Annotated in this window: 57 protein-coding genes, 2 tRNA genes and 1 pseudogene (1 of these 60 only partly in view); 40 read left to right on the forward strand and 20 right to left on the reverse strand. The window is 57.9% G+C overall.

The window, feature by feature from the left end; all coding sequences use genetic code 11:
* The first annotated feature begins 516 nt into the window (after window positions 1-516).
* Window positions 517-2,130: a SulP family inorganic anion transporter gene (locus tag DHN60_RS15610; protein ID WP_108838323.1), complete on the forward strand. Its 1,614-nt coding sequence runs from the start codon at window positions 517-519 to the stop codon at window positions 2,128-2,130.
* 54 nt (window positions 2,131-2,184) lie between these two features.
* Here DHN60_RS15610 and DHN60_RS15615 read toward each other — a convergent pair whose 3' ends face one another.
* The 3 genes from DHN60_RS15615 to DHN60_RS15625 form a co-directional block, all read right to left on the reverse strand.
* Complete coding sequence (locus DHN60_RS15615; protein WP_108838259.1) at window positions 2,185-4,041, reverse strand: FAD-dependent monooxygenase; 1,857 nt, start codon at window positions 4,039-4,041, stop codon at window positions 2,185-2,187.
* Between the two features lie 212 nt (window positions 4,042-4,253).
* A complete protein-coding gene (locus DHN60_RS15620; RefSeq protein ID WP_108838260.1) occupies window positions 4,254-4,883 on the reverse strand; it encodes a CatB-related O-acetyltransferase in 630 nt (209 codons plus the stop codon).
* A 1-nt stretch (window position 4,884) separates the two neighbouring features.
* Window positions 4,885-5,490 carry a flavin reductase family protein gene (locus tag DHN60_RS15625; protein ID WP_108838261.1) on the reverse strand — a complete coding sequence of 202 codons (606 nt, stop codon included), beginning with the start codon at window positions 5,488-5,490 and terminating at the stop codon, window positions 4,885-4,887.
* A gap of 87 nt (window positions 5,491-5,577) precedes the next feature.
* Between DHN60_RS15625 and DHN60_RS15630 the strand changes: the two genes are divergently transcribed.
* Together DHN60_RS15630 and DHN60_RS15635 are read left to right on the forward strand one after the other, a co-directional pair.
* Window positions 5,578-6,063, forward strand: coding sequence for a GNAT family N-acetyltransferase (locus tag DHN60_RS15630; protein WP_108838262.1), 486 nt, complete (start codon window positions 5,578-5,580; stop codon window positions 6,061-6,063).
* A gap of 31 nt (window positions 6,064-6,094) precedes the next feature.
* Entirely contained in the window at window positions 6,095-6,853 is a 759-nt protein-coding gene (locus tag DHN60_RS15635; protein ID WP_108838263.1) for an EcsC family protein, read from the forward strand.
* Here the strand turns inward: DHN60_RS15635 and modC are convergent.
* From modC to modA, 3 genes are read right to left on the reverse strand one after another with little or no spacing between them, the layout of a single operon-like run.
* Window positions 6,846-7,925: a molybdenum ABC transporter ATP-binding protein gene (modC, locus tag DHN60_RS15640; protein WP_108838264.1), complete on the reverse strand. Its 1,080-nt coding sequence runs from the start codon at window positions 7,923-7,925 to the stop codon at window positions 6,846-6,848. The genes DHN60_RS15635 and modC overlap by 8 nt on opposite strands.
* Window positions 7,922-8,614 carry a molybdate ABC transporter permease subunit gene (modB, locus tag DHN60_RS15645; RefSeq protein ID WP_108838265.1) on the reverse strand — a complete coding sequence of 231 codons (693 nt, stop codon included), beginning with the start codon at window positions 8,612-8,614 and terminating at the stop codon, window positions 7,922-7,924. The genes modC and modB overlap by 4 nt, the downstream gene beginning before the upstream one ends.
* Window positions 8,611-9,345: a molybdate ABC transporter substrate-binding protein gene (modA, locus tag DHN60_RS15650; RefSeq protein WP_108838266.1), complete on the reverse strand. Its 735-nt coding sequence runs from the start codon at window positions 9,343-9,345 to the stop codon at window positions 8,611-8,613. The genes modB and modA overlap by 4 nt, the downstream gene beginning before the upstream one ends.
* A gap of 178 nt (window positions 9,346-9,523) precedes the next feature.
* Between modA and DHN60_RS15655 the strand changes: the two genes are divergently transcribed.
* From DHN60_RS15655 to ptsP, 5 genes are all read left to right on the forward strand, one after another.
* Window positions 9,524-10,000, forward strand: coding sequence for an NUDIX hydrolase (locus tag DHN60_RS15655; RefSeq protein ID WP_234423661.1), 477 nt, complete (start codon window positions 9,524-9,526; stop codon window positions 9,998-10,000).
* A gap of 53 nt (window positions 10,001-10,053) precedes the next feature.
* Window positions 10,054-10,494: a DUF1178 family protein gene (locus DHN60_RS15660; protein WP_108838267.1), complete on the forward strand. Its 441-nt coding sequence runs from the start codon at window positions 10,054-10,056 to the stop codon at window positions 10,492-10,494.
* A 4-nt stretch (window positions 10,495-10,498) separates the two neighbouring features.
* Complete coding sequence (locus DHN60_RS15665) at window positions 10,499-11,140, forward strand: SDR family NAD(P)-dependent oxidoreductase (protein ID WP_108838268.1); 642 nt, start codon at window positions 10,499-10,501, stop codon at window positions 11,138-11,140.
* A 171-nt stretch (window positions 11,141-11,311) separates the two neighbouring features.
* On the forward strand, window positions 11,312-12,550 hold the full coding sequence (locus DHN60_RS15670; protein ID WP_108838269.1) for an aspartate kinase: 1,239 nt from the start codon (window positions 11,312-11,314) through the stop codon (window positions 12,548-12,550).
* A gap of 149 nt (window positions 12,551-12,699) precedes the next feature.
* Window positions 12,700-14,940, forward strand: a complete 2,241-nt coding sequence (gene ptsP / locus DHN60_RS15675) for a phosphoenolpyruvate--protein phosphotransferase (protein ID WP_108838270.1) — start codon at window positions 12,700-12,702, stop codon at window positions 14,938-14,940.
* A gap of 300 nt (window positions 14,941-15,240) precedes the next feature.
* Here the strand turns inward: ptsP and DHN60_RS15680 are convergent, their stop codons facing one another.
* Together DHN60_RS15680 and DHN60_RS15685 are read right to left on the reverse strand one after the other, a co-directional pair.
* Window positions 15,241-16,302, reverse strand: coding sequence for an ABC transporter ATP-binding protein (locus tag DHN60_RS15680; RefSeq protein ID WP_108838271.1), 1,062 nt, complete (start codon window positions 16,300-16,302; stop codon window positions 15,241-15,243).
* Between the two features lie 25 nt (window positions 16,303-16,327).
* Window positions 16,328-17,116 (reverse strand): IclR family transcriptional regulator, encoded by a 789-nt coding sequence (locus tag DHN60_RS15685; RefSeq protein WP_108838325.1) that lies wholly within the window; start codon window positions 17,114-17,116, stop codon window positions 16,328-16,330.
* 199 nt (window positions 17,117-17,315) lie between these two features.
* Here DHN60_RS15685 and DHN60_RS15690 point away from each other — a divergent pair, with 199 nt between their 5' ends.
* From DHN60_RS15690 to arsJ, 12 genes are all read left to right on the forward strand, one after another.
* Window positions 17,316-18,548 (forward strand): ABC transporter substrate-binding protein, encoded by a 1,233-nt coding sequence (locus tag DHN60_RS15690; RefSeq protein ID WP_108838326.1) that lies wholly within the window; start codon window positions 17,316-17,318, stop codon window positions 18,546-18,548.
* Window positions 18,549-18,683: 135 nt separating this feature from the next.
* A complete protein-coding gene (locus DHN60_RS15695) occupies window positions 18,684-19,679 on the forward strand; it encodes a carbohydrate ABC transporter permease (protein ID WP_108838272.1) in 996 nt (331 codons plus the stop codon).
* Entirely contained in the window at window positions 19,679-20,527 is an 849-nt protein-coding gene (locus tag DHN60_RS15700; protein WP_108838273.1) for a carbohydrate ABC transporter permease, read from the forward strand. Before DHN60_RS15695 ends, DHN60_RS15700 begins: the two co-directional genes overlap by 1 nt.
* Entirely contained in the window at window positions 20,524-22,608 is a 2,085-nt protein-coding gene (locus DHN60_RS15705; RefSeq protein ID WP_108838274.1) for an alpha-galactosidase, read from the forward strand. The genes DHN60_RS15700 and DHN60_RS15705 overlap by 4 nt, the downstream gene beginning before the upstream one ends.
* Window positions 22,609-22,633: 25 nt before the next feature.
* Entirely contained in the window at window positions 22,634-23,404 is a 771-nt protein-coding gene (locus DHN60_RS15710) for an SDR family NAD(P)-dependent oxidoreductase (protein WP_108838275.1), read from the forward strand.
* Entirely contained in the window at window positions 23,404-24,288 is an 885-nt protein-coding gene (locus DHN60_RS15715) for a 2-dehydro-3-deoxygalactonokinase (protein WP_108838276.1), read from the forward strand. Before DHN60_RS15710 ends, DHN60_RS15715 begins: the two co-directional genes overlap by 1 nt.
* Window positions 24,285-24,887: a 2-dehydro-3-deoxy-6-phosphogalactonate aldolase gene (locus tag DHN60_RS15720; protein ID WP_108838277.1), complete on the forward strand. Its 603-nt coding sequence runs from the start codon at window positions 24,285-24,287 to the stop codon at window positions 24,885-24,887. Before DHN60_RS15715 ends, DHN60_RS15720 begins: the two co-directional genes overlap by 4 nt.
* Window positions 24,887-25,720: an SMP-30/gluconolactonase/LRE family protein gene (locus DHN60_RS15725; RefSeq protein WP_108838278.1), complete on the forward strand. Its 834-nt coding sequence runs from the start codon at window positions 24,887-24,889 to the stop codon at window positions 25,718-25,720. The genes DHN60_RS15720 and DHN60_RS15725 overlap by 1 nt, the downstream gene beginning before the upstream one ends.
* Window positions 25,717-27,648, forward strand: coding sequence for a beta-galactosidase (locus tag DHN60_RS15730; protein ID WP_108838279.1), 1,932 nt, complete (start codon window positions 25,717-25,719; stop codon window positions 27,646-27,648). Before DHN60_RS15725 ends, DHN60_RS15730 begins: the two co-directional genes overlap by 4 nt.
* Window positions 27,649-27,711: 63 nt before the next feature.
* Complete coding sequence (locus DHN60_RS15735; protein WP_234423662.1) at window positions 27,712-28,542, forward strand: ArsR family transcriptional regulator; 831 nt, start codon at window positions 27,712-27,714, stop codon at window positions 28,540-28,542.
* A complete protein-coding gene (locus DHN60_RS15740) occupies window positions 28,539-29,531 on the forward strand; it encodes an ArsJ-associated glyceraldehyde-3-phosphate dehydrogenase (RefSeq protein ID WP_108838280.1) in 993 nt (330 codons plus the stop codon). Before DHN60_RS15735 ends, DHN60_RS15740 begins: the two co-directional genes overlap by 4 nt.
* Entirely contained in the window at window positions 29,528-30,793 is a 1,266-nt protein-coding gene (arsJ, locus tag DHN60_RS15745; protein WP_108838281.1) for an organoarsenical effux MFS transporter ArsJ, read from the forward strand. Before DHN60_RS15740 ends, arsJ begins: the two co-directional genes overlap by 4 nt.
* On the opposite strand, the gene DHN60_RS15750 is transcribed toward arsJ, so the two are convergent.
* Both DHN60_RS15750 and ltnD read right to left on the reverse strand, forming a co-directional pair.
* Window positions 30,759-31,508 carry a hydroxypyruvate isomerase family protein gene (locus DHN60_RS15750; protein WP_108838282.1) on the reverse strand — a complete coding sequence of 250 codons (750 nt, stop codon included), beginning with the start codon at window positions 31,506-31,508 and terminating at the stop codon, window positions 30,759-30,761. The genes arsJ and DHN60_RS15750 overlap by 35 nt on opposite strands.
* Window positions 31,505-32,410, reverse strand: coding sequence for an L-threonate dehydrogenase (gene ltnD, locus DHN60_RS15755; protein ID WP_108838328.1), 906 nt, complete (start codon window positions 32,408-32,410; stop codon window positions 31,505-31,507). Before ltnD ends, DHN60_RS15750 begins: the two co-directional genes overlap by 4 nt.
* A 162-nt stretch (window positions 32,411-32,572) precedes the next feature.
* Here ltnD and DHN60_RS15760 point away from each other — a divergent pair, with 162 nt between their 5' ends.
* The 6 genes from DHN60_RS15760 (at window position 32,573) to DHN60_RS22330 (ending at window position 37,821) form a co-directional block, all read left to right on the forward strand.
* A complete protein-coding gene (locus DHN60_RS15760; protein ID WP_108838329.1) occupies window positions 32,573-33,532 on the forward strand; it encodes a formylglycine-generating enzyme family protein in 960 nt (319 codons plus the stop codon).
* Window positions 33,533-33,674: 142 nt separating this feature from the next.
* Window positions 33,675-34,361 carry a D-lyxose/D-mannose family sugar isomerase gene (locus DHN60_RS15765; protein ID WP_108838283.1) on the forward strand — a complete coding sequence of 229 codons (687 nt, stop codon included), beginning with the start codon at window positions 33,675-33,677 and terminating at the stop codon, window positions 34,359-34,361.
* A 432-nt stretch (window positions 34,362-34,793) separates the two neighbouring features.
* The gene (locus DHN60_RS15770; RefSeq protein ID WP_108838284.1) at window positions 34,794-35,660 is read left to right on the forward strand and encodes a hypothetical protein; all 867 of its coding nucleotides are present in this window, start codon (window positions 34,794-34,796) and stop codon (window positions 35,658-35,660) included.
* Between the two features lie 139 nt (window positions 35,661-35,799).
* The gene (locus DHN60_RS15775) at window positions 35,800-36,051 is read left to right on the forward strand and encodes a helix-turn-helix transcriptional regulator (RefSeq protein ID WP_108838285.1); all 252 of its coding nucleotides are present in this window, start codon (window positions 35,800-35,802) and stop codon (window positions 36,049-36,051) included.
* Window position 36,052: 1 nt separating this feature from the next.
* Complete coding sequence (locus DHN60_RS15780; protein WP_108838286.1) at window positions 36,053-37,354, forward strand: type II toxin-antitoxin system HipA family toxin; 1,302 nt, start codon at window positions 36,053-36,055, stop codon at window positions 37,352-37,354.
* 269 nt (window positions 37,355-37,623) lie between these two features.
* A complete protein-coding gene (locus DHN60_RS22330; RefSeq protein WP_159089237.1) occupies window positions 37,624-37,821 on the forward strand; it encodes a hypothetical protein in 198 nt (65 codons plus the stop codon).
* Between the two features lie 289 nt (window positions 37,822-38,110).
* Here the strand turns inward: DHN60_RS22330 and DHN60_RS15790 are convergent, their stop codons facing one another.
* The 4 genes from DHN60_RS15790 to DHN60_RS15805 are packed head-to-tail and all read right to left on the reverse strand — an operon-like array spanning window position 38,111 to window position 41,907.
* Window positions 38,111-38,995 (reverse strand): LysR family transcriptional regulator, encoded by an 885-nt coding sequence (locus tag DHN60_RS15790; RefSeq protein ID WP_108816874.1) that lies wholly within the window; start codon window positions 38,993-38,995, stop codon window positions 38,111-38,113.
* A gap of 19 nt (window positions 38,996-39,014) precedes the next feature.
* Window positions 39,015-39,614 carry a 3-isopropylmalate dehydratase small subunit gene (leuD, locus tag DHN60_RS15795; protein WP_234417196.1) on the reverse strand — a complete coding sequence of 200 codons (600 nt, stop codon included), beginning with the start codon at window positions 39,612-39,614 and terminating at the stop codon, window positions 39,015-39,017.
* An 11-nt stretch (window positions 39,615-39,625) separates the two neighbouring features.
* Entirely contained in the window at window positions 39,626-41,005 is a 1,380-nt protein-coding gene (gene leuC, locus DHN60_RS15800; protein ID WP_108838288.1) for a 3-isopropylmalate dehydratase large subunit, read from the reverse strand.
* Window positions 41,002-41,907, reverse strand: a complete 906-nt coding sequence (locus tag DHN60_RS15805; RefSeq protein WP_108838289.1) for an alpha/beta fold hydrolase — start codon at window positions 41,905-41,907, stop codon at window positions 41,002-41,004. The genes leuC and DHN60_RS15805 overlap by 4 nt, the downstream gene beginning before the upstream one ends.
* A gap of 171 nt (window positions 41,908-42,078) precedes the next feature.
* On the opposite strand from DHN60_RS15805, the gene DHN60_RS15810 reads away from it, so the two are divergent.
* The 9 genes and pseudogenes from DHN60_RS15810 (at window position 42,079) to xerC (ending at window position 48,540) form a co-directional block, all read left to right on the forward strand.
* On the forward strand, window positions 42,079-43,080 hold the full coding sequence (locus DHN60_RS15810; RefSeq protein WP_108816905.1) for a DctP family TRAP transporter solute-binding subunit: 1,002 nt from the start codon (window positions 42,079-42,081) through the stop codon (window positions 43,078-43,080).
* Between the two features lie 56 nt (window positions 43,081-43,136).
* Window positions 43,137-43,802 carry a TRAP transporter small permease gene (locus DHN60_RS15815; protein ID WP_108838290.1) on the forward strand — a complete coding sequence of 222 codons (666 nt, stop codon included), beginning with the start codon at window positions 43,137-43,139 and terminating at the stop codon, window positions 43,800-43,802.
* Window positions 43,802-45,211 (forward strand): TRAP transporter large permease, encoded by a 1,410-nt coding sequence (locus DHN60_RS15820; RefSeq protein ID WP_108816869.1) that lies wholly within the window; start codon window positions 43,802-43,804, stop codon window positions 45,209-45,211. The genes DHN60_RS15815 and DHN60_RS15820 overlap by 1 nt, the downstream gene beginning before the upstream one ends.
* An 8-nt stretch (window positions 45,212-45,219) precedes the next feature.
* On the forward strand, window positions 45,220-45,429 hold the full coding sequence (locus tag DHN60_RS15825) for a hypothetical protein (RefSeq protein WP_108838291.1): 210 nt from the start codon (window positions 45,220-45,222) through the stop codon (window positions 45,427-45,429).
* Between the two features lie 469 nt (window positions 45,430-45,898).
* Window positions 45,899-46,777, forward strand: coding sequence for an ArdC family protein (locus tag DHN60_RS15830; protein ID WP_108838292.1), 879 nt, complete (start codon window positions 45,899-45,901; stop codon window positions 46,775-46,777).
* The gene (locus tag DHN60_RS15835; protein ID WP_108838293.1) at window positions 46,774-46,977 is read left to right on the forward strand and encodes a hypothetical protein; all 204 of its coding nucleotides are present in this window, start codon (window positions 46,774-46,776) and stop codon (window positions 46,975-46,977) included. Before DHN60_RS15830 ends, DHN60_RS15835 begins: the two co-directional genes overlap by 4 nt.
* Window positions 46,974-47,165 (forward strand): annotated as a pseudogene (locus DHN60_RS22690) (hypothetical protein); the annotation flags it as partial. The gene DHN60_RS15835 and the pseudogene DHN60_RS22690, both read left to right, overlap by 4 nt.
* 20 nt (window positions 47,166-47,185) lie before the next feature.
* Window positions 47,186-47,467, forward strand: a complete 282-nt coding sequence (locus DHN60_RS15845) for a hypothetical protein (protein WP_108838295.1) — start codon at window positions 47,186-47,188, stop codon at window positions 47,465-47,467.
* Window positions 47,468-47,673: 206 nt separating this feature from the next.
* Window positions 47,674-48,540, forward strand: coding sequence for a tyrosine recombinase XerC (gene xerC / locus DHN60_RS15850; RefSeq protein WP_234423663.1), 867 nt, complete (start codon window positions 47,674-47,676; stop codon window positions 48,538-48,540).
* Between the two features lie 68 nt (window positions 48,541-48,608).
* Here the strand turns inward: xerC and DHN60_RS22335 are convergent.
* From DHN60_RS22335 to DHN60_RS15865, 4 genes are all read right to left on the reverse strand, one after another.
* A tRNA-Cys gene (locus DHN60_RS22335) sits at window positions 48,609-48,682 on the reverse strand.
* A 74-nt stretch (window positions 48,683-48,756) separates the two neighbouring features.
* Window positions 48,757-49,281 (reverse strand): GNAT family N-acetyltransferase, encoded by a 525-nt coding sequence (locus DHN60_RS15855; protein ID WP_159089238.1) that lies wholly within the window; start codon window positions 49,279-49,281, stop codon window positions 48,757-48,759.
* Between the two features lie 13 nt (window positions 49,282-49,294).
* A complete protein-coding gene (locus tag DHN60_RS15860) occupies window positions 49,295-49,600 on the reverse strand; it encodes a DUF1778 domain-containing protein (RefSeq protein ID WP_108838298.1) in 306 nt (101 codons plus the stop codon).
* Between the two features lie 252 nt (window positions 49,601-49,852).
* A tRNA-Cys gene (locus DHN60_RS15865) sits at window positions 49,853-49,926 on the reverse strand.
* Between the two features lie 155 nt (window positions 49,927-50,081).
* On the opposite strand from DHN60_RS15865, the gene DHN60_RS15870 reads away from it, so the two are divergent.
* From DHN60_RS15870 to DHN60_RS15885, 4 genes are all read left to right on the forward strand, one after another.
* Window positions 50,082-50,735, forward strand: coding sequence for a protein-L-isoaspartate O-methyltransferase (locus DHN60_RS15870; RefSeq protein ID WP_108838299.1), 654 nt, complete (start codon window positions 50,082-50,084; stop codon window positions 50,733-50,735).
* A gap of 48 nt (window positions 50,736-50,783) precedes the next feature.
* Window positions 50,784-52,214 (forward strand): TolC family outer membrane protein, encoded by a 1,431-nt coding sequence (locus DHN60_RS15875; RefSeq protein WP_108838330.1) that lies wholly within the window; start codon window positions 50,784-50,786, stop codon window positions 52,212-52,214.
* A gap of 74 nt (window positions 52,215-52,288) precedes the next feature.
* Window positions 52,289-53,554: a hypothetical protein gene (locus DHN60_RS15880; RefSeq protein ID WP_108838300.1), complete on the forward strand. Its 1,266-nt coding sequence runs from the start codon at window positions 52,289-52,291 to the stop codon at window positions 53,552-53,554.
* 46 nt (window positions 53,555-53,600) lie between these two features.
* Window positions 53,601-54,179 carry a cobalamin biosynthesis protein CobQ gene (locus DHN60_RS15885; RefSeq protein WP_108838301.1) on the forward strand — a complete coding sequence of 193 codons (579 nt, stop codon included), beginning with the start codon at window positions 53,601-53,603 and terminating at the stop codon, window positions 54,177-54,179.
* 79 nt (window positions 54,180-54,258) lie between these two features.
* Here DHN60_RS15885 and DHN60_RS15890 read toward each other — a convergent pair whose 3' ends face one another.
* Complete coding sequence (locus DHN60_RS15890; RefSeq protein WP_008228933.1) at window positions 54,259-54,579, reverse strand: DUF6280 family protein; 321 nt, start codon at window positions 54,577-54,579, stop codon at window positions 54,259-54,261.
* A 221-nt stretch (window positions 54,580-54,800) separates the two neighbouring features.
* On the opposite strand from DHN60_RS15890, the gene efp reads away from it, so the two are divergent.
* Window positions 54,801-55,364 (forward strand): elongation factor P, encoded by a 564-nt coding sequence (efp, locus tag DHN60_RS15895; RefSeq protein WP_108838302.1) that lies wholly within the window; start codon window positions 54,801-54,803, stop codon window positions 55,362-55,364.
* 46 nt (window positions 55,365-55,410) lie between these two features.
* Here the strand turns inward: efp and DHN60_RS15900 are convergent, their stop codons facing one another.
* Window positions 55,411-55,694, reverse strand: partial view of a folate-binding protein YgfZ gene (locus DHN60_RS15900; RefSeq protein WP_108838303.1) — the final stretch only. Its footprint extends 463 nt past the window's final position; only the last 284 of its 747 coding nucleotides appear in the window; the start codon falls outside the window, past its right edge — the gene reads right to left on this strand; it ends in the stop codon at window positions 55,411-55,413.

Below are 55,694 nucleotides of genomic sequence, written 5' to 3' on the forward strand. Positions count from 1 at the left end.
GTGTCCGAAGTTTCGGCGACCCTGATAGAAAGCCGCGTGACGGGTCAAGCTATTTAATCTTTTCGTAGCACGACCCGATCCGGCAGTCTGTTTTGGGCTAAAAGCAGCCGTTTGCTGCAATGAACATGAACGGCGACTAAGGGCCGTAGGCCTAACCGCCCTGATCCGAGCGTGTGGTTGGGCTGCATTCAGACGGCCCCGGAGTGTTACATCTGGTTATCAGGCACAGAACGTCGGCACTGGGGTAAGCCACCCCTTGCAACCAAACCTATGGGCTGGCGTAGAATTTGCCCCGCTTGGGGTATGCGTTCGAGCCACGCGTGCTGATCTTGGCCTTTTGTTAACCTTGAACTGCCCTATACACCGAAGAATACGGTGACTTTTTCAGCGCACCTGTTACGTCACGCCCAAAGGCTGGGCGCTGGCATGGCCATTCGCGAAGTGATCCGGTAAGGGCCACGCAAAGCAGGACCACAAGCAGACAGGATTCCCATGGCCTTTTTCGATTTTTCGAACATGCGCACCTCCACCCGTTTTGGCGATTTCTCTATCGCGCCGGGCGAGGTCAAGCTGACGCCCGGCCAAATCCGCACCGATCTGCTTTCGGGTCTGACGGTCGCGCTGGCGTTGGTGCCGGAGGCTGTGGCCTTTGCCTTTGTCGCCGGGGTACACCCGCTGGTCGGTCTGTATGCCGCCTTTATGGTTGGCTTGATCACGGCCATTTTTGGGGGCCGTCCGGGCATGATTTCGGGGGCCACGGGGGCCTTGGCCGTTGTCATGGTTGCGCTGGTTGCACAGCACGGGGTCGAGTATCTGTTTGCCACTGTCGTGCTGATGGGATTGTTGCAGGTTTTTGCCGGTGTCATGCAGTGGGGCAAGTTCATCCGCCTTGTGCCGCACCCGGTTATGTTGGGCTTTGTCAATGGCTTGGCCATCGTGATCTTTCTTGCGCAGCTCACGCAATTCAAGGTGCCCGGCAGTGCCGAGGCCTCGGGCCATGGGATGGCAGGGGGTGAGTGGCTGAGTGGTTTGCCGCTTTATCTGATGCTGGGCCTTGTGGGCCTGACGATGGTGATCATCTGGCTGTCGCCGCGTGTGACGCGGTTCATTCCTGCCCCCTTGGCGGGCATCGGGATTGTGGCAGCCATCGTGATTGGCTTTGGTCTGGATGTGCCTCGTGTGGGCGATCTGGCCAGTATTGAGGGTGGGCTGCCGCAATTCCATATTCCGGCCGTTCCTTTCAACTTTGAGACGTTGCAGATCATTCTGCCCTATGCCGTGATCCTGGCCGCGATAGGCCTGATTGAGAGCCTTTTGACCCTGAACCTTGTTGGTGATCTGACCAAGCAGCGTGGCGGGGCCAGCCAAGAGTGTATCGCCCAAGGAGTGGCCAACACGGCCACGGGTTTCTTTGGCGGTATGGGCGGTTGCGCGATGATCGGGCAGTCGATGATCAACGTGAAATCCGGCGGGCGCACGCGCATTGCTGGCATCTCTGCCGCGCTGTTTTTGCTGGCCTTTATTCTTGTGGGGTCATCCGTGATCGAGCTCATTCCGCTGGCTGCGCTGGTGGGTGTGATGTTCATGGTGGTGATCGGGACGTTTGCGTGGAACTCGCTCAAAATCCTGCGCAAGGTGCCGTTGACGGACGCGTTTGTGATCGTTCTCGTCACTGTCGTGACGGTGATGGAAGACCTTGCTGTTGCGGTCGTCGTCGGTGTGATCGTGTCGGCGCTCGCCTATGCGTGGAACAACGCACGCCGCATCCACGCCACGACCCGCGATTCAGTCACCGAGGCGGGGGCGAAGGTTTATGAAATCCACGGTCCTTTGTTCTTTGGCTCGGCCACCGGGTTTATCGAGATGTTCACCGTCGAGACCGACCCGCGTGAAGTGATCGTTGATTTTGCGGACAGCCGTGTGGTGGACCAGTCTGCCTTGCAGGCGATCGAGGCGGTTGCGGGCAAGTATGCGGATGCCGGTAAGCGGGTGCAGTTGCGCCATCTGACCCATGATTGCCACAAGTTGCTGACCAAGGCCGGGCACCTGATTGTCGATAGTGACGACGACCCGGACTACGAGGTTGCGACGGATTACGGTGTGCGTACAGGTATTTTGGGCGACCACTGAGGCTTGGCCGATTGGGTCTGGTGGGCTGTGCACCTTGATCGGCAATGAACCTGTCTAGGCCCTCAGTACCTTGGCAAAGAAATCTTTGATTTCCTGGGCCGCCGTGATCGGCGTGACCAAAGCCACATGTTGATCCGGCCTGATCACAATGGCTGCGCCTTCGATCCGGTCTATGCCGCGCATATCGAAAATGTCGCCTTGGCCTTGTGCCGGGCAAAACGCTTTTTCGTAGTCGGTGAGGCCGAATTGCCCCTTTGAGGGTCTCAGCAGCGTTGGCAGTTTGGAGAAATCCATCTCTCTGTGAGCGGTCTGAAAGACAGCGCGCGCGTCAATGACGGCGTCGATATCCTGCCCTGCCGGGGTGACGCTGTGCATCAGATCCGCAAGGCCCGCGCACAACGTCCCGACTGGACCGTCTGCGCGGCCTGTGTCCGAGGCTGGCCCAAAGATGACAATGCGCCAACGCCCGTCCGCCCTGAGAACATGGCCAAGCTGCATCGGTTTGGCATCCCCAAGCCGAATGACAGGAGCGGAGTGGAACCGTTTGCCAACGGGATACCCCGACGCAAGGTGCTGATGGTTCTGGGCACCCGTAATCAGAGACGGCTCATATTGCGTCTCGACGCCCGCTGTATAACGCCCATGTCTTTTGAAATAGGCTTGGAAACGTGCCGCATCGCTTTCGGTTTTCGGTTTTTCGCTGAACAGACGCGCCATGTCGCGGTCAAAATCGATCAGTTCTTGGGCCTTGGCGCGACGTTCGCCGGAATATGTGTCCAGCAGGGCGACGGGTGATTGCCCGCGCAAAACAGCGGCGAGTTTCCAACCCAGATTAAAAGCGTCCGCCATAGAGACATTCATCCCTTGCCCTGCCTTGGGACTGTGTGTGTGGCAGGCATCGCCAGCGATGAATATACGAGGTTGCTTTGTCCCGCGTTCTGACTTTGCGACATCATCAAAGGCATCACACACGCGTTGCCCGATTTCATATGCTGACCACCACGCGACTTGGGCCACCTCAAAATCAAAGGGAGACAGGATTTTGCGGGCCTTCTGGATCAACTGGTCTGATGTGACGCCACGGTCTGCCGCCCGTTCATCCGGGCCCAATTCATCAAGTTCAATGTAGAGGCGCACCAGATAGCCGCCTTCGCGCGGGATGATCAGTATGCTGCCCTGATCCGCGGACTGGATCGCGCATTTTAATCTGATGTCGGGGAAGCTGGTCGTGCACAAGACATCCATCACACCCCAAAGCTGGCGCGCCGATTTGCCTTCTAACGCGCGCCCGATTTCGGAGCGCACTTTGCTGCGCGCGCCGTCACAGCCGACCACGTACCGTGCCCGAAGGGCTTGGGTTTCGTCTGGGCGATCCACATTGGCAATCTGTGCTGTGATGGGAAAGTCGTGGGCATCGTCGCGGGTCAGGGCAACCAGTTCCTGACTGTAATCCGGAGATAGGCGGCTTGGTGATTTTGCCATAGTTTCAAGGTAGAAATCGTGAACTCGCGCCTGGCTTAAGATGATGTGGGGCATTTCAGAAAGGTCGTCTTCGACATCCTGAATGCGCTCAACACGTTCTAAAGATGAACCATCTGTTCCCGGTCTCCAAAAGCTCACTTCGTTGACGTGATACCCTTCTTTGATCACACGCTCTGCGAACCCAAACGCTTCGAACATTTCAACAGATCGGCACGCGATACCGTCTGCCTGACCAAACTCCAACGGGCCGGGTTTGCGCTCGATCAGACGGACCGAGATGCCGCCGAGAACGCTGAGTTGCGTGGCCAGCGTCAAACCGGCAGGGCCACACCCAACGATCAAAACATCGACGGCATCCTTGGCGACGGAGTCGCGGGCAAGGGCGATCGAAGGGTCTCCGGTGCGAAAGCCGTCAAGATGGTACTGCATACACAAGTCTTTCGCGCCAAGTGGCGTCTTCAAGGCGATGTTATCGACAATGGATAGGGCATGGTGCCGTGGTCGTGCAAATTTTTGGATCCGGTCGCAGCCATTCTGTGCACTCTAAGGACGCAGTTGGGGGATCGAAATTACAACGGCGCGGTTCGGGTGGAGTCGGACTCCATGTTGGTTTCCAACTGTTTTGACATCAAAAAGCCCGCTCAGAGCTGTTCCAACGCCGAGATATCATGAGCGAGCAAGGCCGGGACGGCCCGCTCAACGCGCTCTGCTGGCCAGTCCCACCATGCCAGCCGAGATATGCGCGCGCAGTCTTCGTCCGAGAACCGCCGTTTGACCACCTGACCGGGGTTGCCGATCACAACTGAGAAATCGGGCACCTCGCCCCGCACCACGGCCCCCGCGCCGACGATCACGCCATTCCCGATCCTTGCCCCCGGACACACCAGCGCACCATATCCCAGCCACACGTCGTGCCCGATCACCGTGTCGCGGGTATCGGGTTGGTAGGTGGCGATTTGCGCGGGATCGAAGATGGGGAACGGAAATGTGGTCAGCCCGTCCGTTGCGTGATTGGCCCCAGCCGTCAAAAACCGCACCCCGTGCGCGATTTGACAGAACCGCCCGATGCGCAGGCCACCCGGTCCCGCGCCGAACAGGTAGGGGGCCAAATGCGATGCCCAATCAGAGGGCGCTGCAAAATCGGAGGCATAGGTATAGGCACCTATATCCCAGCCCGGATGGTCAATCACGCGGTCCAGAAAGGCTGTGCCAGTATGCTCGGATCCATCTGGCAGGGTTACGGGATAGGCGCGGGCGGCGTCCGGGAACATTTTACTCGCCCGGGCGTTTGAGGCTGAATTTGTCCCGGATCACCCCGTAGTCGCGATATCCCAGCCGCGTCAGGGGCTGGTATCGCAGCACGTCGAAAATGCCGTCCACCACGCAGTCGTCGCGCATATGCACGCCCACCACTTCACCAAAGACCACATAGTTTGAGGGCCCTTCGATTTGCACGATTTGTGTCACCTTGCACTCTAGGGACGCTGGGGCTGCGCCGACGCGGGCGCAGTTGATCTCTCCACACTCGGCCTTGTCGATCTCGGCCAGTTCGAATTCGTCTGTGCTGGCCTCCCATGGGCCTGAGGTTTGGTTCATCGCGTCTTTCATCGCGTATTCCACGATGTTCACGCAAAATACGCCGGTTTCGCGGATGTTGGAGACAGAATCCTTGGTGCCGTCCCGGTCATCCTTGGTTCCGGTCGACGAAAACATGACCTGTGGGGGCACATAGGCCACGCCGTTGAAGAACGAATAGGGGGCCAGATTGTCCGACCCGTCCGCGCCGCGTGTCGAAATCCAGCCGATTGGGCGTGGTGTGACGATGGCGTTAAAGGGGTTGTGGGGCAGGCCGTGGCCATCGGCGGGGCGGTAGAACATGGAATCTCCTGATCGGTGGTTTGCGCAAGGACTACCCCCATGCTAGGGCGACAACCACCCCTGACGAGACCTGCGATCCGGCACCATATGTTCCATTTGACCACAGAAACCCCGGACGACTGGTGGGAGGTCGAGGCCCTGTATGACCTGTGCTTTGCCCCCGGGCGCGAAGCGTTGTCGTCGTACCGCCTTCGTGATGGGGTCGATTCGGTGACCAGCCTGAGCCTTGTGGCCCGTGATGCGGACGGCACTGTCGGTGGTGCTATCCGGTTTTGGCCGGTTCGTATTGGTGCGGCTCGTGCCTTGCTGCTGGGCCCTGTGGCCGTGCACCCGACCCATCAGGGCGAAGGGTTGGGGGCCGTTTTGATCGAAACTTCGATGGCGGCGGCGGCGTCTGAAGGATGGGAGCGGGTGCTGTTGATCGGTGATGCCCCCTATTATGGTCGCTTTGGGTTTGCGCGTCTGAACGCGGTTGTCATGCCCCCGCCGACCAATCCTGAGCGGGTTTTGGGCCATGCCTTGCGACCCGGTGCGTGGGACGGCATTGTCGGTGAAGTGACCCGCAGCAATTGAAACGAAGGGTGCGCGGCCCAATCTATACCCCATGTCAGAGATCATTCTTGCCCGCCCCGTTCTGGACCCAGAAACAGAGATTGCGCGCCTTGCCCGCCGTTATGCGTCGGCGGGTGGGCTTGGCATTCAGGTGCTTAACACCCTTGGAACCGGGGCCGATGGCCTGCTGGATCGTCTGCCTGCCCCCGTGCGCGGACAGTTGGATAGTGCGGCGCGCGTTGCCCTGACACAGGCGCTGCGCGCTGCCAGTGGGTCGCGTCAGGTGGTGCCGGATCAGGCGCAATGGCTGAATTCGGTTGTCAGCACGGCGATGGGGGCCGCGGGCGGTTTTGGAGGCTTGCCGACAGCCTTGGCCGAACTGCCCGTCACAACGACGCTGCTGTTGCGCGTGATCGAAGGCGTCGCGGTCGAACACGGGTTTGACCCTTCGGCGGAGTCCGTGCGATTTGATTGCGTTCAGGTGTTTTCTGCCGCCGGTCCGCTCGAGCATGACGATGGGGCTGATCTGGCTTTCTTGTCTGCCCGCGTGGCGCTGACGGGATCGGCCATGCAGGCGATCATTGCTCGCGTGGCCCCCCGTCTGGCGATCGTCATGGGCCAAAAGCTTGCCGCCCAAGCCGTGCCTGTGCTGGGTGCTGTGGCGGGGGCGGCCACGAATTACGCCTATACCAGCTATTACACCGATGTGGCCCACGTGCATTTCGGATTGCGTCGTCTGGCGGTTGAGACGGATCAGCCTCATGAGGCGATGGTGGCCCGCCTTAAGGCTGAGGTGCTGGCACTTAAGTAGAGCCGCCCGAGATGGCGTCTTGTGCCACCGACGTTGCCTTGATGATCGCAAACAGGCTCTGACCTTGTTCCAAACCCATTGACGCAACGGCGCGGCCCGTGACCCGCGCCAACAGCGCTTCTCCGCCTGCATCAAGCGCAATTGCGGCCCCGGGGCCGTCGCCTGTGCGGATGGAGGTGATCGTGGCTGGCAGGATGTTTTGCGCGCTGAGGCCTTGCGGCATTTCGAGCGACAAAAGCACGTCTTGGGCCAATACCCGCAATCGCACCTGCGCGCCGATAGGGGCCTGCACACCGAGCAGGTTCAGCGTACCAGCTGCAACTTGCAGCGTGGACAAGCCGTCAGGCCCGTGGTCGGTGACCCTTGCCTGCAAGACTGCGCCTGCCTCTCGGACCCCCAAGAGGGGCACGGCGGCGGGGTCGGCCATCACGTCGAACAGGGGACCGCTGCGCGTGACCCTGCCATCCGACAAGAGCACCATGTGATCGGCGAGCCGCGCGACCTCGTCCACGGCGTGGCTGACATAGAGGATCGGCACGCCGGTGTCGGATTTGAGCCGGTCGAGATAAGGCAGGATGTCGGATTTGCGCGGCCCGTCGAGCGCGGCAAGTGGTTCGTCCATCAACAGGAGTGCGGGATCAGACAGAAGCGCGCGGCCCAGAGCGACCCGTTGTTTTTCGCCCCCTGACAGGGTGGCGGGGCGGCGAACCAGCAGATCACCGATCCCGAGAAGGTCGACAATGTGCGTGCGCCCTTTGGCCCGCGCGCCAAAACGCCCCGCGTAGTCGAGGTTCTCTGCCACCGTGAGGTGCGGAAACAGCCTTGCATCCTGAAACACGTAGCCAATCCGCCGTCTGTGCGCGGGCAGGAAGGTCTGCGCGCTGTTAAAGACGGTGTCGTTGAGGGTGATCTGGGCGGCATCAGGGCGCAACAGTCCTGCGATGGCGTTCACGATGGTGGTCTTGCCCGCGCCGGAGCGCCCGAAGAGCGCGGTAACGCCGGGGCCAGCCTCGAACCCGACGTCGAGATCAAAGCCGTCAAAGCGGTGGGTGATGGCGACCTTGAGGCTCATGTGCCCGCGATCCGTTTTGCCACGCGGCGGGCAAGCCATTCGGACAGCACGACGGCCCCCAATGCGAGCACACAGGCCCACAGGACAAGGGCGATGGCCGCGTTTTCACCTCCCGGCACTTGCAGCAATGCGTAGATGGCCGAAGGAAGGGTTTGGGTTTGACCGGGGATGTTGGCAACAAAAGTGATTGTGGCCCCGAATTCTCCGATTGCCTTGGCAAAGCCCATGACGCCCCCCGCAAGGATGCCGGGCAAGATGAGGGGCAGGGTGATCGTGGCAAAGACGGCGACAGGTGGGGCGCCAAGTGTGCGCGCGGCAGCTTCGATTTTGGGGTCTACCGCCTCGATCGCGAGCCGAATGGCGCGCACCATGAGCGGAAAACCCATGACGATGGCGGCCAGCACCGCGCCCGTCCAACGAAAGGCCAGCACAAGCCCAAAGGTTTGTTCGAGAAAGATGCCTGCGGGCCCCGTACGTCCGAACGCGATCAACAAGAGGTAGCCTGTGACAACCGGGGGCAAAACCAGCGGCAGGTGAACGGCGGCGTTGAGGATCGATTTGCCCCAAAAGTCGCGCCGTGCCAGCAGCCATGCGACCCAGATGGCCAGCGGCAGGGCAAGCAACGTGGCCACCACACCAACCAAAAGCGACAGTCGCAGCGCGTCCCAGCCTGCTGGATCAAGGCTCATGGCAGGGCCGTGAAGCCCGCCGCCTCAAACAGGGCGATGCGGGTGATAAGGTGGTCAAGGAAAGCGTCGCCTTCCTGTGTCAGGGCAAGACCGTGATAGAGGATTTGCGGGTGCTGATGTGCCGGGATCGCCCATGCAACAGCCACTTTCGCGCTGGCCTGTGCGTCAGAGGCGTAAACGATGCCAAAAGGTGCCTCGCCGCGCGCCACAAGGGCGAGGGCGGCGCGGACGTTTTCGGTTTCGGCAAGATGTGGGCGCAATGTGTCCCATGCGTTAATGGTCTTGAGCCACGCAGAGGCGTAGATGCCAGCAGGCACAGAGATGTGTTGGCCCATGGCGAACCGACCTGAGCCCAGTGCATCGCGCAGCGTAGTTGCATCCATGGAGGCAAATGTTGGCCCGTCCAAGGGCGTCACAAGCACCAGCTCGTTGGACAAAAGTGGGCGCGGCTGTGTGGGCGCATGGCCTTGATCAAACAGCCAGTTAGCCCATGTTTCATTGGCCAGAATGACCACATCGGCCGGAGCACCCAGACTGACTTGGCGGGCCATGGTCCCGCTGCCGCCATAGCTGATCGTGCTGGCCCCATCATAGTCTGCGGCGACTGTGTCGAGGGGGCCTTGCAGGCTGGCAGCGGCAAAGATGCTGAGCGGGCCCGCCCAAAGGCCGGTCGGTGCCCACGCAAGGGCAAGTAAGACTGCCAAGCCTTTGATCCGGATATACGTTTTCATTGCAGGGGCACTATTGGCCAAGGTCTGGGTCGGCTCAAGCCGTAAATACCTCTTTGGGCACGTCCCACTGTCATCAAAATGGTAACATAAATGGCATATCTTGTTGGAATCGGAAAGAAATCTGGATATCTGCGCAGATGTAGCATATATTTTTGCAAAAGTATTGGAGAGCAGGGCAGTGACCGCCCCGATTATCAAACAGTTGCCTTTGTCGTTTGGACAAGCTGACAAGACCGATGTGCGCACCCAGTTTGCTGCACTGTGCTATCGTGTGAAAAACGACAAGATTCAGGTGCTGCTGGTGACATCGCGCGGGTCCGGACGTTGGATTTTGCCCAAAGGCTGGCCGATGGACGGAAAAACCCCTGCTGAGAGCGCTGCGCGGGAAGCCTGGGAAGAAGCGGGTGTACATGGCACGCCGGATTCCCGGCCCTTGGGCCTGTTTTCCTACAGCAAGGTGCTGGACGATGTTGATTATGACTTGCCTTGTGTGGCCATGGTTTATGGCGTGAAGGTGAAGTCACTGGCAGACGCGTTCCCCGAGGCCGGCCAGCGCACCCGTAAATGGGTGAGCCGCAAGAAAGCGGCGAGCATGGTGGATGAGCCTGAATTGTCTCGTATCTTGCGGGATTTCGACCCACGCGCGCTTTACTAAGTTGCAAAGACGCCCATTGCGCACAGCGCGCACCGCTTTATGTTTAATCGACCATGATCAAGTACACTTTGAAATGCGCCGAAGGGCATGATTTTGAGAGCTGGTTTGCCAGTGCGTCTGCTTTTGACACATTGCAGTCGTCCGGCCATCTGGCGTGCGTGATCTGTGGGTCGTCCGATGTTGAAAAGGCGATCATGGCCCCGCGTGTCAGCACCTCAAAGGCGGTCGCCGTTGCGCCGTTCGACCCGGTGCCGCAGGCCCCGAGCACAAAAGCGGACGTTGAAGCCACCCTTTCCAAGATGCGGGCTGAGGTGGAAAAGAACGCAACCTATGTGGGCAAGGATTTTGCCAAAGACGCGCGTGATATCCATCTGGGTGATGCGCCTGAGCGTCCGATCTGGGGAGAGGCCAATCCAACCGAGGCCAAGGCCCTGATTGACGACGGTGTGCCTGTCGTCCCGCTGCCCTTCATTCCAACCCGTAAGGTCAACTGAACATATGAATATTGTAATCACCGGGGCGACCCGCGGCATTGGTGCCGGGCTGGCCGCTCATTACATGCGCGCTGGGCACAGCGTTGTGGGCACGGGCCGCTCGGCAGGGGCTGATGTGACGCTGGATGTCACGCAGCCCAGTGATCACAGCGCGCTGGCGCGGCGGTTGGAGGACGTGCCGGTTGATTTGCTGGTGTGCAATGCGGGTGTCTATCTGGATCGGGGGGAGACATTGGAGACAGGCTATGCCGCCGATATTTGGGCGCAGACTTTTGCGGCCAATGTCACCGGCGTATTTTTGACTGTTCAGACGTTGTTGCCCCATCTGCGCCGGGCTGTGCGGCCAAAAATTGCAATCATCTCATCGCAGATGGCGTCGCACACCCGAGCACCAGGGGGCAGCTACATTTACCGCTCTTCCAAGGCTGCCGTTTTGAACCTTGGCCGCAATCTGGCGTCGGATTTGGCTGGTGAGGTGGCCGTGGGTATTTATCACCCCGGTTGGGTGCAGACGGATATGGGCGGTGCGTCGGCGGCGATCACGGTGGATCAGTCTGTGGCCGGTCTGGTTGATCGGTTTGAGGCGCTGTCTTTTGACACTTCTGGGTGCTTTGAGACGTGGGACGGGCAGGCGCATCCCTATTGATCTTGTGGACACGCCGTTGGCGTGACGCCATGTTTTAGGGGCTCTGCCCCGTCGCTGGCGCGACTCCCCGTGGTTTTTCTGGTCAAGAGAAAACATCCAGTTGTCGGCGTTGCCTTGCAACTGGGCTGGGGGGGCGATATGGCCCGGGCGGACTAGGATTTGAGGCACAGCATGCCTGTACTTGTGATGAAATTCGGTGGCACCTCGGTTGCCACGCTGGACCGCATTCGCCGTGCGGCCAAGCGCGTTGGTGTTGAAGTTGCCAAGGGCTATGACGTGATCGTCATTGTGTCGGCCATGTCGGGCAAGACCAATGAACTGGTTGGCTGGGTCAACGAAACGTCGCCTTTGTTTGATGCGCGTGAATATGACGCTGTCGTGTCCTCTGGTGAGAATGTGACCGCTGGGTTGATGGCGCTGACGTTGCAGGAAATGGATGTGCCCGCGCGGTCCTGGCAGGGCTGGCAAGTGCCGGTGCGCACGACCTCGGCCCATTCCAGCGCGCGGATCGAAGAGATCCCGCCGGCCAATATCATGGCAAAGTTTGATGAGGGCATGCGCGTTGCAGTTGTCGCAGGTTTTCAGGGGGTGAGCCCCGAAGGGCGCATCACCACATTGGGGCGCGGTGGTTCTGACACCACTGCTGTCGCCTTTGCGGCTTCTTTTGGGGCGGAGCGCTGCGACATCTACACGGATGTGGATGGCGTCTATACCACCGATCCGCGCATCACCAATAAGGCCCGCAAGCTGGATCGCATCTCGTTTGAGGAAATGCTGGAACTGGCCTCGTTGGGGGCCAAGGTATTGCAGACCCGGTCGGTCGAGTTGGCCATGCGCTATAAGGTGCGTTTGCGCGTTCTGAGCAGTTTTGAAGAGCAATCCGATACCGCCGGGACACTGGTGTGTGATGAGGAGGAAATCATGGAAAGCAATGTTGTAGCCGGTGTCGCCTATAGCCGGGATGAGGCCAAGATGACCCTCGTCAGTGTTGCAGATCGCCCCGGCATTGCCGCTTCGATCTTTAGTGCGCTGAGTGTTGGCGGCGTCAATGTCGACATGATCGTACAGAACATCAGCGAAGAGGGTCGCACCGATATGACCTTTTCCTGCCCAACGGATCAGGTCAAACGGGCCGAAAAGGCCATGGATGAGGCCAAGACTGCGGGCGTGATCAACTTTCACGAACTGATTGCGGATACGGACGTCGCCAAGGTCAGTGTCGTGGGGATTGGCATGCGCAGTCACACCGGCGTGGCCGCCAAAATGTTTGAATGCCTGAGCGCAGAAGGCATCAATATCAAGGTCATCACCACGTCGGAAATCAAGATTTCGGTGCTGATTGATCGCAAATACATAGAACTGGCAGTTCAGGCGTTGCACGACGCATTTGAATTGGAAAAGGCCGCATAGCAATTCAACGCCTACGGTGGATCGGCGGTTGAACTGCGCGCTATGCCACCTGTGATGGAATAATGCGACAGCGCGGCACGCTTTGTCGTTTCGCTTTTTGAGGGTCTGTGTTCTAAACTGTTCTCCAAGACTTTGAGGGGCGTGGGCCAATGTCCGAACGGGTGGAAACAGAAAGCCGCAAACTTTTGGGGCGCTTGCGCGATGCCATGGCCGGGGATGACCCCGGGCAGGCGCGGCTGGACAAGATCACCCATTTGATTGCGGACAGTATCGGCACTGAAGTGTGCTCGATCTACCTGTTTCGCGATGAAGAAACGCTGGAGCTTTGTGCCACCGAAGGATTGAACCCTGAATCCGTGCACCAGACCCGGATGCGGCTGGGCGAGGGCCTTGTTGGTCGTGTGGCCCGCCGTCGCGAAGTCGTTAATACGGCCAATGCCCCCGCGGCCCGCGGTTTCCGCTATATGCCGGAAACGGGCGAAGAGGTGTTTTCCAGTTTCCTTGGCGTGCCTGTGCAGCGGCTTGGCGAAGCGCTGGGTGTTCTGGTGGTTCAGTCCAAGGATGCGCGGGAATATTCGGCGGACGAGATTTACGCCCTTGAAGTGGTCGCCATGGTGCTGGCCGAGATGACGGAGCTGGGCGCTTTCGTTGGCGAAGGCAGTGCAATGGGCAAGCGCCACAGCCAACCTGTGATGCTGCGCGGCACGATTGCACAAGAAGGCGTGGCTGAGGGCCATATCTGGCTGCATGAGCCCCGCGTTGTCGTTACCAACCCCATTGCCGACGACCCCCACCGAGAACTAGAGCGGCTGCATGACAGCGTTGAGGAGCTGCGTGTCGGTGTCGACAAAATGCTGGCCCTTGCAAGTGCGGACAAGGAACAGGCCGAGGTGCTTGAGGCCTACCGGATGTTTGCCAATTCCAAAGGGTGGATGCGCCGGATGGAGGAGGACATCGCCAACGGTCTCAGCGCCGAAGCGGCGGTGGAAAAAGAGCAGTCGTTGGCCCGCGCCCGCATGGGCCAGGCGAGCGACAACTATCTGCGCGAGCGTTTGAGCGATCTGGACGATTTGTCCAATCGACTGCTGCGTATTCTTACGGGGCAGGGCAAGGATACGGGCGCGGACATGCCGCCTGATCCGATACTTGTGGCGCGCAATATTGGGCCTGCGGAACTGCTTGATTATGGGCGGGCGCTGAAGGGAATCGTGCTGGAGGCGGGGTCTGTCGGGTCTCATGCGGCGATTGTGGCGCGTGCGCTGGCTATTCCGCTGATCGTTCATGCGGACCGCGCCACGTTAGAGGCGTTGAACGGCGATCATGTGCTGGTGGACGGCGAACAGGGGATTGTGCATCTGCGCCCGGATGATCAGGTGGTTTCTGCGTTTCGTGACAAGATGGCAATGCAGGCGGCTGCCGCTGAGCGCTATGTCTCCATCCGCGACAAACCTGCTGAAACACTATGTGGTGAAGTCATCTCGTTGAATATGAATGCGGGTCTGATGGCCGACTTGCCGTCGCTTGATGGGTCCGGGGCTGAAGGCGTTGGCCTGTTTCGCACTGAATTGCAGTTTTTGATCCGCAACAAGATGCCCAAACGTTCGGAACTCTCCGCGCTTTATGCCCGTGTGCTGGATGCGGCTGGGGGTAAAAAGGTGGTGTTTCGCACGCTCGACATCGGGTCGGACAAGGTGCTGCCTTACATGAAGCCCAATGACGAACCGAACCCTGCGCTTGGCTGGCGGGCGATCCGTGTTGGTCTGGACAAGCCCGGCGTGATGCTGATGCAGTTGCAGGCCTTGTTGCGTGCCGCAAACGGCAGACCTTTGTCTGTGATGTTTCCCTTTGTGGCGCAGTTTGAGGAATACACCCGCGCCAAAGCGCTAATGGACAAGGCGATTGAGCGTGAGCGCACGCTTGGCAACGTTCTGCCCGAAAAGGTTGAAGTTGGGTCGATGCTGGAGACGCCCAGCCTTGCCTTTGCGCCGCAGAAATTCTTTGAAGAGGTTGGGTTCTTGTCCATTGGTGGCAACGATCTAAAGCAGTTCTTCTTTGCGGCGGACCGTGAAAATGAACGGGTGCGGCGCCGCTATGATACGCTGAACGTGTCCTTTCTGAGCTTTATCGAGCGGATCGTGGAGCGCTGTGCGATCACGGACACTCCTTTATCATTCTGCGGCGAGGATGCTGGGCGCCCGGTTGAGGCGCTGTGCCTTGCGGCCATTGGCTTGCGCAACCTTTCCATGCGCCCGGCCTCTGTCGGGCCTGTCAAATCCCTGCTGCGTCGGTCCAATCTGGCGGAGGTCCGCAAGGTGATTGCTGATGCGCGCCATCGCGGCGAAATGAACGTCCGCCCGGCGATCATGGAGTACTTGCGACAGCAAGGTTAACTTTTCATTAATTATAAGTTGTTAAGCGGGACTCTTGAAGTATCGCTTCGTGGCAGAGTGTGTGTGGATAACTTTTCATGCACAGGTTTTCTGCGTGGAATCGGGTGTTTATTTTTGCTGTATTCGGTCCATATGTGGAGATTTTCCGCAAAAAATCGTCAAAAAATTTCACTTTATCGACAAATTTAGCCTTTTAATCCCACGCTGGAAAAACAGATATCCACAAGCCCTTTTGTGGACAAAAAAACCGCCCGTGCCGGAGCACGGGCGGTCTGAGAGCGACGCTCTGTGGGCTTGGGTCTAGCGCAGTCGCGCCTCGCTTTGGGCGTCAAAGAACATTGCGCGGGTTGGATCAAAGGTGACTGTGACTTCGGTCCCTTCCTCCATCGCCATGTCGCCTCGGCTTTCGACCACCAACCGTTCGCCTGTCGGCGTGGTGAGGTAGTCATAGGCGACGCCGCCAAGCCGTTCCCGGATGTCCAGCTGAATCGGTGAGGCTTCTGCTTTGAGTTCCATGTCTTGCGGGCGCACGCCGACGATGACCGGCGATCCGGCGGTGGGCAACGCCACGGATGTCGGGATCACCGCGTCAGACAGGGCAGGGACAGCAACTGCGCCGTCCTGTGCCACGCCGTTGACGAAATTCATCGCGGGCGAGCCGATAAAGCCGGCGACGAACTTGTTGTCGGGGTCCTGATACAGATCCATCGGGCTGCCGACCTGTTCGATGTAGCCTGCACGCAGCACCACGATTTTGTCGGCCAGCGTCATCGCCTCGACCTGATCGTGGGTGACGTAGATCATGGTGGTGCCGAGTTCCTTGTGAAGGCGCGCAATTTCGACCCGCATGTCCACCCGCAGTTCGGCATCAAGGTTCGACAGGGGTTCATCGAACAGGAAAACCTCTGGACCACGGACGATGGAACGCCCGATCGCGACGCGCTGGCGTTGCCCGCCAGACAGGGCCTTGGGCTTGCGATCAAGGTATTCGTCCAGCTTGAGGATCTTGCTGGCTTCACCCACTTTGCGGTCAATCTCGTCCTTGGGGACGTTGTTCATCTTGAGCCCAAAGCCCATGTTTTCTTTGACCGTCATATGCGGATAGAGCGCGTAGGTCTGGAAAACCATCGCCACGCCGCGCGCGGCCGGGTCCATGTGGGTCACATCTCGTGCACCGATGTTGATTTGGCCGTCAGAGGTTTCTTCGAGGCCTGCAATCATCCGCAAGAGAGTGGATTTGCCGCAGCCCGATGGGCCGACAAAGACGCAAAATTCGCCGTCGTCGATGGTCAGGTCGACGCCGTGGATCACTTGGGTCGCGCCGTACCGTTTTATGGCTTTGTTCAGTGTCACACCGGACATGTGTCTCTCCCCCTTGAATGGATTGTTATTCGCTTGGAAACTGCCAGTTGGCAGCGGCCTGCGCGATGTCGCGCGCGGTTGATTGCAGGTGCGGCGCAAGCTGGGACAGATCGTCCAGCGATTTGCGTGCGGTGGATGTTGTCACGCTGAGCGCACCGATGGAGCGGCCCGTTTCAGACAGAATAGGGGCCGCGATACAGATAATGCCGGGCTCGTGCTCTTCGCGGTCATAGGCGATTCCCTGACGGCGAATCGTCTCCATTTCCGCTGACAGGCTTTCGGGCGTGGTGTGTGTATGGGCGGTGTGGGCGAACCACGCCTGTTGGGACAGTGCCGTTTCGCGGGCCTCATCGCTTAGAAATGCGATCATCGCTTTGCCCACGCCAGTGCAATAGCCAGGGCCGACTTTGCCGGCTTGGGAAAACATCTCGATCGGGTCAGCGGCGTTGCGTTTGTCTACGTATAGCACCTGTCCGCCATCCAGTTGCGCAAGGTGAACTGTTTCACCAACCGTTTCGCTGAGGGTGTCGATGTAGGGCCGCGCAATGGGGGCGAGTGAGCTTTGCCGCCATGCCGCATGGGCCAATGTAACAAGGCGCAAACCGGGCGCATAGGTCTGGCGATCGACGTCATACCGCAGCATTCCGAGATTGGTCAGAGTCTGGACCAACCGGTAGAGCGTCGCCTTGGGATGGGGCGACATCGCGAGCAATTCGGAAAACCGCACAGGCCGTTCGGCTTGTGCGACCAGATCCAGCACCTCAAGTGCCTTGCCGATCGTTCCGTCCCCCGAGCGGGGCGCTGCGCTGTTCATCGTGGTCCTCCCAAACCGCTCTGCAGGAATCTGTTGACCTGCCGAACATGTCACCGCATAGTTCCAATAGTTGGAATTCAGTTTCACTATGTGGAACTTCCATGAAGAGAGACTTTAAGTCAAAAGAAATCTGACTTTCTGTTTGCGGGCCAATGATACAAGGTCCGGCACGGGAGAAACGGAACTAAGGGAGGAAACCATGTTCCTGAATGTGAAAACCGCTGTGGCGGCTATTGCTCTGTCTGCTATGGCAGGCGGTGCGTTCGCGCGCGACTTGGTCATCAACTTTGATGACCTCAACCCAGGCCCCAAAAAGGGCTTTGATGATGCTGTCGCTCTTTTCCAAAAGGAAAACCCCGACATCAACGTGATCGTCAACAACAACGACCGCGAAGCGCACAAAACAGCGATCCGCAACTTTTTGACCGCTGACGCGCCTGACGTCACCAGCTGGTATCCCGGCAACCGTATGGCACCCTTCGTAGACGCTGGCCTGTTCCAGCCCATCGATGATGTGTGGGAAGAAAACGGCTTCAAAGAAGACCTTGCAGCGATCATGCCGACCATGTCGCGTGACGGCAAAATCTGGGGTGTACCTTACAGCTACTACCAGTGGGGTATCTACTACCGCAAAGACATCTTTGACTTGCTGGAGCTGGAAGAGCCCCAGACTTGGGACGAGTTGCTGGCAGCTTGTGGCAAGATGAAAGCAAATGGCGTGACGCCTTTCACCATCGGGACCAAGTTCCTTTGGACGGCTGCGGGCGTGTTCGACTATCTGAACCTGCGCACCAACGGCTATGACGTGCACAACGCGCTGACAGCTGGTGAGATCAAGTACACCGATCCACGTATCAAGGCGACGTTCACCAACTGGGAAACGCTGATCAACGAATGTGGGTTTGTGGACAACCACGCCTCCATGAGCTGGCAGGACGCCATCGCACCTTTCGCCAATGGCGATGCCGCGATGTACGTGATGGGCAACTTCTCGGTTGATGGCTACAAGAACGCTGGTCTGACCGAAGATCAGATCGACTTCATGCCGTTCCCAACCATCGATGCGTCCATCCCCGGTGCCGAAGAAGCGCCTGCGGACGCGTTCTTTATCCCGACCAACGCAAAGAACGTCGAAGATGCCAAGAAGTTCCTGGCCTTCGTTGCGCGCCCCGATGTGCAGACCCAGTGGAACAAGACCATCGGTCAGCTGCCCATCAACTCCAAGGCCGACATTTCCGATGACAAGTTCATCCAGGAAGGGTTTGCCCTGCTGAACGGTGCTGCTGGTCTGGCACAATTCTATGACCGTGACGCACCTGCCGAAATGGCCAAAGCGGGCATGGAAGGCTTCCAGGAGTTCATGCTGGACACGTCCAAAATGGACGCGATCCTTGAGCGCCTCGATACGGTTCAGGAAGAAGTCTACAAGTAAGCAACAGGTGGGGCGGGCGATTGCGCCCGCCCCACACTTTTCCCATCAACACATTGTAAGTGCTAGGTTTTAGCGTTTTCAAAGGGTTGATCTGCGCCCGATTGGGCGACCCCGATACCACAGCAGGAGTCCGTCATGACCCACGCCGTTGCCCCCAATTCCTCTGTGCCAGATCGGCCAAGTTGGCTGAAGCGCAACAAGCTGGCGGTGGCCCCGTGGATATTCTTGATCCCGGCGCTGATCTTTTTCGCCATTTACGTGGTGATCCCGATTTTCCAAAGCCTTTGGCTGAGCCTTTATGAGTGGAACGGCCTGTACACAGCGGACGGAGAAAGCACGGCCACGTGGGTTGGTTTCCAAAACTACGCCAAGCTGTGGGACGATCCGAACTTCTGGACCTCGCTGCGCAACAACCTCGCGTGGCTGATCCTTTACATGTTGGCCGTGCCGCTGGGCCTGTTCATTGCGTTGTTCCTGAACCAAACGGTGACGGGCATGCGGTTTTACAAGTCGATGTTCTTCTTTCCCTTCGTGATTTCTCAAGTTGTCGTTGGTCTGATCTTTGGCTGGTTCTACAACCCGGATTTTGGGGTTGTTGGCACAGTTTGGAAGGCGATGTTCTGCGAAGAGACGGTCAACATCCTTGGCAATGCGACTTTCACCTGCGCCCGCCCCGTACCGGATATCCTGTCGAGCCCCGAATGGGCGACCTACGGCATCATTGCCGCGGGTCTGTGGCCCCAGATTGCCTATTGCATGATCCTGTACCTGACAGGCCTCAACAACGTGTCCGCTGATCAGATCGAGGCCGCGCGGCTGGATGGCGCCAAGGGCTGGAAGATGCTGTGGTATGTGGTTGTGCCACAACTGAAACCTGCCACCTTCATCGCCATTGTTGTGACAGTGATTGGGGCGCTGCGATCTTTCGATATGATCGCGATCATGACCCAGGGGGGGCCGTTTGGGTCAACCAACGTGCTGTCGCATTACATGTATGAAGTGGCCATTTCCGAATACGGCGAACGCTATGGCTATGGGTCCTCTGTTGCTACTGTTCTGTTCGGTATCATGTTGATCTTCATCAGCTATTTCCTGTGGCAAATGTACCAAGACGAAAAGGGGTTGCGCTGATGTTTCCGCGTCCGATTGAACAATCCTCAGCCCCAGTCCGCTATGGCTATCAGGCGTTTTTGCCCGTTGCGCTGATCCTTTGGTTGTTGCCGCTTTTGGCCATTTTCCTGACCTCGATCCGGTCGGCCAAAGATATCAACTCGGGCAACGTGTTTGGCTGGCCGTCCGAGTTTGCGTTGATCGACAATTACACGGCAGTCTTTACCCAATCCGCCGCCGCCCAGTACATGTGGAATTCGGTGCTGATCACCGTGCCCACGGTCGCGATCTCGGTCGCTCTGGCCTGCCTTGCTGGCTATGCGCTGGCAATCTACAAATTCCGGGTCGCGCTGCCGCTGTTCTTTTTGTTCGTGGCCGGTAACTTTATCCCGTTTCAGATCCTGATGGTCCCGGTGCGGGATATGTCTGTGCAGACGGGTCTTTATGACACCATCGCGGGTCAGTTCCTGTTCCATGCGGCTTTCCAGACAGGCTTTTGTACGCTGTTTATGCGCAATTTCATCAAGGCGTTGCCCTTTGATTTGGTCGAATCCGCGCGGATCGAGGGCATCGCGGAGTGGAAGATTTTCTGGTATGTGATCCTGCCACTTGTGCGTCCTGCGATTGCGGCGCTGGCGGTGCTGATCTTTACGTTCGTGTGGAACGACTTTTTCTGGGCCAACGTGCTGACCCAAGGCGAGGCGGCCAAGCCGATCACCGCCGGAGTGCGTGCGTTGAACGGGCAATTTGTGAACAACTGGCATCTGGTGTCTGCGGCGTCCCTGTTGGCGGCGATTCCACCGGTTGCGTGCTTCTTCCTGATGCAGAAGCACTTCATTTCAGGCCTGACCATGGGTGCCGTGAAGTGAGCGCATGCTGGCGGCTGGACGATGGGCGCCAGACATTGGTCTTGGGGTCCGATCGTGGCCGGTTGGCAGAGGTCGTCTATTGGGGGCCAAGCCTGCCGGAGAGCGAAGACCTAGCCACCCTCTATGAGGCCTATTCGCTTGATGTGACGGGCGGCATGCTTGACGTGAACCCGGAACTGAGCATCTGCCCCGAGGCGACACGGTCCTTTCCCGGCCAGCCGGGGCTGATCATTCGCAATGGCGACGGCACACCGTTTCTGCCCAAGTTCTGTCTTGAGCGGGCGGATGTGGGCGAGAATGTTCTGATCCTGACCTACATGGATCAGTCCCGTGTGCTGACCTACCGCGCCCGCTTTGCCATTGATCCGGTGACACACATCATTGAGGCGAGTGCCGAGTTGGAAGCCGATCAGCCCATGCATTTGCATTGGTTGGCTGCACCTGTGTTTCCGGCACCACAGCTCAGTGACGAGATGATTGATTTCGCAGGCCGTTGGTGTGGCGAGTTTCAGATGAACCGCACGCCGTGGTCCCCCGGCATTCGCTATCGCGAAAACCGCACTGGGCGCACCGGGCATGAGCACTTTCCGGGGCTGATCGTACCGGTGCGCGGCGCAAGCAATGCGACCGGGCAGGCCTATGCGTTCCATTATGGATGGTCGGGCGGGCACCGAATGGTGGCCGAAGAGCTGCCGGATGGTCGCCGCCAAATCCAATTTGGGCACGCGGCCCGGATGGAAGGGCAGGCACAGACCCGATTTGCCACGGGCAAGCTTTATGCAGTGTTCTCCGACGACGGGCTGAATGGGTGCGCTGTTGCGTTCCAACGCCATTTGCGTGATCGCGTGGTGACGTTCCCAAGGCCGAACACGCCGCGTCCCGTACACTACAATTGCTGGGAGGCCGTCTATTTCAACCACAACCTCAGTGAGTTGAAGGACATCGCGGAGCGCGCTGTGGCGCTGGGGGCGGAACGGTTTGTGCTGGACGATGGCTGGTTTGGCAGTCGCGATGATGACACGCAGGCGCTCAGCGACTGGGAGGTCGACCCGAGGAAGTACCCTGACGGTCTGACTCCCTTGATCGACCATGTGAAATCGCTGGGCATGACCTTCGGCATCTGGTTCGAACCAGAGATGATCAACCCGAATTCCGACATCTTCCGCGCCCATCCCGACTGGGCGCTTGGCGGCGAGGATCAGATCATGGGCCGTCAGCAAATGGCGCTGGATATGGCCCGTCCGGATGTGCAGTCGTTCCTGTTTTCACGCATTAGCGACATCCTGTCCCGCCACGACATTGAATACATCAAATGGGACCACAATCGCGTTCTGCCCATGCCGGATGCTGCGCAAACGCGGGGGTCTTATGCGCTGCTGGACAGATTGCGGCGTGAGTTTCCGCATGTGGAGATTGAAAGCTGCGCCTCGGGTGGGGGCCGGATTGACTTTGGCATCATGGAGCGGACACAGCGCGTTTGGCTGAGCGACAGCAACGACGCCGTGGAGCGATTGCGCATCCAGCACAACGCCTCGATTTTCCTACCGATGGCTGTAACAGGTAGCCATGTAGGACCGCGTATGTGTCACACATCAGGTCGCACGCTGGATATCAGGTTCCGCGCTTGGGTTGCTGCACAGCGCCATATGGGGTTCGAGATGGACCCGCGTGAGTTGACAGACGAAGAGGCGGACGTTCTGCGCGACGTCACCGCGTGGTGGAAGGCCAACCGCGAATGGATGAATGGCGCAGACATTTTGCGATTGGACAGTGCCGACCCGGCCGTGATGGCCGAACAACACCTAGAAGAGGGCGGCGGGCAGTTTGTTGTCTTTGCGGGCAAGGCCGCGACATCTGACCAAATCGCGCCGCGCCCCTTGCGCCTGACGCGCCTGAGCCCTGAGGCTAAGTACCGTGTCGAGTTGATCAATCGTGCCGATGTGGGCCATCTGTCGCGCGGGGCGAATGCGCTGAAAGCGGGCCCCTTTGTGGTGAGCGGCGCCTATTTGATGTACCATGGCCTGACGCTGCCGTGGAGTTTTCCTGAACGAATGTGGGTGATCAAAGGCGATCTGGCCTGAGCCTCGCACAAAAGAGAGTATCGAGATGAAAGAGACAGTCACATTCCACGATCTTGCGGGCGCTTCGGTGTTCATCACCGGGGGCGGGTCCGGCATCGGGGCCTCTTTGACCGAAGGGTTTCTGGAGCAGGGCGCCAAGGTCGCTTTTGTCCAACGTTCGGACGCGACCGCCTTTTGCGACGAGATGGAAGAGAAGTATGGCAACCGCCCATTGTTCATGCCTTGTGACATCACAGATGATGCCGCGTTAAAGGCGTGTATCGCGCAGGCCGCCGCCGCGCACGGAACAGTGACGACGCTGGTGAACAACGCCGCCAACGACAAGCGCCATACGACTGCCGAAGTCGATAGCGATTTCTTTGACTGGATGATTGCGATCAACCTCAAGGCTTACTTCTTTGCCTGTCAGGCGGTTATGCCGGGCATGCAGGCTGCTGGCGGCGGGTCGATCATCAACTTTTCCTCGATCAGTTACATGATGGGGAACGCAGGCTATCCGCTTTATACAGGCGCCAATTCCGCGATCAACGGCATGACCCGCAGCCTCGCGCGCGAGTTTGGCCCAGATAAGATCCGTGTGAACGCGCTGGCCCCGGGGTGGGTGCTGACGCAGAAACAGCTGGATATGTGGGCCACGCCCGAGGGGTTAGAGGCCCATATGGAACGCCAGTGCCTCAAGGAACATCTGGAGCCGCGCGATATTGTTGGGGCGGTTTTGTTCATGGCCTCAGACGCAAGCCGTATGATGACGGGACAGGCGGTTGTGGTTGATGGCGGCGTGGCGGTGACGGGCTGATGAGTGGAGCGTCGTGGATTGCGGTTGATTGGGGCACGTCGCATCTGCGCGCGTGGTTGATGCGCGGGGATGGAACCGTCGTGGAAAGACGGCAGTCAGATGCGGGCATGGGCGCGTTGGACCGGTCGGGTTTCGAACCTGCCTTGCGCGCACTTGTCGGTGACGCGCTGCCGGCGCCGGTTCTTGCCTGTGGCATGGTGGGATCGCGTCAGGGCTGGGCCGAGGCGCCCTATGCGACGGCCCCGTGTTCTCCGCCCGGTGCAGGTGAGGCGGTGCAGGTGCCGGGTGTTGATGTCCGTATTTTGCCGGGTGTGAAACAGACCAAACCGGCAGACGTAATGCGCGGAGAAGAGACGCAGATCGCAGGATATCTGGCGACAAACCCCGGTTTTGACGGAGTTATCTGCCTGCCCGGCACGCACACCAAATGGGTCCATATCAGCGCCGGCGAGATCGTGAGTTTTCGCACAGCGATGACTGGCGAGATGTTTGCGCTGCTCTCTACACAGTCGGTCTTGCGCCACTCGGTGGGCAAGGGGTGGGACGCGGCAAGCTTTGCCTCTGGTGTCAGTCAGGCGTTGTCGCGCCCCGAAGGTTTGGCTGCGTCCCTGTTTTCGCTCAGGGCCGAAGGGCTGTTGGACGGATTGAACCCGGATGCGGCGCGGGCGCGTTTGTCGGGGCTGCTGATCGGTGCGGAACTGGCGGCGATGCGTCCCTATTGGTTGGGCCAGCAAGTGGCATTGATTGGGGCCGAGTCCCTGTCGCGCGCCTATGCTGATGCGCTGGCCATGCAATCGGTGCCGTGTCACAGCGCGGGCGTAGAGGACATGACATTGGCAGGCCTGACCGCCGCCTGGACCCAGATTTATGGAGAGGCCGCATGAGCCGAGAGATTATTGCCATCCTGCGTGGGATCACCCCGGATGAAGCGGGGCCCGTGGCCGATGCGCTGGTCGAGGCTGGGATCACCCGGATCGAAGTGCCGCTGAACTCCCCGCAACCCTTTGACAGCATTTCGAAAATGTTGCTGTCGCATGGCGGCGATGCGATGATCGGGGCGGGCACGGTTCTGGATGTGCGCGATGTCGAAAAGCTCTACAAAATGGGCGCGCATATGGTCGTGTCTCCGGACGCAAATGCCTCGATCATCGTGGCGACGAAACAGGCGGGGATGCTGTCGTTTCCCGGCGTGATGACGCCGACCGAGTGTTTTGCTGCGTTGCAGGCCGGGGCGGACGGATTGAAACTTTTTCCTGCATCACTGTTGGGTGTTGAGGGGCTCAAGGCCATCGGCGCCGTGCTGCCCAAAGGCACCAAGACCTATGCGGTCGGGGGTGTTGGGCCTGCGGATTTTGCCGACTGGTTTGCCGCCGGGATCACCGGGTTTGGCATCGGGTCGGCCCTTTACAAGCCGGGCATGTCGGTGGCGGATGTTGCCGCACGCGCGGCAGATATGGTTGCGGCATACGACGCGAGCGTCTGATGGACGTCTTTGCCACGCACCCGTGCCGTCTGGGCGAAGGCCCGCTTTGGCATCCAACACGCAAAGCGCTGTTCTGGTTCGATATTTTGGACAAAACCCTGCATTGTAAGGGCGCTACCCGCCACAGCTGGTCTTTTGACGAATACGTTTCTGCTGCCGGTTGGGTGGATGATGACACGCTGCTGATCGCCTCTGCCAGCGGGTTGTGGCGGTTTGATATTTCCAGCGGCGCGCGCGAATTGGTTGTGCCTCTTGAGGCAGACGATCCATCGACCCGCTCCAACGATGGCCGTGCAGACCCGCAGGGTGGGTTCTGGATTGGTACGATGGGCATAAAGGCCGAGGCCCATGCGGGCGCGATTTATCGCTATTACCGGGGGGAGCCGCGCAAGTTGTTTGACCGGATCACGATTTCCAATGCGATCTGTTTTGCACCAGATGGCGGCACAGCCTATTTTGCGGATACGTTTTCGCAACGCATTCAAAAGGTTGCGCTGGATACTGACGGCTGGCCAAAGGGAGAGCCTGAGGTGTTTGTTGACTTGCGCGCTGACGGTCTGAATCCGGACGGTGCCGTTGTCGACGCGGACGGCAACCTGTGGAACGCGCAGTGGGGTGCCGGGCGTGTGGCCTGCTACGGCGCTGATGGCGTTTTTAAACGGAGCATCTTGGTGCCCGCGTCGCAAGCCACCTGTCCGGCATTTGGCGGGCCAGAGGGCACAACACTGTTCGTCACCACTGCCGCGAACGGTGTGGACGAGGGGCAGGGCGGCATGACCTTTTCCATTGATGCGGGCGTTATGGGCCAGCAAGAACATCAGGTGATCTTATGAAACGCACGCTTGGCGTTTGTTACTACCCCGAACACTGGCCCGAAGCGCAGTGGGCAGAAGACGCCGCGCGCATGGCCACCCTTGGTCTGACATGGGTGCGCATCGGCGAATTCGCTTGGAAACGGATGGAGCCGGTTGAAGGCGCATATGACTTTGACTGGCTGGACCGCGCAATCGAGACCCTCGGGGCGGCAGGACTGAAGGTTGTACTGGGCACCCCCACCGCGACACCGCCTGCGTGGGTTGCGGCCAAGCATCCGGACATGCTGCCGGTGGATGCGGATGGCCGTGTGCGCGGCTACGGATCGCGCCGCCACTACTGCTTTTCCCACAGCGGGTACTTGGAAGAATGCCGCAGGATCGTCGCGCAACTTGCTGAACGTTATGGAAAAAACCCATATGTTGCCGCATGGCAAACGGACAATGAGTATAGCTGTCATGATACAACGCTTAGCTATTCAGAGTGTGCAAAGCGGGCGTTTCAGGATTGGTTGCGTGTGCAGTTTCCGGGCCCTGCATCTTATCGCGGCAATGACGGTGACATCGACGCACTGAATGCGGCGTGGGGCAATGTATTTTGGTCGATGGACTATGATGATTTTGACCAGATCGGCCTGCCGAACCTGACCGTGACTGAGGTAAATCCAGCCCACGCCCATGCATTTCGTCGTTTTTCTTCGGATCAGGTCGTGGCGTTCAACCGCGCGCAGGTGGATATCATCCGCGCTTGTTCGGACGCGCCGATTGCCCATAACTACATGGGCCGGACCACCGATTTTGATCACTTCAAGGTCGGGGCGGATCTCGATATCGCATCCTGGGACAGTTATCCGTTGGGGTTCCTCGAAGATCGGTCTGGCATGTCTGATGCACACAAGCGCGCCTATGCGCGGCAGGGCGATCCGGATTTTCAGGCGTTTCACCACGACCTTTACCGTGCGGTGGGCAAAGATGGCCGTTGGTGGGTGATGGAGCAGCAACCGGGGCCTGTGAACTGGGCCCCCTATAACCCGGCGCCTTTGCCCGGCATGGTGCGCCTGTGGACGTGGGAGGCCTTTGCCCATGGGGCCGAAGCGGTGTGTTATTTCCGCTGGCGGCAGGCGCCCTTTGCGCAAGAGCAGATGCATGCGGGCCTGCTGCGCCCCGATTCAGTTGAGGCTGAAGCCTTTGGCGAGGCCGCGCAGGTGATGGAGGAATTGGCACAATCGCCGGATGTCAGTCCGGCCCAAGCCCCCGTAGCCATCATGTTTGACTACGATGCCGACGCGATGTGGACGGTACAGCCCCACGGGGCGGATCTGAGCTACTTTGGGCTCGTGTTTGACTGGTACCGCGCCTGTCGCAAGTTGGGTCTGTCGGTCGACATCCTGCTGCCGACCACGCGCGACTTTGAAGGCTACGCCCTCGTTCTGGCGCCGGGCATGATGCATATGCCCGACGACCTGAAATCGGCACTCGGCCAAGCAAAGGCAGAGGTGATTTTAGGCCCGCGCAGCGCGGCGCGCGATACGCATTTCTGCATACCGACGCCCTTGCCGCCCGCGTGGCCGGGAAGTGATTTGGCGGTGTCACGTGTCCAGTCGATCCGCCCGGATATGCCCATTGATATCGATGGAGGCGGGCAAGTGATCGGGTACTTCGAGCAGATCACAGGCGGTGGCGAAGTGGTCATTCAAACCGCAGATGGCGCACCTGCGGCGGTGCGATGTGATGCAGGTGTGACCTATGTTGCGGGTTGGGGGGATGATGCGATGCATCAACGTGTAATCCGCGCGACGGCACCCAACCTCGCCGTGCGCGAAATGCCCGACGGGCTGCGGCGGCGCGCGACCGGCTCAGAAATTTTCTGGTTTAACTACTCGACTAAAGATGTTGAAATAGATGGAGAAAACGTTTCCGCCTCTGGGATTTTGCGTCACAATATCTAAACCAATTGTGGGATCGTGCCACCTGTCATATATATTTCATGAAATCATGAAATATAGCCGCCCATGCTGCTTGACCAACTCTCGACCCTTGCCCACGCGCCACGGATGGATGTGTTTCGCCTGTTGATGCGACGTTATCCCGATGCGTTGCCTGCGGGCGAGATTTCAGTCGTCCTTGGGTTCAAAGCATCGACCACCTCTGTCTACCTCGCCGCCCTGTCCGGTGCCGGATTGATCCGACAGGACCGAGCGGGCACATCGCTGCGCTATAGTGTCGATATGCAAGGGGCCCGGACCATGGTTGCTCAGGTGTTCGATGAGTGTTGCAACGGGCGGCCGGATCTGTGCCCGCCCGGTTTGGTGGACCCATTCAAAGAAAGCACGCCCATCTCTGACGCCAAGCAAAACGTTCTGTTCATCTGCACTGGTAACTCTGCCCGTTCGATCTTTGCCGAGGCCATCATGCGCCATGAGGCAGGCGCCCGGTTCAACGTTTGTTCTGCCGGCACAAAACCGCAATCGGAACTCAACCCATTCGCGGTTGAGATGCTGGACCAGAAGGGGCTCGATATCGCCGCTCTGCGCGCCAAGAACATTGCGGAGTTTCAAGGCGAGGACGCACCAGTGATGGATTTCGTGTTCACCGTCTGTGATCAAGCCGCAAACGAGGAATGCCCGGCCTTGCACGGACAGCCCATTTCGGCCCACTGGGGCCTGCCTGACCCGGTGAAGGCCACAGGCACGGACGCAGAAAAGCGCCTTGCCTTCCAACAGACCTTTGGCGCCATGCGTAATCGCATCATCGCCTTCTCGGCCCTGCCACTGGAAACGCTGACCCGCGCCTCCCTCCAACACAAAGTCGACGAGATCGGCCGCAACAAGGAAACCACATGACGACATACGCCCTGAATGGCCTTGGCCGGATCGGAAAACTGGCCTTGCGCCCGCTGCTGGAACGCGGCTGCGACATTGCCTTTGTGAACGACGCGGTGGGTGATCCGGCGATGCATGCGCATTTGCTCGAATTCGATACGGTTCACGGGCGCTGGCCCGCGCAGTTCAGCGCGGACGAGAACAGCATCACAATCGACGGCACCGTGATCCCGGCTCTTGGTGTGCGCTCGATCGAAGAACTGCCACTGGACGGCGTGGATGTGGTCATCGACTGTACGGGCGTGTTCAAGACCGAGGCCAAGCTGGCTCCATATTTTCAAGCAGGTGTCAAAAAGGTCATCGTATCCGCCCCGGTCAAGGATGGTGAGACGGCCAATATCGTCTATGGCGTCAACAATTCGGCCTATACCGGGCAGCCCATTGTGACGGCGGCATCCTGCACAACCAATTGCTTAGCCCCTGTGGTTAAAGTCATTCATGAGGGGTTGGGCATCAAGCATGGGTCGATCACCACGATCCACGATGTGACCAACACGCAGACCATTGTGGACCGACCCGCCAAAGATTGGCGGCGTGCGCGGTCCGCTCTGAATTCGATGATCCCGACGACCACGGGGTCAGCCACGGCCATCACGCTGATCTACCCGGACCTCGTGGGCAAGCTGAACGGGCACGCGGTGCGTGTTCCACTGCTCAATGCCTCGCTCACCGACTGTGTGTTCGAGGTGGAACGGGAGACGACTGTTGAAGAGGTCAATGCGATGTTCGAAGCAGCGGCCAATGGTCCGCTTGCGGGCATTCTGGGCTATGAAACGCGCCCCCTCGTGTCGACAGATTACACAAACGATCCACGCTCCAGCATCGTCGATGCGCCGTCCACCATGGTGGTGAACGGTACGCAGGTGAAGGTCTATGCGTGGTATGACAACGAGTGGGGCTATGCCCATCGCCTCGTCGATGTGGCGCAGATGGTAGGCGCATCTTTGTGACGGATCGTCCAAAGGGCTTTGCTGCCTATATTGCGGTGACGGCCGCCTATTGGGCGTTCATGCTGACGGATGGCGCGCTCAGGATGTTGGTGCTGTTGCACTTCAACAGCCTTGGCTTTTCACCGGTGCAGCTTGCCTATCTCTTTGTACTTTATGAGATCGCGGGTGTGGTGACGAACCTGTCGGCGGGGTGGATCGCCGCGCGCTTTGGGTTGACGTCGACCCTTTATGCAGGGCTGACGTTACAGGTTGTGGCGCTGCTGGCGCTGACGCAGCTGGACCCGGCGTGGTCTGTGGCCGCATCGGTCGTTTTTGTGATGTTGGTGCAGGGGCTTTCTGGTGTGGCCAAGGATCTGGCCAAGATGTCGTCCAAGTCTGCCGTCAAACTGCTGGCCCCTGAAGGGGACGGGTTGTTCCGCTGGGTTGCTCTGCTGACAGGGTCAAAGAATGCGGTGAAAGGGTTTGGCTTTTTGCTTGGGGCAGGGGCGCTGGCGCTTTTTGGCTTTGTTCCTTCTGTTTTGGGCATGGCGGCGGTTTTGGGGGCAATCCTTGTCACTGTGTTGCTGCGGATGCCGCCAGGTCTACCGGGCGGGCGCAAAGATGCGAAATTCAACGAGGTGTTTTCCAGAAACCCGCGCATCAATTGGTTGAGCGCTGCGCGCGTGTTTCTGTTTGGTGCGCGCGATGTGTGGTTTGTCGTAGGTATCCCGATCTACTTTTACGCGGTCCTGAGCGATGGCACCCCTGAGGGTCAGCGCGCTGCATTCTTTCTGATTGGTATCTTCATGGCGATTTGGGTGATCCTCTATGGCGCTGTACAGGCGCGCGCGCCCGCCATCCTGCGCAGCTCGACGCGCAGTGAGGCTGACCTTGCCGCCAGTGCGCGGTTCTGGGTGGGCACGTTGTTCGTGGTCCCTGCCGCATTGGCGCTTGCTGCGTATTTCGCTGGCGGGCCAACGGTTTGGCTGACTGCCTTGGTTGTTGTGGGACTGCTGATCTTTGGGGTTCTCTTTGCCCTCAATTCTTCGCTGCATTCCTATCTGATCCTCGCCTTTACCAGCGCGGAACGGGTGACGATGGATGTCGGGTTTTACTACATGGCGAACGCCGCCGGGCGTTTGATCGGAACGGTGCTATCCGGCCTGACATATCAGTTCGGGGGGCTGCCCCTATGCCTTGGGACGGCGGCGCTGATGATTGCGCTCAGTTGGCTGTCGATTGGGCGGATCAACCGCGAAACTGCGCCAGCCACCCCAGTGTAGCGTCCGTATCGCCGCCCGGTTTGTATTCAGCACCCAACGGGCCAGACCAGTCCGCAAGGGATGCGAAGATATGGGCATAGTTCAATTCACCATGGTCCGGCGCCCCACGGTCAGGGACGGACGCGAACTGAATATGTCCGATGATGTCACGCAAATCGGTGAACCGCGTGGTCACGTCGCCCTCGTTCCGGCCAACGTGATAACAATCAAACATCAGCTTGAGGTTGGTCGCCCCAACTTCGGCGATGATGTCGCGCGCTTGGTCGGTGGTGGACAGGAAATAGCCCGGTGCATCATGGCGGTTGAGCGGTTCGATCAGGATGGTTTTCGGAGTGGACGCACAGGCATAGCGCAGATTTTCGATAAATGTCGCGTGTGCCTCATCGCCTTTACCAAAGCCGCACATGACGTGGATGGCACCAGCACCGACGACATCTGCATAGGCGATGGCTTCGTCAATGGCGGCGCGCGCTTCGCCCTCGCGACCGGGCAGAGCGGCAAGGCCGTTTTCGCCGCCCGCCACGTCCCCACGCCGTGTGTTGAGGCCGAGGATGGGCAGGCCGGTGGCGTCGAGTGCCGCTTTGACGTCCCGCGCCGGCGTCTCATACGGCCAGTGCAACTCGACCGCGTCGAACCCGGCAGCGTGCGCGGCACGAATGGCCTCGGGCAATGGGCGATCCGCCCAGAGAAACCCAAGATTGGCTGAAAACTTCATGTCTCTTCCCCGGGCAATGTCAGTTGGGCGTTCCGGGCATAGACTTTGGCCACTGCCGCGTCATCTTCGCCGCCCAATCCCATCCCGGCGGCGGCTACGAATTGCTGTAGCGCAGCGGCTGTGATCGGAGCCGAGAAACTGGCCGATTTTGCGATATCCAGAACAATCCCAAGGTCTTTGGGCCAGATGTTCACGGATGAATGCGGAGTATAGTCACCTGCCACGATGTGGGGGGCGCGATTTTCCAGCATCCAGCTGGACCCGGCACATTTGCTGATCACTTCGACGAATTGAGCGGGGTCGACGCCTTGTGTCATGCCAAAGGTCAACGCCTCGGCCATGGTTGCGATATGGACGCCCGCGAGCAGTTGGTTCACGGCCTTCATCGCTGATCCGGGGCCTGCGTGATCGCCAAGCTCAAACACGGTCGTGGCCGTGGCCTTGAGCACGTGGTCGGCTGCGGCGAAGGCTTCGGGCGTGCCAGAGGCCATCACCGACAGCGCGCCTTCCGCCGCTTTGATCGAACCGCCCGAGATGGGTGCGTCAAGATAGTGGACGCCGACCTCGCCGCAACGGGCCTCCATCTGGCGCGCAAACTCTGGCGGAACAGTGGCGCAGGCCATCACAACCGACCCCGCGCGCATATGCGGTACAACGCCGTCTGCGCCAAACAGCACGTTTTCTGTTTGTGCGGCATTCAGAACGACCACAATTACAGCATCCAATGTGCCCGCCACGTCTCTAAGCGCCCCGGGCGTGCCGCCTTCGGTAACGAAGCGCGCGGCTTGATCCGGGTTGATGTCATAGCCAAAGGTCATGTGCCCGGCCGCCAGACAGGATTGCGCAATCCCGTATCCCATGGAGCCGAGCCCGATTACTGCTGTACGATGGGGTGTGGTCATGGGGCGCATCCTTTTTTGATTTGTGCGCAGTCTTCGACAAACAAAAAGCAAAGCGCAAGGGGCGGGGTGCATGGCCGCGTTTGTATCAACGCCTCTTGCAATCAGGGATATGCGCAGGCCACCATGCCGCCCGAAGGCAAGGCAGAGCGAAGCGTATTTGAAATGACCCGGCACAACGCACCATCTGCAAAAGCAAAGGGCTGTTGCTTGCCCGCGCGGGCGTCGGGTGATGGCGTCGACATACCTGCGGCACCGATGATTGCGACGAATGCGCTGGCCACCCCCGAAACAGCGGATATTCCCGGTGGCATTGCCCTTGTGGGTACGAACGCACCACACTTGCCTGCAGATGGCGAGGGGCCGTTGCAGCGCAAAAAGGTCAAGCCGTTCAGGATGGATGTCACAACCGTTACCAATGCCCGCTTTGCCGCGTTTGTTGAGGCAACGGGGTATAAGACCGAGGCTGAACGGATCGGCGATTCATTCGTGTTTATCAACTTCCTCCCCGATGACGCACCGCCCAGCCAAGCGGTGGCCGAAGTGCCATGGTGGCGCGTGATCAAAGGTGCCTATTGGCGGTGCCCAAATGGCCCGGGATCAGAGGCGGCCTGCGATCCCGACCATCCCGTTGTCCACATCACTTGGAATGACGCCAAGGCCTTTGCCGCATGGGCGGGCGGGCGGCTGCCGACGGAAGTCGAATGGGAGCACGCTGCACGTGGTGGACTGGGTGATGTGCCCTATCCATGGGGGGAAGGCGATCCGGACGATGTCGCACATTTCCCCTGCAACATCTGGCAGGGGCAGTTTCCGCACAGCGATCTGGGCCTTGATGGACATGTGGGCACGGCCCCCGCACGCTCTTTTTCGCCCAATGGCTATGGGCTTTACAACATGGTCGGGAACGTCTGGGAATGGACGTCGCTGCCCTTCAAGGTAAAGTCACTGAAGCGGTCAGTGCAGGCCGTGCACGCGGGCAAATCTGGTTACAAGTTAAGCAAGGGGGGGTCGTTCTTGTGCCACGCATCCTATTGTTATCGCTACAGGATCGCGGCGCGGAGCGGAACGTCCGCAGACAGCTCGACGTCGCACCACGGGTTTCGGCTGGTGTATCCGGTTTGAAAGCAAGCGGCGCTGCCTGCGATCAAAATCCGTCAGCGCGCGCCCTTCCGGTGATCCCATCAAAAGGAACTTTCCGCTGCTGGACTTTTCATGCTGACCTCAGCAATGGTGATCAAAATCTCGCAACTTCAGGATTGAGTACATGAAAAGATCACGGATCAACGACCTGCTGGACGAAGGCGAAGACATGATCCGGTCGTTCGGCTTTGTGCTGCCGCCCTTTGCCAATTGGACGCCGGACGCCTTTGTCGCGAAAAAGGATGACGCGGCGCATGTCATTTCGTCGCGCTGTGGCTGGGACGTGACCGATTATGGGGCAGGGCGCTATGACGAGATGGGCTTGTTCCTGTTCACATTGCGCAACGGCCGTCTGGCGGATCTGCAAAGAGGCGGGGGCATGTGTTATGCCGAAAAGCTGCTGATCTCGAAACAGGATCAGCTGAGCCCGATGCATACGCATGTGATCAAGGCCGAAGATATCATCAATCGCGGTGGAGCGACGTTGATCATCGAGCTGTTTGGCTCTGACGATGCGGGCAATTTCGCCGAAAATCGCGGCGGCACCGTGTGGTGCGATGGTATCCGCAAGGAGTATGGTCCGGGCGAAAAACTCCCGCTGGCGCCGGGAGAAAGTATCACGCTGATGCCCGGAGATTGGCATGCGTTCTGGGGGGAAGGCGGGGACGTCCTGATCGGCGAAGTCTCGACGGTGAATGATGACGAGACGGACAACATTTTCCGTCAGCCTATCGGCCGTTTTTCGAACATCGAAGAAGACACTGACCCCAATCGTTTGTTGGTCAGTGACTACGATAATTGGCTGAGTTAGAAGTACCAGGAAGTATCTGTCGATCAATGATCCCGGGTCGCAAGACCTGTGTCAGAAAAAAGAAAGACATACCTCCATGCCCGACAGTAGTGGAGTTTTGTTCCACGGCGAGGGTTGGACTGCTTAATCGCACATTGGAGGCGGGTACCGGAATCGAACCGGTGTACACGGATTTGCAATCCAGAAGGAGAGACTGCAAAAACAACGGCTTAGGGGTGCAAAACACCCCCTGACAAAAAGTGAACAAAAAGCGAAAGTTTCAAAGCCAATTTCGCCGGTTCAGAACGGTAAAGGCCCCGTCACAGCGGCAACTGTGAACCGGGGCCAAATAGAAAAAGCCTGTCAGCTTTCACCGAACATTAGCATGGGCCAGTGTCTCTTCGCAAACGCTCAGTCGGCTTTTTCGTGGCCTCTGACTGGCGAGGTGGTCCAATGAGCTGGCGCATCGCAAATGAATGCGCCGAGCGCCGCTTTGGCAGCGCCGCGCGCAAGCAGATCATCATGTTCCTGGCCGACAAGGCGAGCGATGATGGCTCGGGCATCTGGTGTTCCAAGGGGACGATCCAGCGCCACACAGAGCTCAGCGAGAGCACGGTGAAGCGCACCATCATCGACTTTCTGCGCGAAGGCATCCTGATCGAGACAGGGCGGCGGCACTGCAAGAACGGCTACACCGTCATTTACCGCATTGTTCTGGAGCGCGTGGCCGCGCTCGAACCCACGGCCGAGCCCGATATTGAGACGGGGGTCACTGTGAACCCCGTCCAGCATGAACCCGGTACGGGGTCCACGGTGAACGGGGTACGGGGTTCACGGTGGACCCCAAACCATCCTAAAACCATCCATAAACCACCTACGCGCAGGCGCGAGGCGGCGGAGGAGGAGTTTGAAGATCTTGAATCTGAGAAGATCTTGGCGGCCTATCCTGAGGGCAGGATTCGAGACCGGCGAACCAGTCTGCGCCTGATCGCTGCGGCTGTGAAAGCAGGTGTGAAGCCCGATGACCTGCTGCAGGCGGTCAAAGCCTATGCGAAAGAAAGCGAGGGCTATACGCGCAGCAAGGTCTGTTTTTCGGACAATTGGTTCAAGATGCGCCGGTGGGAGAAGGGGCTCGCCCAGATACAGGCCGACCGCGAGAAGGCGCGAGAGGCCGAAGCCAAAGGTCGTGCCAGCCTTGCCGAGTGGATTCATGAGCGCCATCCCCTCTGCCGCCACATCACTAACCGGCAGATCGAGGATTTGATCGCGTCAAAACTGGTGACGCCCGAACAGGTCCGCGCTGCGGGGCTGCAGGTGTGAGAGCATTGGCGAAGTCTGGGATACAGCTAACAATGCTGCCGATCTTTATGGTGTTTAGGTCATATTGCGCGATTATGATTTGAGGGTCATATTGACAATTTATGATCCAGGGGTCATATGCGGTGACAGGAGAACCGCCATGAAGCACCTCGTTCGTACATCAAAAAACTTGGGCCACGCAATTCGCCAGGCTCGGAAGGCAAAGAACCTTACCCAGAAGGAACTCGCCTCGATGAGCGGTGTTTGGCAAGAGACAATTTCCAAGATCGAGAACGGCAGCGGCGGAACCAAGCTGGAAACAGTATTCGATTTGATCGCGGCCTTGGAGCTCGAAATTACGGTGACCGAGCGCAGCAAAGGCACACCAGACGGGCTAGAGGACATCTTCTGACATGGGCCGCAAGCGCAGCTACACACCGCTGAACGTTTTCCTGAACTCGCGGCTCGTGGGTCAATTGGTGCGTGAGCCGTCGGGCGGCGTCAGTTTTGCCTATGCACGTGACTGGCTCGAATGGGAGCACCGGATGCCGGTGTCGCTATCGTTGCCATTGCAGGAGAACCGCTACAGCGGCGCACCTGTGATGGCCGTCTTTGACAACCTGTTGCCCGACAGTGACCTCATTCGCCGGAGGGTCGCAGAACGCGTCGGGGCCGAGGGCGTCGATGCCTTTAGCTTGCTGTCCCAAATTGGGCGGGACTGCATTGGTGCGCTGCAGTTTCTGCCCGACGGGCAAGAGCCTCAGCCAATGTCCGAGTTGACTGGAGAACTTGTCGACGAGGCGCAGATCGGGGCCATTTTGAGCGACCTCGATTTAGCACCACTGGGTATCCGCCGCGAGAATGACTTCCGAATTTCTGTCGCTGGAGCGCAGGAAAAAACGGCTCTGCTTCGTAAAGACGGCCAGTGGATTGAGCCAACCGGCACGACGCCAACCACGCACATCATCAAGCCGCAAATCGGCAGGCTGCCCAACGGTATGGACCTGTCCGACAGCGTTGAAAACGAATACCTGTGCCTCAAGCTGATGGAAGCGTTTGGGCTTCGGGCTGCGAATGTCGAAATGGCGCAGTTTGGCGAAAAGAAAGCCTTGGTCGTTGAGCGTTTTGATCGGCGCTGGACGTCTGATGGGCGCTTGATCCGTCTGCCGCAGGAGGACTGCTGTCAAGCACTATCCATTGTGCCCACACAAAAGTATCAGAATGAGGGCGGCCCAGGAATCTCAGATATCATGGATCTATTATTGGGAAGTGATGACCCCAACAAAGACCGGTACGATTTTTTCAAAGCGAATGTCCTGTTCTGGTTGTTGGGCGCGACAGACGGACATGGTAAGAACTTCAGCGTCAGCCTCTTACCCGGCGGTCGCTTTCGCATGACACCGCTATACGACGTTTTGACGGTGCAGCCGACTGTCGATGCGCGACAGATCGAGCGAAAGTACTTCAAACTGGCCATGAATTTAGGCAACTCAAACCACTACAAGGTTTCGAATATCGTTGGTCGGCACATCGTGGAGACCGGAGTTCAATCCGGCTTATCCCGCGCAGTCGTGCAGGGCCTGTTTGAAGAGCTGCAGGAGACCTCGCACGCGATCGTTGAGGCCACGTTCAACCAGCTTCCAGAAGGTTTCCCAGAGCCGTTGCTTGCTTCAATCGACGGCGCGCTGAAGGCTAGGTTGCACCTGTTGAACTGAAACTGGTCGCGCTTGGCTGGTGCGAAGACGCGTCTTTTCCGGTCAAACGAAACCAGGTCAGGTCGCCGTAGCCATAAGCAGATCCTCACCGCCGGGTTTCTAATTGCTGAACATAAGCGGGCAGCCGTGTCAGACGCGGTGCAAGCCCCGCTTCAACAAGAAAATTCCCCTGCGCCAGCGCATTCCTCGCGAAGCAAGTTTCTCGCTGACAGCCCTTTGGTGCCAGCTTTGGTCATGTTCATCGAAACACTCAAAGTGAGGATCAAAAAATGGCTACTCAAACTCTGAAACTGAACGTCAAATCCGGTGAAAAAGACGGCAAGAACTTCTGGGACCGCTGTGGCGTGCTCTTCGTCAACACCGACGACCTCGGCAACATCACGTCGATCAACGTCAAACACAGCATGTTCCCCGACGTCGAAATGGTCGCCTTCCCACGCCGCGATGACGATCCGGTTGCCGAGTGACCGGTGCGCCGGGGCGGGTTTCCCGCCCTGGAAAAACCGAAGCTGAGTGTGAATCGCTGCCAATTGGACTTCAACAAGTATCCGATGTCGCATCGGTGCAACTCCTCAGACCGGACCTTCGCTGCAAGTGCATAATCGATAGTTGGCGGAACTGGTGCTCTGCGGACATTCCAGACTTTGACGCTTTCTTTGTTAACGGCTGCTTCCAGAGTTTGGCGGCCGCGCGTTTGTTAAGTGCTGCATTGAACAGCGGTACCATACCATCGAGGAAAATCACGGTCTCGGACCCTTAGACCGTGGTTTTTCTAACTGCATCGACGAATCTTTTGACGGTGTCTGAATTTCCCGATTTGCGAAATGCAACGTATAGGTCAATGAGGTTTTCACATGGCTCAAATGGGACGAAGGAAACACCTAAGGGGGCGATATTCCGGACCCAAGCAGGTGCCAATGCGATTCCGAGGCCCTGAGCTACAAACTGCAACATTGTGGACTTATCAATAATCTCACAGACAATGTTGGGCTGCGCGCCTATTCGGCGAAAGCCGCTCCATAATGCTTCGTGCAAGATTGGGCGTGCGTGTTTGGGGTAGCCCACGATCGGTTGGTCGACGATATCGGACGCCGATAGAGACACAGAGCTTGAAAGAGGGTTTGTATCCGCAAGAACCACCAAAACCGGCTGCCGGTGAAGCAGTTCACTGGTGATGAAATCGTCTTGCTGCGGCGTTCTGACAAAGGCCACATCGGTGCGATGGCCAATCAACTCTTGCGAATGTTGTTCAGAAGATGAGGTTTCCAGTACCTGCACGTGAACCTTCGGGTCCGTCCTGCGAAAAGCTAGCAGAGCTTTGGGCAGCAGCATCGAAATCGCCTCATCTACCCCGCTCACACGGATGTGGCGTAGGTCAGACTCGGCGGTGTGGCGAACATTTGAGACCGCCCTTTCGATATCGGCAAGTATCCTTTTGGCATCCTGGACGAACTCTGACCCAGCTTGGGTCAGGCTGACCTGCCGTGTCGTTCTGAAAAACAGTCGCGCACCAAGTTCATGTTCCAACGCAGAGACCCGTTCAGAAAGAGCCGATTGGCTTAGCCCCAAACGTTCGCCTGCTCGCCGGAAGTGAAGTTCTTCCGCCACGGCGACGAAGCATTCCAGCTGTCTGATATCCAATCTGTGTTCCCTTATTGGTCTATTTGATGACGCTGACCCGCATCTGGCTTTTCAATCCCGCCTCATAGTCTCGGATCGCACCTGCATGTTCTAACGAGTCTAGCGTATCATCGCGACCTCGGATCAGCGCTGTTTGTGTCGCGGCGTCCATCTCGAATGGCGCGCGAATGTCACCAGCTGTGATCGTGCGGCCACTAAGGTCGATTGTTATCTCGGCACCGTTGCCTGCGGCCTGCAAAAGCAAGTCCCGCGTCTCCGGCGAGACAATCGGCAATGCCAAACCGTTTTTGCGGGCATTGTCGTAGAAAATACCGGCGAAACTTGTGCCGATGCAGGCATCAATCCCAAGTTGGCGCATACCCCAGACAGCATGTTCGCGACTGGACCCACAGCCGAAATTGTCGCCGACAACCAAAATATTGGCCTGCGTCCAAGGTGCTTTGTTCAAGATAAAGTCTGGGCGAGGACCCCCAGCATTGTCAAAGCGCAAATCGGCGAATGTGCCATCCGCCAATCCTTCGCGGGTGATCGTGATCAGAAACCGCTTGGGCATGATCACATCAGTATCGACATTGGCCAGCGGCAAAGGTGCTGCGATCCCTTTGATCATCTTTTTCATCTGTTGGTCTTTCATTTGAAATTTCGCACATCTGCCAGATGCCCCGCGACAGAAGCCGCCGCGACCATTGCAGGTGACATAAGGTGCGTGCGTGCGCCGCGACCCTGTCGGCCTTCGAAATTTCGGTTGGTGGATGATGCGACGCGTTCACCATCCATGGCGATGTCGTCGTTCATTGCAAGGCACATGGAACAGCCCGCCTCGGGTCGCCATTCAAAACCTGCAGCCTCAAAGATCGCGCGCAGGCCTTCGGCTTCGGCTTTGATCCGTGTCATGGCAGAGCCGGGCACGACGATGGCTTCGACGCCCACCGCGACCTTCCTACCTTCGAGTATCTTGGCCGCCTCGCGCAGGTCTTCAATCCGGCTGTTGGTGCAAGAACCGATAAAGGCCGTGTCGATTGCGATCGACTGGGCTGACTGCCCCTCGGTTAGCCCCATGTAATTCAACGACCGCGCCAAAGCGGCCTTGGCTTTCGGCGAGACATAGTCGGACGCGACCGGCACATGTGCAGTGATCGGCACCGATTGATCCGGGCTGGTGCCCCATGTGACCAGCGGTTCGATATCGCCCCCTGCTATTGCGACCTCATTGTCAAAGACGGCCTCGGGGTCGCTGTGCCAACTCTCCCCGTAGAACGCAAACCGACCGCTATGAGAGTGGCCTTGCAATGCCGCTTCGGTGACCTCATCCGCTGCGATCAAAGCCGCACGCGCGCCTAACTCAACCGCCATATTGCAAACGGTCATGCGTCCGGCCATGTCGAGGTGGCGAACGGCGGAACCTGCAAACTCCACCGCAAATCCATTGGCCCCGCCAGCGCCCACGACTTGCACGACTTTCATGATGATGTCTTTCGCCGTCACGCCGGGTGCGGTTTCGCCGTCGATCAAAACACGCATCGTTTTCATACGTTTGTAGCGTAGCGTTTGGGTTGCCAGAACATGTTCCACTTCCGAGGTGCCGATGCCAAACCCCAGCGCGCCGTATGCGCCATAGGTTGTCGTGTGGCTGTCACCGCAGGCAATTAACATGCCGGGTATGACCAACCCCTGTTCGGGAACCACGACGTGTTCAATGCCCTGTCGCGGGTCGCCCAGACCATAAAAAGCGATGTCGTGCTTGGTGCAATTGGATTCCAGATTGTCGATTAGGAGCTTGGAAGCCTTATCATGCGGTTCATTGCTGCGGGTTGCGTTCACATGATCGACCACGGCAAGATGCGCCTCGGTCCGCCAAACGTCCAAGCCCTTTGCGTCGAGCCCCGAGAAGGCTTGCGGGCTGGTGTATTCATTCATGATGTGGAAATCGACATAGATCAGCATGTCGCCATCTGGCAGATCGCACACCTTATGGGCGTCGACCAGTTTGTCATAAAGTGTCCGGCTCATGCGGTTGCCTTTGCGTGAATTGGGTTGCGGGCAAAGAAATCCGACATGCGCGCAGCTATGTCATCCGGGATTTCTTCGGCCATGTAATGTGTGGTGTCGAGCGCTTCGCCCTCAACCCTTTCAGCCCGCTGTCGCCATAGGGCAAGCGCGTCAAAGCACGTCTCAATCACGCCACGTTTCGCCCAAAGGGTCAAAACGGGCATGCGAAGTTTGCGGCCCTGATCCGCATCATCATGTGCGATGTCGATCGTGGCGGCGGCCCGATAGTCTTCACAGCTTGCATGAATAGCGTCGGGGTCTGCGAAGGCACTTAGGTATTCTGCCAAAGCTTCAGGTGAAAACGGATTATCGCCGCGTGCCTGATTGAAGCATTTCAGTTTCCAGAACCCTTCAGGATCTGCACCGATCATGCGTTCAGGTAGCGGGCTAGGCTGTGTCAGAAAGAACCAGTGCCAGTATGCCTGTGCGAATCCGGCGCTTGTCCCGGCATACATTTCACGGGTCGGAGCGATGTCGAGCAATGCCATGGCTGAGACGCGGTCAGGATGGTCCAGACCCAACCGATGCGCGACCCGCGCACCGCGATCATGGGCACCAACAAGAAACCGCTCGTGGCCCAAGCGCCGCATGACAGCGACGATGTCGTTCGCCATAGCCCGCTTTGCATAAGGCGCGTGTGCTGCATCGGACGCTGGCTTGTCAGACCGACCGTAGCCGCGCAGATCAGGGCAAATAACCTGAAACGTACGGGCCAGAATGGGGGCCACACCGTGCCACATGGCGGACGTCTGCGGATACCCATGCAATAGAACAAGCGGCGGCGCACCGACAGGTCCTGCGCGGCGGAGGAACAGGGTCGCACCATCGCCTACGATACGCTCTTCCACGAAGTCCTTGAACATTTCGATCCCCCTGAGGACATGAATTTTTATCCACTATCTCAGATTAAATCAAAAGGTTTAATCGGCAAATCTGATCAGTAATGCCGACTAATCCTCATGTGAAACCTCGATAGTCTTTAACGACATTTGCAGCATCGCATGGTGCCGCGAACCGGATCAGAGGAGGATACCATGAAATTTCTGCTAACCACTGCACTATCCCTGACATTGGCGACAAGTGCTTCGTCAGCTTTCGCGGCTTGCGACGAAGGCGAGATCGTCATCAAGTTCAGCCACGTCACGAACACAGACAAGCACCCCAAGGGCATCGCGGCCACTTTGCTGGCCGAGCGCGTCAACACCGAGATGGACGGAACAGCCTGTATGGAGGTTTTTCCGAACTCCACCCTTTATGATGACAACAAGGTGCTAGAGGCGCTACTGCAGGGTGACGTTCAACTCGCCGCACCGTCGCTGTCAAAGTTTGAAAAATTCACCAAGCAATTCCGTATTTTCGACCTGCCTTTCATGTTTGAAGACATCGAGGCTGTTGATGCGTTTCAAGCATCTGAGGCTGGGCAGGCACTGCTAGACAGCATGCAGAACCGAGGTCTTCAGGGTCTGACCTTCTGGCACAATGGCATGAAGCAAATGTCCGCCAATGTTCCTTTAATGTCACCAGCAGACGCTGACGGGCTCAAGTTCCGCGTGATGTCATCCGACGTTCTTGTCGCGCAGATGGAAGCGATCGGTGGCGCGCCGCAAAAGATGGCCTTCTCAGAGGTCTATGGCGCACTTCAACAAGGCGTTGTCGACGGCCAAGAGAACGTTTGGTCCAACATCTATGGCAAAAAGTTCTTCGAGGTTCAGGATGGCATTACCGAAACCAACCACGGTGTTATCGACTATTTGGTCGTGACGAATGTCGATTGGCTTGAAGGCTTGGATGCCGATGTCCGTGACCAATTCTTGACGATCTTGGATGAAGTCACAGAGCTTCGAAACGCAGAGTCCTTTGCGGTGAACCAGGCCAATCGTCAGGCCATCATCGATGCCGGTGGCGAGGTGCGCACCCTCACAGCAGAAGAACGTTTGGCGTGGGTCAATGCGATGAAACCGGTTTGGGAGCAATTCTCTGACGACGTCGGCCAAGACATGATCGACGCGGCACAGTCGTTCAACGGCGGCACCTAAATCAGAAGTAGCCGAGGGCGGTTGATCTGCCCTCGGCACGCAAAGGGAGGTCCGACATGGATCACACGAGATCGTTCATTGATCGGATAGAAGAGACCCTAATTGCGGGCATCCTTGGCGTGATGACATTAATCACATTCGCCAATGTCGTCATGCGATACGGCTTCAATCAGAATATTCTTTGGGCGTTGGAGCTGACCGTCTTTTTGTTCGGTTGGCTCGTTCTACTCGGTGCATCCTATGCGGTCAAGAAAGGCGCGCATTTGGGCGTCGACATCGTCATCAATGCACTGACACCAAAACCACGTCGCATGATGGGGCTGGCTGCGGTTGCCGTCTGTATCGCTTTTAGCTTTCTAATGTTGAAAGGCGCATGGGACTACTGGGCCAACTTCGCGAACCTTCCTGGCACCGATGGGCGCTGGTTCCCGCTTGGGTTTGAGGAGAGCTTCCGCGGCAAGGGATGGTACGAGGTCAATGACATCCCGCATCCCGCTGTTTTGGGCTGGATGGAAACCGTGTTCAACGACGGCCAAAGCTACGAAAAAATCCCCCGCCTGCTGCCCTACGTTGTTCTGCCATTATCAATGGCGCTGTTACTTTTGCGCTTTGTCCAAGCTGGCTGGGCGCTTTGGTCTGGCAAAACCGACCGCGTTGTGGCCAGCCACGAGGTTGAAGACGAAATTCAAGAAATCCGCGAACAGAGGCAGGGAGAAAGCTAATGGAAGTCGCACTTCTCTTTTCAATGGTCATCGGCCTCATGCTGATCGGTGTTCCGATTGCCATTTCGCTTGGCATGTCATCGGTTCTTTTTCTGTTGGTCTATTCAGACAGCTCACTGGCATCAGTGGCACAAACCCTATTCAGCGCGTTTGAGGGGCACTATACCCTGCTCGCTATCCCGTTCTTTATATTAGCGTCTTCCTTCATGACGACAGGCGGCGTTGCCCAACGGATCATTCGGTTCTCAATTGCCTGTGTCGGGCACCTGCCCGGTGGGCTGGCAATTGCTGGCGTTTTCGCCTGTATGCTGTTTGCGGCTCTTTCAGGATCTTCGCCTGCGACTGTTGTGGCAATCGGAACCATCGTGATCGGAGGTATGCGACAGGTCGGGTATACCAAAGACTTTGCCGCAGGCGTCATCTGTACAGCAGGGACATTGGGTATCTTGATCCCACCGTCCATCGTGATGGTGGTCTATGCTGCGTCGGTTGAGGTTTCAGTCGGTCGTATGTTTCTGGCTGGGGTCATCCCCGGATTGCTAGCCGGTTTCATGCTGATGACGACCATTTATGTCATCGCAAGAATTAAGAATTTGCCCAAGGGTGAGTGGCAGGGTTGGGGCGAAATCGTTGCCTCTGGCCGTGAGGCGGGCTGGGGACTTTTCCTGATCGTCATCATCCTTGGCGGCATCTACGGGGGCATTTTTACCCCAACCGAAGCGGCCGCAGTCGCCGCAGTCTATGCGTTCTTCATCGCGACGTTCGTCTACAAGGATATGGGGCCACTCGCAGATAGACAGCCACGTAGTCTTTCCGCTGCAGCGGTGAACGAAACCCCCGGCAGCATTCCGTTGCGGAGCCGCCCATGGGCCATCGTGACCGCGTTTTTCCATCCAGATACACAACGCACTTTGTTCGATGCCGGCAAGCTGACAGTCACGTTGCTGTTCGTGATCGCAAACGCGCTTATCTTGAAGCACGTTCTAACAGACGAACAAATCCCACAACATATCGCCAATGCGATGCTTTCTGCGGGCTTCGGGCCGGTTATGTTCTTGATAGTCGTCAACATCATCCTGTTGATCGGCGGCCAGTTCATGGAACCGTCGGGACTGCTGGTGATCGTAGCGCCACTGGTGTTCCCAATCGCGATCGAGCTTGGCATTGATCCGATCCATCTCGGCATCATCATGGTCGTCAATATGGAGATCGGTATGATTACACCTCCGGTTGGACTGAACCTCTTTGTTACCTCCGGTGTCGCCGGTATGCCAATGATGAGCGTAGTGCGTGCGGCACTACCATTCCTCGCGGTGCTCTTTGTTTTCTTGATCCTGGTGACCTATGTGCCGTGGATTTCGACCATACTGCCAAATACGTTCATGGGGCCAGAAATCATCACGAACTAGATGTAGCAATGCGAGCAAAAAACGGCGGTGTCAGTTTTGGCATCGCCGCTTTTCTTCTAACTTTTGCGAAACCGAACTTTCCGTCTTCGCCAAGCGAAGCAGCCATTCATACAAGTTGCAGCATTGGTCAATATGGGCTCGAACCGGACATGCGGCAGCGCAACGAAATAATTGATTTCGAAGAAGTTTCAATGTCGGCTTCAGGTGGTTCAGCATGAAAGGCTCCTCCTTTCCGGCGGTCTGAAAAAAAATTTATTCCCGAACATGGAGACGAGCCCGCGCTTTGGTGCGCGGGCAACAAATTCCAATCGACTGAACAGGGGCTCAACGGGCCTTTGGCCCGCTCACCCCGATCCAGACATCATTCCTTTTGTTTGGTCCGCCCAACATCCCTGACCGTGGCGGTCAACCTTAGTCCATCCCCAAAATCAGCCACCTATTTCCCCTGTCTCGCGAGCGAGCCATTCCTCGCGGGGCAAATTGGCGTCTGATTTTGGCGCAGACATTTTCTTCGCAAATGTGGCCGATTGACAGCCCCGTTCAGGGCCATGGGTCGGGCTTTGCCCTCTCCCACTCTGTTCCGCCGAATACATGCGTATTCGGTCAGATCAGGTGGCCGAGGCGCAGCCCATCGGCGGAAAGGGGCGCGAAGCCTATCCCGCGTCACTTTGATTGAGGAGGCCACAAATGGCACCGAAGTTTGATGTTTATGCCCATGTTACCGACACCATTATTGCAGAAATCGAGGCAGGCACGCCGCCATGGCGCAAGCCGTGGACTGGGAGCGCGTCCGGCATTGCCCTGCCGACCCGACACAACGGGGAGGAGTATCGCGGGATTAATATCCTGATGCTCTGGGTCATGGCCGCCAAGCATGGTTATTTGTCCAGCCGCTGGATGACCTACAAACAGGGGCAGGAACTGGGGGGGCAGGTCCGCAAAGGTGAAACGTCGTCGACGGTGGTCAAATACGGGACGTTCACCCGAGAGAACGAGCTGGGCATCGAGGAAGAGCTGCCCTATGCGCGCGCCTATCGTGTGTTTAATGCGGATCAGATCGAGGGTTTGCCGGAGGATTACTACATTCGGCCTGAGGCCCCGCGCGACCTTGGGACGGCCGAAGATCCGGAGCTTGATGCATTTTTCAGCCGGACAGGGGCGGAGATTGTCACAAGCGATGACGCGCGCGCCTATTACAGCCCCGCCAAAGACCACATCCACATGCCGCCGATTGCCACGTTTCACAATACAGCGGGTTACTATGCGACTTTGGCCCATGAGATGATCCATTGGACCGGCAGCGAAAAGCGGCTGGAGCGGATCAAGAAATTTGCCAACCGTGAGGCCTATGCCTTTGAAGAGCTGGTGGCAGAAATCGGCGCTTGTTTCCTTGGTGCTCAGATTGGCGTTGCGCCGGAATTCGATCAAAGCGCCGCCTATGTTGAAGGGTGGTTGAAGGCTCTCAAAGAGGACAAACGGGCGATTTTTCGCGCGGCGTCGGAGGCGCAGAAAGCTGCCGACTTTGTTTTGCACGCAGCAGGTCAGAGCAAGGAGGTGGCAGCATGACCCCGGACCATCACAGCGATGATTTCTCGACTGCGCGTCTGGAAGATACCGTGAGCCTTCGGAGCGCCGCCCGCGAAGCGCGCGCCACGCTCTACGCGGTGTTGAACCGGCTGGAACTCAACGATCTGGAAGGCGAAGAGCAGCCCTATATCGACGATTGTCTGGGGGCGCTCGCAATCCTTGAGGAGGTGTTGCAGTGACGTTGGCGGAGATCAAAACAGCAGTGGACGCGGGCAACTGCGTTCATTGGGTAAACAGGGGTTATGTAGTGACGCGCGATTGTCTCGGGCAGTACCTCATCACATTCGCGCGGAACGGGTCAGCTATCGGTTTGACCAACCGTGACGGTACCGGTCTGAATGGGCTGCCGGAAGAGTTCTTCATGGCAGATTGCACGGAGGCTTCATCATGAACTTCTCCGAAGTCAAACAAGCGGCCCGAGAGGGCCGCGCCAGCGTGCATCTCCATGGTTTCTGCAATCTGCCCGATGGCGGGCAGGAGCATTATGATGATCCGGCACTTGTCGATGGGTGGGCGATCTATGTCCGGGTCGAGACGCCGGGCGACTCGCAACAGCCCTTTGATTTGCACGAACTGCCCGATCATCAAACTTATACCAGCGCCGAAGGCGCGGCCCGCGCAATAGCGCTGCAATTGCTTGGCGATGCTGAGGCGTGGAACCACGACTAGTGGCGCCATGCCTTGCGCATGTGGCCGGGCTTCGCCCGGCGGTCGCAGCCGATGGCTGCTCCAAACGGAATACAGGCAGTTGATGCAATATTATAATATTGAATCAATTATGGCGAAGTGCCATAACAGGGCTGCCTGTATGATGCTGGCCGGAATTCTGGGATCACTACAATCGACTGCTGAAGGGAAAGCCAGCGCCTGCGCCGGTGAGGCGCAATTTTGAAGCGCTGATTCTCAGCTACTACGAGAGTGACGCCTACAAGAAGCTGAAGCCCCGGACGAGATCCGACTATCGGCGGTACATCAGCCACATTCGTGAGATCTGGGCCGAGAAAGACCCGGCCAGGATCGAAACCCATCACATTTACGAACTGCACCGCGCCAATGCGGATCATTGGAGGCAAGCCAACTATCTCGTTCAGGTCATGGTCGTCTTGATGAACCACGCGCGATTGATTGGCTTTATCAAGAAAGAGCATGGCAACCCGGCGAAGGGCATCCCGCTCTTTAAGCAGCAGAGCGACGGCTGGGAGCCTTGGCCAGACGATGTTCGTGCCGAGTTCGAAGCGCTGGCTTCAAAGAGGGCGCGGCTGGTTTACGAGCTTTGCGTTGGTACAGGCCAACGCATTGGCGATGTCGTGAAGATGAAGTGGGAGCACTTTTCAGATGATGGTTTCGATTTTACGCAGGGTAAAACCGACAAGCCGTTGTGGATCCCGCTTACCGACCGACTGAAAACCCATCTCGAAGGCATCGCGCGAACAGACGGCACTGTTGTGACCGACGCGAAGGGTCGACCAGTGAGCTACCGTATCGTTGCCGAGGAAATGCGTACCATCAAAAGGAAGATGAAGCACGAGAAGGCGAGCTACTACAAAACGCACGGGCTGAGGAAAAACGCGACGATCGAGCTGTATCTGGCAGGATGTGATGACGAGATGGTCAAGGCTGTCACAGGTCACTCAGGCGTTGAGATGCTAAAAAAGTACGGTGGGCCGATCCGGCAAAGAGAGCTCGCGAAGCGCGCTCAAGAGGCAAGAAATCAAATGGAACGAAGCAAGACCGAAACGTGAAAGTTTCAACGGTTGTTTCAAAAATGGCAGTGAAGGAGAAGCAGGATGACGCAAGTCATTGATTTTATTGGAGGCGAGTACCGGAATCGAACCGGTGTACACGGATTTGCAATCCTAAGAATTTCTCTGATTCCATTGAATTTTTTTGGAAAATGATCCGCGAGATGCCCGTAGAAAATCAGTCGGTTAATTGCTGAATGTAAAACGCATTGTGCATTAGGCGCTGAACGTCGCGCGTATATCGTTCATGCTGATATATACACGATCAATGTTTTCCGGATCGTTCATTGGTTGAAACCCTAGCCCCTCATAGAACGCGAAACGGCGTTCAAAGGCCTTATCTCGCAAGACGTCTAAAACAATGGCCATGGACCCGACTTTTTCGGAAATCTCCATCGCTTGTCGTAGAGCGTGAACCATCAGAGCCCGCCCAATTCCCTTGCCTTGCCAGTCTTCATGTACTGCTACGGCTTTTATGTAGGTCGCGGGGATAGTAGGCGGAGGGCGCGGTCGTTTGGGAGTTTCGATGTGATCGGGACTCACTGCAAACGCATTGAGGGTATAGAAACCGACTATCTCCTTCTGCCCCTCGTCTGTTGCCATGAACGCGGTGAGGTATCCCGACTTGATATGATCAGTCAGAGCCTCTTTGAGAAATTTATCGATTGGTTCGAAGCCACATGAAAAAGCGCTGCGGTCATGCAGCGCTTTGTCGAATTGTGAGATTTTCAGTTCAGCCACATCAGCTTGTGCTTCAAGCATCCTTCAGGATGCTCTCCGCTTGAGCGGCAGCTTTGGCCAAACCCGGGATAACTTTGCCCGGCTTAGAAACGGCGCTCCTGAATGCTTCGAAAGCTTCTAAAGGCAAAACCGACATCGTTGAACGGCGTTCCACTTCGCCTACTTGTTGGAGAGCCGCCTGACGAATGAAGTCAGCTTCGTTCAAGCCGACGGTTGCGGCTGCAGCTTTTATCCGGTTTTCGTCGCTTGGGCGCATACGAATTTCCTTGCGCGCAGTCATGCGTTCGCCCTTATCGACGGGATCAATCATCGCAAACATCGGTTGGTTCCTTTCTCTCTGGAAGCTTATGTACGGCTTTTCGCCGTACAAGTCAAGATCATGATGGTCATCATGCCGACCATGATCATCCCGACGATGAACATCATGATCATCGTCATGACCATAAAAATGGTTGTGTGGCAGCAGCTTAGTAAAGAGTAGAAATCCAGAAGATCGGTCGTGGGTGCTTCCAGCAAGTGGCCATTTTACAATCAAATGGGGCCCAAAAATCACGTAGCTTATTGATTTTATTGGAGGCGAGTACCGGAATCGAACCGGTGTACACGGATTTGCAATCCGCTGCGTCACCACTCCGCCAACTCGCCTTCCTATGGTGCGAGCGATGCGATAGCCGATCTCCCAATCACGCGCAAGTGCGAGTGCGCAACAATGGTGAGAACGGCTGCGCTCGTGCGTTGCTCATGGGCGCGGGATGTGGCACATCTGGTTTGAGGATTCTGAACGAACGAGTTTAGCTGCAATGACAGACTTTTCCGCCCGCCGTACAATGATGGTCGATACCCAGGTCCGCCCATCGGATGTGACGAAATTCCCCATCATCGACGCTATGCTATCGGTCCAACGCGAAGACTTTGTTCCGTCTCAAAAGCGTGAGGCCGCCTATATGGGTGAAAACCTCGGCCTCGGGGACGGGCGCGTGCTGCTTGAGCCGCGCACTTTGGCCAAAATGCTTGATGCCTTGGATATCGGTCAGGATGAACTCGTCCTCGATATCGGGGCAGCCTATGGGTATTCCGCTGCGGTGATCGCCCACATGGCTGTGGCGGTTGTCGCTCTGGAAGAAGATGCCGATATGGCCCGCGACGCAGAAGAAGGTCTAATGTCCGCTGGCATGGACAATGTCATCGTACAGGCTGGCCCGCTGAGCGAGGGCGCGGCCGAGCATGGGCCCTACGATGTGATCCTGGTTCAGGGTGGTGTCAGCGAAGTGCCAGACCAGATCATTGACCAACTCAAAGACGGTGGCCGGATTGCCTGTCTGTTCATGGACGGGGCGTTGGGCGAGGTGCGCATTGGCTACAAGCTTGATGGTCGCATGAATTGGCGACGGTCGTTCAATGCCGCCGCCCCGGTTTTGGCCGGTTTTGAAAAACAGGTGGCGTTTGAGTTCTGAGTGCGAGCGAACATGGCACAGACCAACGGGCAGCAGGGGACAGACAACATGAGCAAGACGCATAAGAGCCGGATCTGGCGCCGCAGCACCACAGCGTTCGCAGTGATTGCAGGCCTTGCCGCTCCCGCTGCGCAGGCGGACACTTTGGCTGATGCTCTTGTGGGGGCCTATGGCCACAGCGGATTGCTTGACCAAAACCGCGCCCTTTTGCGGGCAGCGGACGAAGATGTGGCGATTGCGACTTCGACGTTGCGCCCCATCATCGGCTGGTCGGCGGATATCACGCGACAGTTTGGCGATTCAACGTCTTTCGCTTCGGGTGGAATACAGCGAGATGCCGGGTCGACGACCGCTGCGGTTGGTTTGGATTTGACGCTACAGCTTTTTGACGGCGGCGCCGATTCCGCGCGGATCGAAGCGAGCAAGGAAACTGTGCTGGCGACACGGGCGACATTGCTGACGATCGAGCAGAACGTGCTGTTGCGTGCGGCTGTTGCCTTTTTCAATGTATTCCGCCAGCAGGAATTCGTCTCATTGCGGCAGAACAACCTGCGCCTTCTGCAAGAGGAACAGCGCGCCGCTGAAGACAGGTTTGAAGTGGGCGAGGTGACGCGAACGGATGTGGCCTTGGCCGAAGCGGCCGTGGCAAGCGCGCGCAGCGCTCTGGCCGGTGCTCAGCGTGATCTGGTCCAAGCACAGGCCGAGTATGCCAATGCGACCGGGCGACAGCCGGGACGCCTGACCGCAATTCCGCAGCTGCCACAAACCACAACGGATGTGCCGAGCGCCCAAGGTGTTGCCGTGCGTACGCATCCAGAGATGGAACAGGCGCGCCGTCAGATTGCAGCCAATGAGTTGCTCATTACAGCCGCCGTGGCCGCCAAATTGCCGACGGTCAACCTGCGGGGCACGCTTGGGTTCGACGAGGACCTGAGCTCCGGTAATGGCGATTCACAAATTGGCACCGTTGGCGTGAACGTGTCCGGCCCGATTTATCAGGGTGGCGAATTGAGTGCGGTGGAACGTCGGACAATTGCGGTGCGGGATGCGTCGCGCGGAAACCTCCATACGGTGCGGCACAATGTGCAACAGGATGTTGTGATCGCGATTTCCAATCTGGTTGCCGCGCGATCGAGCATTATTGCCTCCGAAGAAGAAGTCCGGGCCTCTCAGGTGGCCTTTGAGGGTGTGCGAGAAGAAGCAACCTTGGGTGCACGTACCACTCTGGACGTGCTGGACGCCGAACAAGACCTTTTGGATGCCCGTACAACCCGGATTTCTGCCCAAGTCGATCAATATGTCGCGTCCTATCAGGTTCTCGAATCGATGGGCTTGTTAACAGCACAGCGGCTGGGCCTGCCGGTGCAGATATATGACCCGGTGGCATATTATAATCTGGTCAAGAACGCGCCCACCAACCGTTCAAAACAAGGGCAGCAGCTTGATAAGGTGCTGAGAGCATTGAAGCCAACTGATTAAGGTTTTCACCACGGTGTTGTGCGACTCTCATGCGCGGGGTAGACTGCGAAGTGAGGCTAAGAGTGGTAAAAAAAATGTCTGATCCGATGACCAACACCGATGTGGAGGACGTCTTGGCGTCTATTCGCCGTCTGGTGTCTGACCACGGGCGTCCCGGTTCCGCGACCGTCCAACAACCGCCAAGTGACCGTCTGGTCCTGACCCCTTCGCTGCGTGTGCCCGAACAGGACAACGCCGATGAGGTTGAGTATGAGGATGAGGAAGAGGCCGAGTTCGAAGACGCGGCGTTCGCAGAGGATGTAGAGGAGGAGGACGATGATACCTTGTCTACATTCGCCGAAACCGCGTTCCGCTCAGAACGGACTTCAGCTGACCGCGTGAACGTGCGCAAGACAGGGTTTGTGCCAGCGGATGAGAATGCTGTCGTGGCAAAGCTGTCTGCAAATCTCACCGCAGTAGATGCGTCTACCGTTGCAAAGCCGCTGAACGAGGCAGAGCCGAGCGACCCAATGGTCTTGTCCAACCGAGTGGGCGAATTTGACGATGGCACTGCGCCTGACCCCGAAGAGGCGATGCAGTCCGAGGATGCCTTCGACGCCTCTATTGTGCCAGAAGACTGGGCCGATACGTTGGACGATCCGGCGACACTGGATGTTGCTGATGAGGTCGAAGAAGAAGACGCGTCCGAGGGGGCTCTTACCGCTGAGCTTTCTGATGAGGATGACGTAGCGGGCGATACATACGTGCCGCCAGAAAATGAAACTGATCAGGCTGTTGAAGCCGTCGAACCCGCTGAAAAAAGCCTAAGCGAAAAGATCGCGGCGCTTGAAACACTGGTTGGAGCGCGTCGTGATCAGTTCGAACCGGATGACCCGGGAACGGACGCTTATGCTGGCACCGAACCGCCAGCGATGGAATGGGAAGATGTTGATCTTGAGGTCGATCTTGCTGATCAGTCTGATCCGGGGCCTGTCGAACACGCAGAACAGCATTCAGATGCGGATATTGAAGCGCAGACGACCCATGACGCTCTGGAAGATGTCGCCACCAAGCAGCCTCAGCCCGATGTGATTGATGCCGCCCAGACCGAAGGCCACCAACAAGACGAGGGCAACGTCGCACAGGCGGACACCCAGCAGGACGACGCAGCAGACGCGACGCGTGCAGCCCTTTTTGGTTCAGAGGATGACGTGCTGGACGAAGAGGCCTTGCGCGAACTGATCAGCGATATCGTGCGCGAAGAGTTGCAGGGCGCGCTGGGAGAACGGATCACCCGGAATGTTCGCAAACTGGTGCGGCGTGAAATCCACCGTGCTCTGGCGGCTCAAGACCTCGAATGATCCATTCGGCGGGCTGTGAGCACGGCTCTTTGCCCGCGTCATTGCGTTGAACACACCTGCACATTTGCTGATTGGCGCGGCGGCGTTTGGCCGACCCGCACAATCGCGGATCATTCTTGCGGCCTTCATCGGTGCGTTGCTGCCTGATCTTTCGCTTTATGTGATGGCGGGGACCTCTCTGTTTGTCCTGTCGATCCCGCCTGCGCGCGTGTTCAACGAACTGTACTTTTCAGATGCGTGGCAAACAGTCTTTGCGATCGACAACTCATTTTTGCTGTGGGGGGCACTTCTGGGTCTTGCCTTATGGCGACAGGTGCCTTGGGCCGTTGCCCTGACGGGGGCTGCGGTGCTGCATCTGCTGCTCGACTTTCCACTGCACCACGATGACGGGCGGCCCCACTTTTGGCCGGTGTCCGCATGGGTGTTTGAAAGCCCGATCAGCTACTGGGACCGCACAAAAGGGGCAGGGTGGGTCGCCCCGGTCGAGGCGGGCGTGGCGCTGGTGGCGGCCGTGATGCTGTGGCTCCGCCGCGTGCCACTGTGGGCTGCGGTACTGGCCGGCACGTTGCTGTTGGCCGAGCTTTGGATTGTGCGTCAGTGGCTGTTTTTCTTCGTGGACAGTTAGGCCAGACGGTCCTTCCTCTACAAAAGAAAACGCGCCCGGCAGAGGGGCGCGTTTTCGGAAACAGCAGAGTTTGGTTTTATCAGGCCGCTTCGGCCTGTTGTGCGGCGTTACGACGCTCGGATTCTTCGCGGCTCAGCGCGACCGAGGTGCGCACACCTTTGCCAACAAAATCCATCAGTCCGGTGACAACCCGCTCGTTGGGGTCAATCCCGGCACAGCTCAGCACTTCGCGCCCATCGCGCGAACGCGCCCAGCGGGCAATCTGCTCTGGACCATTGCCATATTTCTTGTCATCTGCGATGGCGTCATCAAGCGCTGCCAACACCACGGCTGCAAACAGTTTACGTGCACGGTTGCCTTGTTCGTTATTAAAGGCTGTGCCGTCAACGAAGTCTTTCATTCGTCGTCCTTTCTTTTATTCTTGCTCTTGTCTTTTTCGGCGTGACGCTCGTTATGACCTATCTTAGTCGATTCGGACACCCTCTATTTGCATAACACCCTTGCGTTTTTTGCATACCTCGCTGCGGGTGCAGCACTGAATCTGGTTGCCTTGCAGGGCATCCATCCCCGAGATATAGGATGCAACAACTTTTCATCAACCTTTTGCCATGGTTTTGACACATGCCTAAAATCAACGGAAACGAAATACGCCCGGGAAACGTTCTGGAACACAACGGCGGTCTGTGGGCCGCGGTCAAGGTGGACCACGTAAAGCCCGGAAAAGGCGGAGCATTTGCTCAGGTCGAAATGCGCAACCTGCGCAATGGGTCAAAGCTGAACGAGCGATTCCGCAGTGCCGACAAAGTGGAACGCGTGCGTCTTGAACAAAAAGACCAGCAGTTCCTTTACGAAAACGACGGCATGCTCGTGTTCATGGATACGGACACCTACGAGCAGATCGAACTGCCCTCTGAAATTCTCGGGGAACGGCGCCCGTTTTTGCAGGACGGCATGACAATCGTTGTCGAATTTCACGAGGCCGAGGCCCTGAACGCGACGTTGCCCCAAAAAGTGGTTTGCAAGATCGTTGAAACTGAACCGGTCGTCAAAGGCCAGACAGCGGCGAACTCGTTCAAACCCGCCACGCTCGACAATGGTCTCAAGGTCATGGTTCCACCGTTTGTGGGGCAGGACGAAGACATCGTCGTGAACACCGAGACCATGGATTATTCTGAACGCGCCTGATCCTAGGCGCGCTTTTATCCGTTGCGGATTTTGGCCGGAAACTGTGTCAGTTTCCGGCACCTTCCCAAACAACGTCTGCTCTGCCCGCGGTCATCGGCCCTTGGGCGCGATCAAACCGCAGATAGGCTATGGCATGGTCTGCGTGCCGGCTCAGCAGCGTCCCGGCGACCTTGTCCCCGAACATGATGGGCGTGCCGGGGGTCGCTTCACCTGTCACAACGACCTGCACCAGCCCTTTGCGCAAGGACGTCTTGTGCTTCATCCGAGCGGTTACTTCCTGTCCGACATAGCACCCTTTCCGAAAATCCACGCCCTTGATGGCCTCAAACC

Source organism: Tateyamaria sp. Alg231-49 (genome assembly GCF_900143535.1).
In the GTDB taxonomy this organism is placed as follows: Bacteria; Pseudomonadota; Alphaproteobacteria; order Rhodobacterales; family Rhodobacteraceae; genus Tateyamaria.

Excerpts from the sequence above, each read along its gene's own strand:
- DHN60_RS15610 (WP_108838323.1), top strand. The coding sequence starts at position 517 with ATGCGCACCTCCACCCGTTTTGGCGATTTCTCTATCGCGCCGGGCGAG.
- DHN60_RS15615 (WP_108838259.1), bottom strand. The coding sequence starts at position 4,041 with ATGCAGTACCATCTTGACGGCTTTCGCACCGGAGACCCTTCGATCGCC.
- DHN60_RS15620 (WP_108838260.1), bottom strand. The coding sequence starts at position 4,883 with ATGTTCCCGGACGCCGCCCGCGCCTATCCCGTAACCCTGCCAGATGGA.
- DHN60_RS15625 (WP_108838261.1), bottom strand. The coding sequence starts at position 5,490 with ATGTTCTACCGCCCCGCCGATGGCCACGGCCTGCCCCACAACCCCTTT.
- DHN60_RS15630 (WP_108838262.1), top strand. The coding sequence starts at position 5,578 with ATGTTCCATTTGACCACAGAAACCCCGGACGACTGGTGGGAGGTCGAG.
- DHN60_RS15635 (WP_108838263.1), top strand. The coding sequence starts at position 6,095 with ATGTCAGAGATCATTCTTGCCCGCCCCGTTCTGGACCCAGAAACAGAG.
- modC (WP_108838264.1), bottom strand. The coding sequence starts at position 7,925 with ATGAGCCTCAAGGTCGCCATCACCCACCGCTTTGACGGCTTTGATCTC.
- modB (WP_108838265.1), bottom strand. The coding sequence starts at position 8,614 with ATGAGCCTTGATCCAGCAGGCTGGGACGCGCTGCGACTGTCGCTTTTG.
- modA (WP_108838266.1), bottom strand. The coding sequence starts at position 9,345 with ATGAAAACGTATATCCGGATCAAAGGCTTGGCAGTCTTACTTGCCCTT.
- DHN60_RS15660 (WP_108838267.1), top strand. The coding sequence starts at position 10,054 with ATGATCAAGTACACTTTGAAATGCGCCGAAGGGCATGATTTTGAGAGC.
- DHN60_RS15665 (WP_108838268.1), top strand. The coding sequence starts at position 10,499 with ATGAATATTGTAATCACCGGGGCGACCCGCGGCATTGGTGCCGGGCTG.
- DHN60_RS15670 (WP_108838269.1), top strand. The coding sequence starts at position 11,312 with ATGCCTGTACTTGTGATGAAATTCGGTGGCACCTCGGTTGCCACGCTG.
- ptsP (WP_108838270.1), top strand. The coding sequence starts at position 12,700 with ATGTCCGAACGGGTGGAAACAGAAAGCCGCAAACTTTTGGGGCGCTTG.
- DHN60_RS15680 (WP_108838271.1), bottom strand. The coding sequence starts at position 16,302 with ATGTCCGGTGTGACACTGAACAAAGCCATAAAACGGTACGGCGCGACC.
- DHN60_RS15685 (WP_108838325.1), bottom strand. The coding sequence starts at position 17,116 with ATGAACAGCGCAGCGCCCCGCTCGGGGGACGGAACGATCGGCAAGGCA.
- DHN60_RS15690 (WP_108838326.1), top strand. The coding sequence starts at position 17,316 with ATGTTCCTGAATGTGAAAACCGCTGTGGCGGCTATTGCTCTGTCTGCT.
- DHN60_RS15695 (WP_108838272.1), top strand. The coding sequence starts at position 18,684 with ATGACCCACGCCGTTGCCCCCAATTCCTCTGTGCCAGATCGGCCAAGT.
- DHN60_RS15700 (WP_108838273.1), top strand. The coding sequence starts at position 19,679 with ATGTTTCCGCGTCCGATTGAACAATCCTCAGCCCCAGTCCGCTATGGC.
- DHN60_RS15710 (WP_108838275.1), top strand. The coding sequence starts at position 22,634 with ATGAAAGAGACAGTCACATTCCACGATCTTGCGGGCGCTTCGGTGTTC.
- DHN60_RS15715 (WP_108838276.1), top strand. The coding sequence starts at position 23,404 with ATGAGTGGAGCGTCGTGGATTGCGGTTGATTGGGGCACGTCGCATCTG.
- DHN60_RS15720 (WP_108838277.1), top strand. The coding sequence starts at position 24,285 with ATGAGCCGAGAGATTATTGCCATCCTGCGTGGGATCACCCCGGATGAA.
- DHN60_RS15725 (WP_108838278.1), top strand. The coding sequence starts at position 24,887 with ATGGACGTCTTTGCCACGCACCCGTGCCGTCTGGGCGAAGGCCCGCTT.
- DHN60_RS15730 (WP_108838279.1), top strand. The coding sequence starts at position 25,717 with ATGAAACGCACGCTTGGCGTTTGTTACTACCCCGAACACTGGCCCGAA.
- DHN60_RS15735 (WP_234423662.1), top strand. The coding sequence starts at position 27,712 with ATGCTGCTTGACCAACTCTCGACCCTTGCCCACGCGCCACGGATGGAT.
- DHN60_RS15740 (WP_108838280.1), top strand. The coding sequence starts at position 28,539 with ATGACGACATACGCCCTGAATGGCCTTGGCCGGATCGGAAAACTGGCC.
- DHN60_RS15750 (WP_108838282.1), bottom strand. The coding sequence starts at position 31,508 with ATGAAGTTTTCAGCCAATCTTGGGTTTCTCTGGGCGGATCGCCCATTG.
- ltnD (WP_108838328.1), bottom strand. The coding sequence starts at position 32,410 with ATGACCACACCCCATCGTACAGCAGTAATCGGGCTCGGCTCCATGGGA.
- DHN60_RS15760 (WP_108838329.1), top strand. The coding sequence starts at position 32,573 with ATGACCCGGCACAACGCACCATCTGCAAAAGCAAAGGGCTGTTGCTTG.
- DHN60_RS15765 (WP_108838283.1), top strand. The coding sequence starts at position 33,675 with ATGAAAAGATCACGGATCAACGACCTGCTGGACGAAGGCGAAGACATG.
- DHN60_RS15770 (WP_108838284.1), top strand. The coding sequence starts at position 34,794 with ATGAGCTGGCGCATCGCAAATGAATGCGCCGAGCGCCGCTTTGGCAGC.
- DHN60_RS15775 (WP_108838285.1), top strand. The coding sequence starts at position 35,800 with ATGAAGCACCTCGTTCGTACATCAAAAAACTTGGGCCACGCAATTCGC.
- DHN60_RS15780 (WP_108838286.1), top strand. The coding sequence starts at position 36,053 with ATGGGCCGCAAGCGCAGCTACACACCGCTGAACGTTTTCCTGAACTCG.
- DHN60_RS22330 (WP_159089237.1), top strand. The coding sequence starts at position 37,624 with ATGGCTACTCAAACTCTGAAACTGAACGTCAAATCCGGTGAAAAAGAC.
- leuD (WP_234417196.1), bottom strand. The coding sequence starts at position 39,614 with ATGAAAAAGATGATCAAAGGGATCGCAGCACCTTTGCCGCTGGCCAAT.
- leuC (WP_108838288.1), bottom strand. The coding sequence starts at position 41,005 with ATGAGCCGGACACTTTATGACAAACTGGTCGACGCCCATAAGGTGTGC.
- DHN60_RS15805 (WP_108838289.1), bottom strand. The coding sequence starts at position 41,907 with ATGTTCAAGGACTTCGTGGAAGAGCGTATCGTAGGCGATGGTGCGACC.
- DHN60_RS15810 (WP_108816905.1), top strand. The coding sequence starts at position 42,079 with ATGAAATTTCTGCTAACCACTGCACTATCCCTGACATTGGCGACAAGT.
- DHN60_RS15815 (WP_108838290.1), top strand. The coding sequence starts at position 43,137 with ATGGATCACACGAGATCGTTCATTGATCGGATAGAAGAGACCCTAATT.
- DHN60_RS15820 (WP_108816869.1), top strand. The coding sequence starts at position 43,802 with ATGGAAGTCGCACTTCTCTTTTCAATGGTCATCGGCCTCATGCTGATC.
- DHN60_RS15825 (WP_108838291.1), top strand. The coding sequence starts at position 45,220 with ATGCGAGCAAAAAACGGCGGTGTCAGTTTTGGCATCGCCGCTTTTCTT.
- DHN60_RS15830 (WP_108838292.1), top strand. The coding sequence starts at position 45,899 with ATGGCACCGAAGTTTGATGTTTATGCCCATGTTACCGACACCATTATT.
- DHN60_RS15835 (WP_108838293.1), top strand. The coding sequence starts at position 46,774 with ATGACCCCGGACCATCACAGCGATGATTTCTCGACTGCGCGTCTGGAA.
- DHN60_RS15845 (WP_108838295.1), top strand. The coding sequence starts at position 47,186 with ATGAACTTCTCCGAAGTCAAACAAGCGGCCCGAGAGGGCCGCGCCAGC.
- DHN60_RS15860 (WP_108838298.1), bottom strand. The coding sequence starts at position 49,600 with ATGTTTGCGATGATTGATCCCGTCGATAAGGGCGAACGCATGACTGCG.
- DHN60_RS15870 (WP_108838299.1), top strand. The coding sequence starts at position 50,082 with ATGACAGACTTTTCCGCCCGCCGTACAATGATGGTCGATACCCAGGTC.
- DHN60_RS15875 (WP_108838330.1), top strand. The coding sequence starts at position 50,784 with ATGAGCAAGACGCATAAGAGCCGGATCTGGCGCCGCAGCACCACAGCG.
- DHN60_RS15880 (WP_108838300.1), top strand. The coding sequence starts at position 52,289 with ATGTCTGATCCGATGACCAACACCGATGTGGAGGACGTCTTGGCGTCT.
- DHN60_RS15890 (WP_008228933.1), bottom strand. The coding sequence starts at position 54,579 with ATGAAAGACTTCGTTGACGGCACAGCCTTTAATAACGAACAAGGCAAC.
- efp (WP_108838302.1), top strand. The coding sequence starts at position 54,801 with ATGCCTAAAATCAACGGAAACGAAATACGCCCGGGAAACGTTCTGGAA.